Genomic DNA, 45,657 nt, shown 5'->3' on the forward strand with positions numbered 1-45,657 from the left:
AACGAAGTATTGTAGTGGAGACTCCTGAGGGAGCAGTGCTAGTCGAAGACTACAGGCTGAGACAGCACCCTAGGAACGCGAAACTACAATACGGAGTATTGAACATAAAGAAGCACAAAGACGATTTAACAATAAAATCATCTTTGTGCTATTATTTTTGGGATTTATGTCCCAGGCTCTTTTTTGCTTCTAAATTTATCGTTGAATCAATCCGGCTTTTCTTAATTGATCTAACATATCTAAGCGCGCCTTGTTCCCTAAGAATGTTTCTATTTGTTGTGACCAAGTTTCTTGACGCTGACCATTTGTTCGTTTGTCATAATAGCCACTTATCGTTTGATCATATTGTTTAATTTGTTCTCTTTGTTGTTCTTTATCATCATTATACTGATTATGATGAAAGACATGTTCGAAAGGTAAACGTGGTTTAGCAGAACCATTTTCGTCATCAGCCGGTTCTCCAACAGCCATACCAAACAGTGGGAAAACATAATCTGGTAAATTTAATATTTCACGCACACGTTCCACATCATTTCTTAATGAACCTAAAAAGACAATGCCATACCCCATATCTTCAGCAGTAACAGCAATATTTTCTGCTACTAAAGCAGCATCAATCGCACCTACCAATAAACCTTCAGTTGAACCATAAGCTGTTTCCATGTTTGTTTCAGCATTGTCATCTATAAGTCGATGTCTATAATAATCAATAACAAAGACAAATAAATAACCATTTTCTACTACATAGGGCTGTCCTGAAACTTCTTTCAAATTTTCTTTAATTTTGACATCATCTACACCTATAATTGAATACGCTTGTAAAAAACTGGATGTTGAAGCACTTTGCCCTGCTTCTACAAGCTTTCTCACTGTATCTTCGCTCAAAACTTTATCTTTAAATTTTCTTACAGAATGGTGTTTTTTTACTAAATTATAAACATAATCAGACACTAACGACACTCCTCTTCTCTCTATTCATATTTTTTATTTTACACCCCTTCACAATAACTATAAAAATAAAATGACTTACTCAGTATCTCTGTATATTTCAGTATTAGTTATCTTGCATAAACTACAACGTTTATTGTTACACCATATTATCAATAAGATGATATTAGTTGAGAATACAAAAAATTATTTTATTGTAACTTAACGTCATTACAATTTCCCATTACCGTTATACCAACAATATCGTTATAACTGCTTAATTTCGTCATTTTACTATCATAGAAAACAATACACCCAGAAGTATTACCTACTTTTTATCTCAATGTTATCCAGTTGACTATTCCTTATCAAAATGTAATAATGCTAAATAAGAGATTAGAATTATTATAAATAAGATGAGTCAAATAATTCTAATGACTATTTAAATTTTAGGAGGAATATATTTATGTCATTAATTAATAAAGAAATCTTACCATTCACAGCACAAGCGTATGATCCAAAAAACGATGAGTTTAAAGAAGTTTCTGATGCAGACTTAAAAGGTTCATGGAGCGTTGTATGCTTCTATCCAGCTGACTTCTCATTCGTTTGTCCAACTGAATTAGAAGATTTACAAAATCAATATGCACAATTACAAGAATTAGGTGTAAATGTATTCTCAGTTTCAACTGATACACATTTCGTACACAAAGCTTGGCATGATCATTCAGACGCTATTAGCAAAATTCAATACACAATGATTGGTGACCCATCACAAACAATCACTCGTAACTTTGATGTATTAGATGAAGCACTTGGATTAGCTCAACGTGGTACTTTCATCGTTGATCCAGATGGCGTAGTACAAGCTGCTGAAATCAATGCTGACGGAATTGGCCGTGACGCTAGTACATTAGTTCACAAAATTAAAGCGGCTCAATATGTACGTCAACATCCAGGTGAAGTTTGCCCAGCAAAATGGGAAGAAGGTTCTGAAACTTTACAACCAGGTTTAGATTTAGTAGGTAAAATTTAAGGAGGCATTATAACAACATGCTGAATGCTGATTTAAAACAACAACTTAAACAACTTTTAGAACTTATGGAAGGCGACGTAGAATTCGTTGCCAGCCTTGGTTCAGATGATAAATCAAAAGAGTTAAAAGAGTTACTCGAAGAAATTACTGATATGTCTCCACGACTATCACTTTCTGAAAAATCTTTAAAACGTACACCAAGTTTCCAAGTTAACAAACCTGGCGAAGACACTGGTGTAACATTTGCTGGTATTCCTTTAGGTCATGAATTTAATTCACTTGTTTTAGCAATTTTACAAGTAAGTGGACGCGCACCTAAAGAAAAACAATCAATTATTGATCAAATCAAAGGTTTAGAAGGTCCTTTCCATTTCGAAACTTTCATTAGTTTAACTTGTCAAAAATGTCCAGATGTTGTACAAGCACTAAACTTAATGAGTGTTATTAATCCTAATATCACTCATACAATGATTGATGGCGCTGTATTCCGTGAAGAATCTGAAAATATCATGGCTGTTCCTGCTGTCTTTTTAGATGGTCAAGAATTTGGAAATGGTCGTATGACAATTCAAGATATTTTATCTAAATTAGGTAGTACAGCAGACGCTTCTGAATTTGCTAACAAAGATCCTTACGATGTATTAATTATTGGTGGTGGACCAGCAAGTGGTAGTGCTGCAATTTACACTGCTCGTAAAGGTTTACGCACTGGTATTGTAGCTGATCGTATCGGTGGCCAAGTGAATGATACTGCAGGTATAGAAAACTTCATCACAGTTAAAGAAACAACTGGTTCTGAATTTTCTTCTAATTTAGCAGCTCATATTGATCAATATGACATCGATACAATGACTGGAATTCGTGCAACTAACATCGAAAAGACTGATAAAGCAATTCTTGTTACTTTAGAAAATGACGCTGTACTAGAAAGTAAAACTGTCATTATCTCAACAGGTGCAAGTTGGCGTAAACTTAATATTCCTGGTGAAGACAAATTAATGAACAAAGGTGTAGCATTCTGCCCTCACTGTGATGGTCCTTTATTTGAAAATAAAGATGTTGCCGTTGTAGGTGGTGGTAACTCAGGTGTAGAAGCAGCGATTGACCTTGCAGGTATTGTTAAACATGTTACTTTACTTGAGTACTCAGATGAATTAAAAGCTGATAATGTGTTACAAGATCGTTTACGTTCACTATCTAATGTAGATATCATTACTAATGCACGTTCTAAAGAAGTCATTGGTGAAGATCACGTTACTGCCTTAAGCTATGAAGATGTTAAGACTGGCGACACACAAGTGATTGAATTAGATGGTATCTTTGTACAAATTGGTTTAGTACCAAATACTGCTTGGCTTAATGATATTGTAGAATTAAGTCCTCGTGGCGAAGTCATTATAGATCGTGATAATGCTACAAATGTACCAGGTATTTTTGCAGCTGGTGATGTTACAGATCAGAAAAATAAACAAATTATTATTTCAATGGGTGCAGGTGCTAATGCTGGATTAAATGCATTCGACTACATCATTAGAAATTAATATATTTTTTAAACAGAGTCCGATAATTTGGGCTCTGTTTTTATATTTAATTGGTTTCATGTTATGCTTAAAATGTTACATATAATGTCGTAAATTAAGGAGCTTAAAAATGCTTGATATCAATTTAATACCTAACTACAAAATAAATAATATCCGTAAATTTTTAAACTTATCATCAAAAGCTCATGAAGTACAAATTATCCATGAAAGCCTAAAACCTGAAAATATCAAAAGATTAGCTAACAAAATCACTAATAAAGAACTACAATTATTAGAAGACATTATTGCTAAAGGTGACCCTGCTGTAATTATTGATAAAGATTTAGTGACAGAATTGAAAATAACTGACCATTTAGGTTTTATCTATCAGCTATCCGATGATGAATTTGGTATAAACTATTTATTTTTATACTTTTTAAATTCCGTTCTATTTGATGAACATAATTATGAACTTAGAGATTTGACTACTGAAGAAAGACATTACATCTTTTTCAATGTAGACCGCGTTCAACAACATCAAAATTTGAATGATGTAAGTTTACATGATGCACTAGAAAATAAGACAGTACCTGAATTAAAAGATATATGTAGAACATACGAAATTAAAGGATTTTCTAATAAAAACAAAGATTCACTTATCGATTTAATTTGTAAAGCCTTTTTTGAAGATTCATCAATATTAAATCAAATGTTCGTAGGTTCATCATTAGCAGAACTTGTTATGCTATTTAATATTTTAGACAATGATAAAAACTATTTCATAGATAATAGTCTACGACTTACTGAAGAAATGAACTTACTAGATATAGATGACTTCTTAATGGACTATTTCATATATTTTTATGATTATCGATTTGACGCATTGGTTTTACCACAAGATACAAGACAGCACGTGATTGATTTTATTGATAAACAAGGAGGCCCTAAAGAATTTCTTAATCAGTTTAATGATAAATTAACTGATGATGATATGCTTAAAGACCTTCAACATATCACTGAATATATTGAAGATAATTTTGATGGTGACTTAGAGGCGTTAGATGAGTTCGACGGGGAAGACTATCTATTCGGTCAAGGTGATCAAGCACGACGACAACTCATTAATGAGCTTATCATTGAAATAGAAAGTGGTCTAATTGATAAAGAAGATATCTTACCATTAAGAATTATATTAGGCGCCGTTAATTTGTATGGCCTAGTAACTAAAGCGCATTTACTTTCTCTCATGCGTCAATTTTATGATGCTTCATTTAGTGAACAAGATTTACAGTTCAACTTAGATATACTCGATCCTATAGGTCTATATGTTCAAATCCGTCAATTCGTATTACACCCTCTCATGTACGACCTATTTGATAATGATGAAGAAGTTGAAGAAATTGGTGGGCATTACTATATTCCTCAAACAGTTGATGAACTTATAAATTATGATAGATATCACTTTTATAAAGCTGATACAGCGATTAAAGAATTTATATTTTATTTACGTTCACAATTGGTCACTACAGATGATATTGAAAAAGGAAATTGGGTAGATCAAATTTTAATGCTTATACGCACACTACCCCATCCAGATCTTATTTTAGAATTTATGAATGAATTTGTGGAAAATGGTATAATGAAGCCAATCACTAATGAAAAATTATTCAATAAAAAAGCTAAACAAGCATGGAACCACTTACGAGTGTGGGCTCTACAAGGTCATAGTAAATATCAATTAAAATGACGCTTTTTATTGCAACTATAAAGGAGTTCCTATCAATAATGAAGACTAGATTACTATTTAGTACTTTCTTAGCATCTGCCCTCATTTTAACCGGTTGTGCTAATAAAGATTCAAATCAAGATGATAAGCAACATCATACAACGGCATCTCAAGTACCAAAACATGTTAAAAAAATAACAGAAAGTGATATTTTTACTTCGAATAAGAAGAATGCAGATATTAGCGAAAAGGAAATGAAAGAAGCATTAACTAAATATTTAGCTGTTAATAATGATATTTTGGATAATAAATATTATATGCAGCATGAGTTAGATAAACAAAGTGATAGTCAAACAAAAGTAACTGACAAACAAGCTGATAGACTTAGCGAATTATCTAATCTAACAGTCAAAAATGATTTACACTTTAAAAACTTTGTAGCAGATAATCATATTCCTAAAAGTTATGACAAAAATACACAACGCATCATCAATTATTTCAAAGCTTTAAATAGTGCTATCTCTAATGTAGATGAAACTATCGAAAAATTAAGTTATCAACCACAAAATTCTATTAATATTGTGGACGTGCCTACGAACTATGCAGGCGATGTTAATAAAAGTCAACAAGATAAAATTAAAGATTTCTTAAAATCTAAAAATATACCAACAGACGCTATTAATAAATAAAATATCAATTTACGTGTGGAGGTTATGATGTCATGAAACTAAGACTATCACTCGTCACTTTAGCTATTATCTCATCAGTCGTTTGTCTTTTATTTAGCGCTAAATATCCTACTGGGCCGAACACTGTAAGTTTTGATAAACCTGAAGAATTGTTATTATCCATTGGTTACATGATTATATTAGCATTGCCATGCTTAATTCTAGCTGCCTTCAACCATATAATTCCTAGAATTATATCAGCTATTATACAATTATTAGCTATGCTGTTATGGGGGGCTTTAAGTGTACTCATGCTATTCTTCCCAGTATTTCCATTAGCTATTGTTTGTTTTATTACAGCCTTAATATTACTTATAAGTGCTATTGTAACTTTATCTGTGAATGGGAGTAGGCAGACATAAATTTTCTATAAAATTCATGTCGTAATCCTACCACGATAAGACTGACTATGTATTTAAAATTGTTGATTGATCAACATTTTAAAAATCAGACAGTTACTAACAAATGTTTAATGTTAAACGTAAAATGTTTTTGTCCCAGGCTCATATAAACTATCAAAACAAGCGCTCGGTGCCTAGGTAGCGAGCGCTTGTTTTATGCTATAACATATGGTTTACAATTTTCAATGTTTAAATCAACAGCTTCGTCTTTAGATACTTGACCCAAATAATGCATGAAACAACGAATCACAACCTGATGTGCAATAATGACTATATCCCCTTGTTGCGCTTTATCATTGCCTTCATTTTCCATAAATACTTTAACTCGATTTAATACATCTTGATAACTTTCTCCACCTGGAGCTTTTTGAGTAAAACTATGTCTAAAATCCTTAAACATTGGATCATTGAAATATTTGTCATATTCTTGTTGCATACTAATGTCATCTTTATATTTCCCTTCAAACTGGCCAAGTGATCGTTCTCTTAATTGATCCGTTATTGTTGTGGCAATATCTGTATTAGGAAAAATATGTTCATACGTCTGTCTCGTACGGTGTAAATCAGACACATAAATATGTTTGATATTTAACTTTTTAAAATAATTTTCTAATGCAGCTGCACTTGCTTTACCTTTATCTGTCAAAGGTACATCGAGTTGTCCGCAATAATATGCACGGAAATGTTTATTGTCATAGTTAGATTGTGATTCTCCATGTCTTACTAAATATACTGTCATTTCAAATTACCTCGTTATATTGTTTATTATTTGTTAATTATATTAATAATTTTACTAGATTATCTTTTTATATCATATTTATAATTAAGTTTAATTTCAAAAATCAATTTGTATTTTGATAGTCTAATTTATAAAAAATGAATTGTTCTTGTGTTTGTATTAATTAAATGGTAAGATAAAGTTGTAGTTGAGAAACAGCTACACAGTCTTTTATATTCATGAACATAATACTCCTGGATGACGTTTCCCTGCGTCATCCTTTTTTATTGTTCTCTATTTTTTAAGACTGATAACTAAAAAGTAAATACTTTAAAATGAAAATTATTTTGGAGCCACGGCGCCTAAGGAATCGAGACCCAACATTGTTATAGCAATTCTATAATCATTAACTGTTAGTTATTTATAATTTGAGTATAAATCATAAATAGTATAGCTGACTTGGACAAATACACTGACACTTGATCAATAATTGAATTTTAATATTACAGGGAGAAATTTGATGGAATTAATAGATTATAACATGTTTGATGATGAAATAGTTGCTATCGTTCAATCTGATAAAGGCTAATTATTTAAACACGCTTTTGATACGACAACACCCGAATATAAAATTTTAGAAATACTTAATGAATTGAATAAAAACGCATTGATAAAGATCAACCACCATTAAGTTATACACTAATCAAACGTTATACCTTTGCTAATGTTACTCAAGCAATAATGGCATAAAAAAAGATGACAGTCACAATTAACTGCCATCTTTTTTTATATCAAATTATTTACGTAATAATCTTAAGAAGATTAATACGATTGCAATTAACACAATTGAACCAATTAATGCTGGGAAGATGTAAATACTACCTAATTCCGGACCCCATTGTCCAAAGAATTTTCCACCGATCCATGAACCAACAATACCTGCGATAATATTACCTAAGATACCACCTGGGATATCTTTACCCATAATACCGCCAGCTATCCAACCGATAATACCGCCGACAATTAACATTCCTATAAATCCGAACATAATTTATAATCTCCTTTTTTAAGTGTAAATTTTTGTTATGCTTAATAGTACCCGAACTTGATAACATTGAAACAAATTCAAATTATTTTTTTCTTTAATTTTGACAATTTCTTATGTGAAATAATTTTTTTATTTACTAGTTGAATATTAAATAGCTAGACATAATTTCTATTTTGTTGATTATTCTATTATTAATACATAATAGACTTGATTATTTCAGTATGTAGGACTAGAATGTATACATATTAATAGTACCCAAGCTACTAACAATTAGGAGTGAGGTAAAAATGAATTTACACATATTATATAATTTAAGAACAAAACACAATTTAGAAATCGAAGAATTAGCACAACAACTTAATGCTAAATATGGCACACATTACGAAGCACATCACATTTGGGAATGGGAAAATCATTATCACGAACCTAAATTCAAAGATGCAATGCACTTAGCAGAGTTTTTCGATGCACCATACGAAATGTTTTTAGAAAGTAAAGTTAAAGAATACCAACAACATTTAGAAGATGTTGATATTAGAATGTAACTTAACCCCCTCACATCAAGTGAAGGGGCCTTTCTTTGTCTTAATATATTAAAGTTTTGATATGCATTTTTATGGTCCGAACTATTTGTTCTTTATATATGAACTCTAGTTTGTTGCTGACTTGTTTTGATAATTCATCAAAGTATTCAACCATAGTTATTAACGCTTGCAGAATTTCTTGTTCCTTAAATTTAGGATAAAAGGTCCTTAATACCGCTTGTTCATTTATATCTAAGTAGTTATGTAAATATTTGAGATGCTTCCCCATGTTTACTTCAAAGTTATATTTATCACTTTTATCCCAAGACCACATGAGTAATACCATTTTACGGCAAATATCAAAGTAATCCATTGCATAGATTAAATGTTTACGCCAAAGCCCCTTTAGCACGTTTAATGCCATTAAATAAAATTCATCTAAACATTCGTCAAATAATTGTTGACTCGGTACTTTTACCCAACAATGTTGATCTGTTGGTTCATCTATCGTAGGTAAATGATACCCTTTATCGAATAGCAAAACAGCAAATTGGTTTTCTTCTAAATAACAATCTATTTTTGTTATATCAATCACTGTTAAATCAAGTCTCTTAAAATTAGATAATAATAAATTTACTGAGTATGGCATCTCCTTGTCAACAGGATAAAGTAGTTCTTCTTTAGGTATTTGTTTAATGAGTATCGTTCCAAATTCATTTATCCATTGCTTTTGGGTAATCATCTTTTCAACATTATCTACTACAAAGACGATATCAAAATCTTGATGTTCATCATCCCAAACAAAAGGATTAGCTCTTGAACCATTTAAATAAACACCTTTAATATGTATATTGTTTTTAGCTACAGTCAATATTAAATCATATATATCACTATCATTTGACATTATTGCCACCCCTACCCAAAATAATATCTTTCATCTTATACTAATGATGAAATCAACGCAACCTTTTTCATTATTCGTGTAAAATAAAACTTCCATACATCTTAAAAGGTAATGCTGTACAAACCATAATATATGAAATGAATTAACATTTTATGTCCCATATAAAAATGCGGACTTCATTGAATTGTAAGCATTCTATTGTAAATATTAAGCATGTATTTAACATTATATGAGTTATAATATTTTTCGCATTACATATATTGGTGTTTCCTTTAATATTATGCTTAATTAAAAATATCTATATTTATAGTATTTTGGCTCTCTAACAAATTAGACTGATATTTTATTAACTTTAATGTCCATTTAATTAATTAGTAAAAAATAGAAAACCAGTACTTTTAACACAGCATACAAAAAATCACCCCAATTTATTTAGGGTGATTTTGTATTTTAGTTATCTTCTTCATTTTTTAGAACTTTACCAGATTTAGCATCAATAGTAATCTCATGTTTAGTTTTACCTTTTTTCAAATCCATGTTGTAGACAAGTTTGCCATCATCTTTATCCAATGACCATTCTTTGATGTCACCATCAAATTCTTTTTGTCCTTTTTTAATTGCTTTTTTATAGTCAATAGCATCGCTATATTTGAAATTATCACTTTTATCTATAGAATCTTCTTTTTCAGTGCTTTTATTTACAATTTTTTTATCTTTATCTGCAATAATCACTTCAGATTCTTCACCAGTTTTTTGTTGTGCAATTTTATATGTCCAATCACCATTTGTTTTTTCAAAGGCAATTTCTTTCAATTCTTGACCTTTATATGTGTCTTGCGCTTTTTTTACAGCATCTTTAGGACTTGTTTGGATATCATTTAAAGCAATAACTTGTTTAGTAGTATTTGAATTACTATTACTAGAATCTGATGATTTAGTATCTTCTTTAGTAGCGTCATTGCCACATGCAGCTAAAACTAATGCTCCCATAGATAATACTGCTAATGATTTAAATTTCATAGTATCACTCTCTCTTCTATATTTTGAAACTCTTACTTTAAGCTTCTTGCTTATACATCATTAAATACCCGTTATAATTATTTTTATTCATATTTATAACAGTTAAAATTAATACACGGTAAACATTAAATACAAAAGCAAACATTGTTCTATAAAAATATAAAAACGAATTACATATTATGGTTTGTAAAATGATTCGGTTATTTAATATTACAGTTAATCTATATTCTCTATTATTCAATTTTTATTTCCTATTCTGTAATTACAAAGACTTCAAACTACTTAGACGAATAGTGAGTATTGACCAAAATCGTCATATATTTATTATTATGTGCTTGATACTAATTATCTGGACTATTTGACGCATATAAAACAACATTTTACAAACTTAGTCAGTCTTGTCGTGGTGGGATAAATACTGATATTTATAATTCACTTGAGATTCCAAAATACAAAAATAACCCCATAAGCCTTGAGCTTACGGGGTTTAAAGTTAAACAATATCTTATTGTTCTTCTTTTACATATGGTAATAAAGCCATATGACGAGCACGTTTAATAGCTATAGTCAACATACGTTGATATTTAGCTGAAGTGCCAGTTACACGACGTGGTAAAATTTTACCGCGTTCTGAGATAAAACGTTTCAATAATTCAGTGTCTTTATAGTCGATATGTGTAATACCATTTGCTGTGAAATAGCATACTTTTTTACGACGACGTCCGCCTCTTCTTGGTCCACCTGCCATAGTTAACTACCTCCTTTGAATATTATTTTATGTGTTTTCGATTATTTTAATTAGAATGGTAAGTCATCATCACTAATATCGATAGGTCCATTAGCATTCGCAAATGGATTATCTGATTGTTTAGTGTTAGATACACTATTGTTCGAATTGTTTTGTCCTGATTGTTGACCAACAAATCCTTGACCGTAGTCTTGGAATTCATTTTGTTGACGTTGGCCACTATTATGTTGAGCGTTCTTCGGTTCAAGGAATTGAACACTATCACACACAACTTCAGTAACAAACACACGACGACCTTCTTGATTTTCATAATTACGAGATTGTAAGCGACCATCTACACCAGCTAAGCTACCTTTTGATAGATAGTTATTAACATTTTCTGCTTGTCTTCTAAAAACAACACAGTTAATGAAATCAGCTTCACGTTCACCTTGTGCATTCGTAAAAGTACGATTGACTGCAAGAGTGAATGTCGCTACACTCACACCTGAGGGAGTGGTTCTGTATTCCGGATCTTTCGTTAAACGACCTACTAATACAACTCTATTTAACATTTAAACGCCCCCATCTAATTATTACTTATCTTGGTCTTCACGAATAACCATATAACGAATGATATCATCATTGATTTTAGCTAAACGTTGGAATTCGTCAGTAGCTTTGTTATTATCACTTTTAATACGTACGATATTGTAGAATCCATCACTGAAGTCATTGATTTCATAAGCTAGGCGACGTTTACCCCAGTCTTTTTCTTCTAAAACTTCTGATCCTTCTGAAGCTAAGATACCGTTAAAACGTTCAACTAACGCTTTTCTAGCATCTTCTTCAATGTTTGGGCGTACGATGTACATAATTTCATATGTTCTCATTTTATATTTGCACCTCCTTGTGGTCTATACGGCTTATCAGAAAATAGATAAGCAAGGAATAATTTTCATTACTCACAATTTAGAATTATATCATGAGCTATTACTTTTTACAATAAAAATTGAATTAACTATGTATTATTATTGCATCTATAATGACTTATATATTGCTAAGTTAAATTATATATTCACTTTACAAATGCGAACACATGTTCTATAATTGTGATGAGGTGTTTCTAATGAAATTAAATTTAGACTGGGATAAAGACTTTCAAGAATTTCAAGATATTTTAAATAGTGGTATCAATCCTGAATGGCTCTACTCTGCTAAAGCTAACTTAATTTTACAACCAGCCTATACCGGTGAAGGTAAACAATTCTTTAGTACTCAAGATATTATAAAAGCAAGTCATATCATACCTTTCTTTTAAGTTAAACCTATCCAAACATAACTAGTTATAACCAAATGTGATTGACAAGATTACAATGACATGAAAAAAGAGGCGAACTCTAAAGTTCACCCCTCAAAATGTTTCAATTATTATACATTAAATCTAAAGTGAACAATGTCACCATCTTGCATAATATAGTCCTTACCTTCTAAGCGTTGTCTACCCGCTTCTTTAGCACCATTTTCTCCACCATATTGTACATAGTCGTCATAACTTGTTACTTCTGCTCTAATAAATCCACGTTCAAAGTCAGTATGAATGATACCAGCGCATTGTGGTGCTGTCATACCTTGTTTAAACGTCCAAGCACGTACTTCTTGTACTCCAGCAGTGAAATACGTTGATAAGCCTAACAATTCATATGTTGTTCTTATCAATCTATCTAATCCTGGTTCTTCGATTCCTAAATCTTCTAAGAACATTTCTTTATCTTCATCATCTAACATAGCAATTTCTTCTTCAATTTTCGCACTAATAACAATCACTTCTGACTCTTCTTTAGCTGCGTATTCACGAATTGCTTTTACTTTATCATTATCTTCATCACCAATTTCATCTTCACCAACATTAGCGATGTATAACATTTTTTTAGATGTAAGTAATTGTGCTTGGTTAACCCATTTTTGGTCTTCATCATTAAACTCTAAACTTCTAACAGGTTTGCCGTTTTCTAGAGCCTCTTTAATTTTAGTTAAAATACGAACTTCCATTTCAGCTGTTTTGTCTTTTTGACGTGCCATTTTTTGAATACGTGGCAATCGTTTTTCAACTGATTCTAAATCTGCTAACACAAGCTCCATATTAATAACTTCTATATCATCAATTGGATCAACTCTTCCAGAAACATGTGTGACATTATCATCGTCAAATGCACGAACAACCTGACATATAGCATCTACTTCTCTTATATGAGATAGGAATTTATTTCCTAGTCCTTCACCTTTAGATGCACCTTTAACAATACCAGCAATATCTGTAAACTCGAATGTAGTAGGTATCGTTTTTTTAGGTTGTACCATTTCTTCTAATTTCAACAAACGTGTATCTGGTACCTCTACGATTCCAACGTTTGGATCAATTGTTGCGAATGGATAGTTTGCAGCTAAAGCACCCGCTTTAGTAATTGCATTAAATAATGTTGATTTACCAACGTTAGGCAAACCAACGATTCCTGCTGTTAAAGCCATGACTCATTCTCCTATCTATTTGTATCATTATGAGATACTACAATTTTTTTCAATTTTTTATCAAATGCCTGACGTGGAATCATTATACTTCTTTGACAATTTTCGCACTTAATTCGTATATCAGCACCCATTCGAATTATCTTAAAGCGATTTGTTCCACAAGCATGTTGCTTTTTCATTTCTACTATATCATTTATTCCATATTTTGACGTCATTAAATATGACCTCCATGTATTATAAACTAGTTATTATCATTTTCAATGTTATTATATGCTGCATATAGTGGCTGTGGTGTTTTTATACCTTCTTGTATAAACATTTTTTGCGCTTCTTTGCGAATAATTCTAGCTCCCGATGCACCTTCTCCAGGTATTGTTTCCGCTGAAACTCTTAATGTAATTCTAGTGTCTTCGAATGCATCAATACCTAACACGACTGGATCGGAAACAAATAAATAATACTTACTACGTAATGATAAAAATAATTTATTTAATTTTTTCTCTACTTTATCTATATTCTCATCCACTGATACTGGAATTTCTACAATTGATGTCCCATTAGTAATAGAGAAATTGGTTATCTCTCCCATACTGCTATTAGGTAATATGGTTAATTCCCCAGAGATTGTATTAATACGTGTAGATCTTAAGCCAATTGATTTAACAGTCCCTTCAGCAACTGTTGTACCGCCATTATTAATTTTAACATAATCACCCACATCAAATTGACTTTCAAAAATAATAAAAAATCCTGTAATAATATCTTTAACAATTGTTTGTGCACCGAAACCAACAGCTAAACCGACAACACCTGCACTGGCTATAACACCTTCAACACTTATACCAAATTTACTGAGAATAGTAGTAATTACAATAAACCATACTATATATTTCACTACATTTTGTACTAATGCAATTAATGTTTTAGAACGTTTTTTATTACCTTTCCTACTTTTGTTTTGTATTCTAAATCCTTGTTCAATCATTTTATCTAAAATTTTAATAACTATAATTGCAACTATGATATATATAAGAATCATAGTAATTTTAGTCGCTACATTTTCATAAGTTTCAATTTTTGTCAGCGGCTCAAATAATGATGAAAGAATATTCATAACTTGATTCATTTATATTAATCTCCTTTCGTTGTCTTTATATTACTAATATTTTATCTTGAATCACTTCACTATAAATCAGACTTCCGCTCAATAAAGTGCATTGTTTTCCCAGTTCTTATGTATACATAAAGAACTATTATAATAAAGGTATGATTTATTTACCATAGTTAACATTCAATTGTTTGATTAGTATTTCGAATTCTTCTTGAGATTTAAATTCAAACGTAATTTTTCCAACTTTATTTGTAGTAGATATATCTACTTTGGTTCCATATTGTTCCTTTAGTTGTCTTTCTTGTTGCGCAATGAATTTAGGCTTACGATATTGTGCTTTACTCTCATCTTTTGTTTCATTATTATTTTGTTTTATTTCATTAATATATTGCTCTAATTGGCGGACGCTCCAATGTTCTTTAGCAACTCTCCGAGCAATTTTGACCATATCGTTTTGATTTTTAATTGCTAATAAAGTTCGACCATGAGCACCTGACAAATCACCTTTTTTAACCATTACCATGATACTTTGTGGCAAATGTAATAATCGCAACATATTTGCTATATATGATCTAGATTTACTTAATCTTTTAGCTACTTCTCGTTGCGTGATATTCAACTCTCGCATTAGTCTTTGATAACTTTCCGCTTCTTCTATTGCATTTAAATCTTCCCGTTGCAAATTTTCAATGACTGCAAGTTCCATCATATCTTCGTCTGATAAATCTTTGATAATGGCTGGAATTGTTGTTAAACCAGCTAATTTAGATGCTCTAAATCTTCTTTCACCAACGACGATATAATATCCTTGTATCGTTTTTCTAACAACTATAGGCTGTAATATGCCATATTGTTTAATAGAGTCTGCTAAATTATTTAAATGTATATCATCAAACGTTTTACGTGGTTGATAAGGATTCGCTTTAATTTGTTCTAATTTAATTTGAATTACTTGTTCATCTTCCGACACTATTAATCGCTGATCATCATTCGTTACCAATCGATTCACTTCACTTTTCTAAATTTCTATATAACTATATTTTATGTATTCTACCTTTATGGGACAACCTTTAGACATAAATTATTTAATAAATCTTATACGTCTTTATTAACTACCAAACGTTTTTATTAATATGATAATTTAACTGTTAAATCAAAATTTTCTGAAAAGTTGTTGACAAATCATTTTAATCTATGTAATCTAATAAATAACTTATTACAACTTAACGATACTTAAACACAATAAAGAGGAAAGTAAAACTTACACTGCTTATACAGAGAGTCTTTAATAGCTGAGAGAAGATTTTGAAAGAAAGTTTGAAAATGGCCTTGGAGTGTTGATACCAATATGAGGTATCTACGGGTTCGCCCGTTATAGCGATACAGTATTAACATTTATGTTAAAATGGCGTACTGGAATTTTACGTCACAATAATATCGTTAATACTCATTTAAACGTAAATTAAATGAGTTTATTAATGTAATTGTGCCTACCTTTCAGTCACGATTAATGTATATGGCGTACTGAATGAGGTTATTTTAGTGATAAAGTAACAAATAAAGGTGGTACCACGAAACCTAAGCTTTCGTCCTTTGCATCCGATTAAATCTATCGGGTTCAAAGGACGGAAGCTTTTTTTATTATTTTTTTAGGAGGCATTAATTATGAAGGATACTGAATTAGCTCAAATTGCACTTACCCATGATCACACTGGTGCAATTGCAAATCCTATATATCTATCTACCGCCTATCAACATCCAAGTCTAGGTCAGTCAACTGGATATGATTATACAAGAACAAAAAATCCAACGCGAAGTGCATTTGAGGAAAGTTTCGCTAAATTAGAACGAGGAATTGCATCATTTGCAACATCAAGTGGTATGGCAGCAATTCAATTAATATGTAATTTATTTAAACCTAACGATGAAATTCTGGTTTCTTTCGATTTATATGGTGGTACGTTTCGCTTATTTGACTACTATGAACAACAATATGGCATTCAATTCAAATACGTTGATTTCTTAAACTATGAAGAAGTTACGAATCAAATTACAGCTAATACTAAAGCGTTGTTTATTGAACCCATATCTAACCCACAAATGATTGCTATAGATGTGGAACCTTATTACCAATTAGCGCAGAAACACCAGTTATTAACCATTATAGATAATACATTTTTAACACCTTATCTATCTACACCATTAGAAGAAGGCGCAGACATTGTATTACATTCTGCTACAAAATATATTGGTGGTCATAATGATGTACTCGCTGGTGTCGTCACAGTTAAAGATGACAAATTAGCACAACAACTATTTGATTTTCATAATATGATTGGTGCTACGTTATCGCCATTAGATAGCTACTTATTGCAACGCGGACTTAAAACGTTACATTTGCGTATAGAACGTAGTCAATCTAATGCACAGCAATTAGCTGCCAAATGTCAAGACTTGGAAGCTATTGATCAAGTTCTTTATAGCGGTCGTACTGGTATGCTGAGTTTACGACTAAACAAGAACTATAACGTTGCTAAATTTTTAGAAAGCTTAGACATTTGTATTTTTGCTGAAAGTCTTGGTGGTACTGAAACACTGATTACATTTCCATATACACAAACTCATGTTGATATGCCTGATAGCGAAAAAGATAAACGTGGTATTGATGAACAACTCATTCGCTTATCCATAGGCATAGAAGATTACACAGATATTGAAAGAGATATTATTCAAGCTTTAAAACATGCATATGTTGGAGGGATTCTATGACTTTATCTAGAGAAACTGAAGTGATATTTGATTGGCGTCGAGGAATTGATTACCATTCTGCTAATCCACCTTTATATGATTCATCAACATTCCATCAACAACAATTAGGTGGCCAAACTCATTACGATTATGCTCGCAGTGGCAATCCGAATCGTACATTAGTTGAAGAAAAATTAGCGCGTTTAGAGCATGGCGACTATGCTTTTGCATTTGCCTCAGGTATCGCAGCTGTGTCTGCCGTTCTTTTAACTTTCAAATCTGGTGATCATATTATTTTGCCAGATGATGTTTATGGTGGAACATTCCGTTTAACTGAACAAATTTTAAATCGTTTTAACATAGCATTCACAACCGTTGATACAACCAACCTTGAAGCAATCACACAAGCTATACAACCTAATACTAAATTAATTTATTTAGAAACACCTTCAAATCCCTGTTTTAAAATAACAGACATTGAAGCAGTATCAACTATAGCGAAAGCACACAACTTACTAGTAGCTGTTGATAATACCTTTATGACACCACTTGGTCAGTCTCCTCTAGCTCTTGGGGCAGACATCGTTATTCATAGCGCTACTAAATTTTTAAGCGGTCATAGCGACTTAATTGCCGGTGCTGTCATTACAAATAATAAAGTCATCAGTGACGCATTATATTTAATCCAAAATGGAACTGGTAATGCTTTATCAGCACAAGATAGTTGGATGTTAGCTAAACATTTAAAAACATTGCCTGTCAGATTTAGTCAATCTGTTGCCAATACTCGAAAAATCGTAGACTTCCTACTCAAGCAAGATGAGATAGCAGAAGTGTATTACCCAGGACATAATGTGACTCACTTGAAACAAGCTAACAATGGAGGTGCTGTCATAGGACTACGTTTAAAAGATGAAACAAAAGCTCAAGCATTTGTCGATGCTTTAACATTACCTCTTGTATCAGTAAGTTTAGGTGGTGTTGAAACAATACTATCTCACCCAGCAACAATGTCTCATGCAGCCCTACCAGAAGAAGTAAGGCAACAACGAGGTATTACGTTTGGTCTATTCCGTCTTAGTGTCGGTTTAGAAGATCCAGATGAGCTGATTGCAGATATAAAATATGCACTAAAGGAGGCATTTAATGAGTCAATTTCTCACACAATTGAAAGACAACATTTTAGTAGCTGACGGCGCAATGGGTACAATCCTTTATTCAGAAGGTATTGATACTTGTCCAGAAGCTTACAACTTATCTCACCCAGACAAAATTGAGCATATCCATCGTTCTTATATTGCTGCAGGTGCTGATGTTATTCAAACGAACACATATGGTGCTAATTTTGAAAAATTAAAGAACTTTGGACTCGAACATAAAGTGAAAGAAATTCATCAAGCTGCCGTGCGTATTGCCAAGAAAGCAGCAACTGATCACACATTTATCTTAGGTACAGTTGGTGGGTTTCGTGGTATTAAACAAGATGACTTAAGTTTACAAACTATTCTTTATCATAGTGAAATTCAAATTGATACGTTAGTTGAAGAAGGTGTCGATGCACTATTGTTCGAAACTTACTACGATTTAGAAGAATTGACGCATGTTATCAAACATACTAGACAGAAATATGAAATTCCCATCATTGCTCAATTAACTGCTTCTAATACTAATTATTTAGTTAATGGTACAGATATCAATAGTGCACTTAAATCAATCGTTGATTGTGGGGCAAATATTGTTGGACTTAATTGCCATCATGGTCCACATCATATGCAAGAGTCATTTACACATATTGAATTACCAGATCAAGCATTCTTATCTTGTTACCCAAATGCTAGTTTATTAGATATAGAAAATAGTGAAATTAAGTATAGCGATAACGCACAATACTTTGGAACTGTAGCGCAACAATTAGTTAACGAAGGAGTTCGCTTAATTGGTGGTTGTTGTGGTACAACGCCAGAACACATTAAATTTATTAAATCATCCGTTGCTAACCTTAAACCAATTAATAGTAAAAAAGTGGTGCCTATTACTACGTCTATACATTTTAACCAATCATCAACACATACTAAACAAAATTTGACATCAAAAGTACGGGAACGACCAACAGTTATTGTCGAATTAGATACACCTAAACATTTAGACACGACTAAATTTTTCGATAATATCGCTAAATTAGATAAAGCCAATATTGATGCTGTAACTTTAGCAGATAACTCACTCGCCACAGTAAGAGTAAGTAATATCGCTGCAGCAAGTTTAATTAAACAATATTACAACATTGAACCTTTAGTACATATTACATGCCGTGATCGCAATTTAATTGGCTTACAATCTCATTTATTAGGCTTATCGTTAATCGGCGTTAACGAAATTTTAGCCATAACTGGTGATCCTTCTAAAGTTGGTCACCTACCTGGTGCCACTAATGTCTATGATGTTAATTCTAAAGGATTAACTGAACTGGCATTACGTTTTAACCAAGGTATTAACACAGATGGTGATGCGCTGAAGAAATGTACACACTTCAACATCGCTGGCGCCTTTAACCCTAATGTACGTAAATTAGATGGCGCTGTAAAAAGATTAGAAAAGAAAGTAGACAGTGGAATGTCTTACTTCATTACACAACCAGTGTACAGTAAAGAAAAAATAATAGAAATTTATCATGCCACTAAGCACCTAGATACACCATTTTTCATAGGAATTATGCCGATTGCAAGTTATAAAAATGCGCTATTCCTACACAATGAAGTGCCTGGCATTAAAATGTCAGATGACATTTTAGCACAATTCGAAGCGGTGAAAGATGATAAAGCCAAGACACGACAACTGAGTTTAACTCTATCAAAAGCATTAATTGATACAGTTCATCAATATTTTAATGGTTTATATATCATTACACCGTTCCAAAATGTCGAAGATTCATTAGAACTTGCAGCATATTCAAAATCTATTACCACTCATAAGGAGGCAATATTATGACAACAATTACAACATCAAATTTAGGATTCCCACGTTTAGGTAGAAAAAGAGAATGGAAAAAAGCTATCGAAAGTTACTGGGCACAAACTATTACTAAATCAGAATTAGACCAAACATTAACAGATTTACATAAAGAAAATTTATTACTTCAAAAAAACTATAACTTAGATAGTATCCCAGTTGGTGATTTCTCTTTATACGATCATATCCTAGATACTTCTTTATTATTTAATATCATCCCTGAACGTTTTCAAGGAAGAGACAACAACGACGATTTGTTATTCGATATTGCCCGTGGTAATAAAGATCATGTAGCTAGTGCTTTAATTAAATGGTTTAACACAAACTATCATTATATTGTGCCAGAATGGGATAATGTTGAACCTAAAATTGTTCGCAATGTTCTATTAGAAAGATTTAAATTTGCACAGTCTTTAAATATCAATGCACATCCTGTCATCGTAGGACCTATTACTTTTGTAAAATTATCTAAAGGTGGTAATCAAACGTTTGAAGAAAAAGTACAAACATTATTGCCATTGTATAAAGAAGTGTTCCAATCGTTAATTGATGCAGGTGCTGAATATATTCAAGTAGATGAACCTATATTAGTTAACGATGATAGTGAAAGTTATGAAAATATCACTAAAGAAGCTTATGACTACTTCGCTGAAGCTGGTGTAGGTAATAAACTAGTGATTCAAACTTACTTTGAACGTGCACATGTTAAATTCTTAAGTTCTCTACCTGTGGGAGGTCTAGGTTTAGACTTCGTTCATGATAACGGCTATAACTTAAGACAAATTGAAGCTGGTGATTTTGACCGTTCTAAAACTTTATATGCTGGTATTATTGATGGTCGTAATGTGTGGGCATCAGATATTGCTGCTAAAAAATCACTCATCGAAACGTTATTAACTTATACAGACCATCTTGTGATTCAGCCTTCATCTTCATTATTGCACGTACCAGTTTCTTTAGATGATGAAACATTAGATACTAACATTGCCGAAGGATTAAGCTTTGCTACGGAAAAATTAGATGAATTAGATGCCTTACGTCGTTTATTTAATAATCAAGACAGCACTAAATATGATAAGCTAAAATCACGTTTTGAACGTTTCCAAAATCAATCATTTAAAAATCTTGATTATGATTTTGATAGTGTTCGTACTTCAAGACAATCAGCATTTGCAAAACGTATCGAGCAACAGCAACAACGTTTGAATCTACCTGATTTACCAACAACAACAATTGGATCATTCCCTCAAAGTCGTGAAGTTAGAAAATATCGTGCAGATTGGAAAAACAAACGCATCTCTGATGAAGCTTACGAAACATTTTTAAATAATGAAATTGCACGCTGGATTAAAATCCAAGAAGATATCGGGTTAGATGTACTCGTACATGGTGAATTTGAACGTAATGATATGGTTGAATTCTTCGGAGAAAAACTACAAGGCTTTTTAGTAACTAAATTTGGTTGGGTGCAATCATACGGTTCACGTGCTGTTAAACCACCAATCATTTATGGCGATGTCAAATGGACTGCCCCATTAACAGTTAAAGAAACAGTATATGCGCAAAGTTTAACTGATAAGCCTGTCAAAGGTATGTTAACTGGTCCGGTAACGATTCTTAACTGGTCATTCGAACGTGTGGATATACCACGTAAAGTTGTACAAGATCAAATTGCATTAGCTATTAACGAAGAAGTACTCGCACTTGAAAAAGCGGGTATTAAAGTTATTCAAGTTGATGAACCAGCATTACGAGAAGGCTTACCTTTACGTTCAGAGTATCACGAACAATATCTCAAAGATGCTGTTTTATCATTTAAACTTGCAACATCATCTGTGCGTGATGAAACTCAAATTCATACACATATGTGCTATTCTCAATTCGGTCAAATTATTCACGCGATTCACGATTTAGATGCTGATGTTATCTCTATTGAGACATCACGAAGTCACGGTGATTTAATTAAAGACTTTGAAGATATCAATTATGATTTAGGAATTGGACTAGGTGTTTATGATATCCATAGCCCTCGTATTCCTACTAAAGAAGAAATTACAACAGCAATTGATCGTTCACTACAACAAATTGACCGCTCTTTATTCTGGGTTAATCCAGACTGTGGTTTAAAAACAAGACAAGAAGATGAAGTAAAAGCAGCATTAACTGTATTAGTTGAGGCCGTTAAAGCTAAACGTCAAGATAAAGACGGTCAAGATATTGCATAATTAATTAGAAACGGGTGATGGCATGACACAATATCCTTTATGGCAACAATTACAAACTTTAAAACAGTCAACTTGGGTAGATTTAACACATACCTTTGATCCTGATATTCCACGCTTTAGTGATTTTGAAAAGGGCGAAGTTTCAACATTATTCACTGTTAAAGATCATGGCTTCTATGTTCAACGATGGAATATCGTAACACAATACGGTACACATATCGATGCACCTATTCATTTTGTAGAAAATAAGCGCTACTTAGAGGATTTAAATTTAAAAGAGTTAGTCTTACCTTTAATCGTTTTAGACTTTTCACAACAAGCAGCAATCAACAATGATTTTGTAGTAACCCGTGCAGATTTAGAAGCCTGGGAACAACAACACGGTACCATTGAGTCAGATACCTTTGTAGCCCTACGTACAGATTGGTCTAAACGCTGGCCTGATATTGCACAATTTGAAAATAAAGATGCTAAAGGTCAGCAACATGCACCTGGTTGGGGCTTAGACGCACTAAAATTCTTATTTGAAGAGCGTCATATTCAAGCAATCGGACATGAAACATTTGATACTGATGCCTCTATCGACGTTGTCAAAAATGGAGATTTAGTAGGCGAACGCTATGTTCTTGGACAAGATAAATATCAAGTTGAATTATTAACAAATTTAGATCTTTTACCTACACGTGGTGCTATTATTTATGCTATAAGCCCTAAACCTAAACATGCACCCGGATTTCCTGTGCGTGCATTTGCCATTAGACCTTCATAACTATAGCAAAAGGAGCAAAGTAACTTTTGAATCGTTACTTTGCTCCTTTTATTTATGCTTGTTTATTCAAATAGTTTAATATTTGGATACTACAGCTGCGACAGCTTGTCCTCCACCGATACATAATGATGTTAGACCTGTTTCAACATCATCATTTAATTGATGTAATAACGTTACTAATACTCTAGCACCAGATGCTCCAATTGGATGACCTAATGCAATCGCACCACCTTTAACGTTGACCTTTTCTTTAGGTAATTGTAATTCACGATCAACAGCAATTGATTGTGATGCAAAAGCTTCATTTAATTCAAAAACATCAATATCTGCTACAGCTTTATTATTACGTTGCAATACTTTTTCAATTGCGCCAACGGGTGCAATACCCATGATTGATGGGTCCACGCCATGACTACTAAATCCATCAATCACTGCTAATGGTTTAATATTCAATTCTTGAGCCTTTTCTTCAGTCATAACTAACATCATCGCTGCACCATCATTAATACCTGATGAATTACCAGCAGTAACAGAACCATCTTTCTTAAATGCTGGTCTTAAGCGGCTTAATTTTTCTAAAGAGGCATCCGCTCTTATTCCTTCATCTTGAGTGACAACAATAGGATCTCCTTTACGTTGCGGAATAGTTACAGGTACAATTTCACTATCAAAAGCCCCAGCTTGTTGCGCTGCTACAGCTTTTCGTTGTGATTCAACAGCAAATTGATCTTGCTCTTCTCTGCTAATATCATATTGCTCTACTAAATTTTCAGCAGTAATTCCCATATGATATTGATTAAAAACATCTGTTAAACCATCATAAACCATACTATCAATCATTGTTTGGTGACCCATTTTAAAACCAAAACGTCCTTGATTTACTAACATTGGTGCTTGTGACATATTTTCCATACCACCAGCTATGACAATCTCATTATCTCCAGCAAGAATAGACTGATATGCCAATTGAATTGACTTTAACCCTGAACCACATACTTTATTTATAGTGAATGATGGTACACTTTCTGGTAAACCACCTTTCATCGCTGCAATACGAGCTGGATTTTGTCCTTGTCCTGCTTGTAAGACATTCCCAATAATAACTTCATCCACATCTTGTGGGTTAATATTTGTTTGTTTTATTATATGTTTGATTAATGTAGCACCTAAATCATAAGCTGGCACATCTTTAAAGGCACCACCAAATACGCCTATAGGTGTACGATATGCAGCCGCTAATACAACTTTAGTCATGGCATATTCATCTCCTTATTTATATATCAGCGTGTAAAAGCATGATGTAATTAATAATCTGTAGATTCAGCACACAAAATTTTAATTACGCCTTAACTTTAACTAGCTTTAATAGTCACTCATTTATTTATGATATAACAAAACCTATTATACAATGTAGTAAATTGTTTGAGCAATTTTAAACGCAAACGGTTTCAAATTACTACTCCATTGACTATCATACTTCGTCATCAATGAGACACCTTCACCCTTTAACTAATGATTCCATTTGATAAAAACCACTTCCATCACAAAACATGCTTCATTGTTAAATTTATTTATGTTAATTAACACTTTAAATATTACTTATCCCTTTTTTCTTGATATAACGCTTGTCGGCATCTTGTTTTATCTATAATATCACCTTAAAATAGAGTAATAGTATTCTATTGAAAACATTTTGCAACACAACGATTTATCAAGCTCCTTTTACTCCTAACATCTCACATATTCAATTTTTAGTAATTTAAATTTTTAATCTTATACAACAAGGAAAGGTGATATTACTTTGAAGAAAATATTGGATCGTTTAGGTTTTGATAACAAACATAACTTTATTGGCTTTTTAACAGTTATAACAGCAGGTCAATTAATTTATTCTAGTTTCGAAGCATTTAAAGGAACATTTTACAATTTGTTATTAGAAGTATTAAATGTTTCTAATGCTGAACTTGGAACTTTATTTAGTTTAATTGGTATTGCCGTATTCTTTTATATTCCGGGTGGTTGGATTAACAATCGCTTTTCAATTAAGTCTATTTTAATATTTGGTTTAGTCGTTAGATTCATTACTATGTCAGTCATTATTTTCTTTACACCTAATTTCACGGTGTTAAAATGTATAGCAATCATTTGGGGGCTCATTGACGCTGTCTTTTGGCCAGCTGTCTTAAATGGTATTATATTCTTTACTCATCAACACAATCGAGGTATTGGTTTTGGTTTGTTAGAATCGATACGTCGAACGCAAGAAGTATTAATGAATTTACTTATCGTTGGTGTTATGGCAGTAATTAGTGGCCTAGCGGTCTTTAAAGGTGGCATGTTGTTCTATAATTTATTAATCATTCCACTCATATACTTAATCATTCGTTATATTCCAAAGAATGGTATTGCAGCAAACCACAAATTAAAACATCGTTATGAAATCAATCGCGATTTAGAAAGTGAAGATATTGTCCGTGATAATAAATCTTTAGAAGCTTTAAAAGGATTATTACATGTTCTATTTACACAACCTAGAATTTGGCTAGCTTCCATTGGAGGATTGGCAGCATATTGGAGTTATATTATATTAATTTATACTGTCCCTTATTTACAAAGTGTTTACCAGCTTACTCCAAATCAAACAGCCATTTTCGGTATTATTAATACTGGTGCCATGGGCATTGTTATGGGTCTCAGTGCTGGATTAATTTCCGATTACATTTTTAAATCTGCTACAAGAATGATGTTCACTGCTTTAACTCTATGCATTATTTCTTTATCGTTAGTAGCATTTTTCAAAACAGGCATCATCTTAAGCATTATATTATTATTAGCATTTTCAATCGCGACATTTTTAGCAAACAGTATTATTTTAGCACCAATATCTGAAATTAATTTACCAGAAAAATATACTGGTGCTGCGATGAGTTTAGGTTCATTTGCAACGTATGCACCTATCTTTTTCGTCTATCAAATGAACGGGACGTTACTTGATAAATATCACTATAATATTGAGTTAGCTTATCATTTAATATTTAGAATTGGTATTATCGTCGATATGATTGGTGCCATCGCTATATTGCTATTATTATTTATGAATCGTCATAAACCTAAAAATTCACAAGCATAACTATAGTTAACATATAATAAACTTTAAAATGATCTATTGTGTTAATTCCAATTGATACGAAAAAAACACTTCCGTTGCGTTCGTGTAATGAGCTGACCCCAATTAGTGGGAATAAAATAAAAACACTTCCGTTGAGTTCGTGTAAAACGAATCTAAACGGAAGTGTTTTTTATAACAAGCGTTTCTTATTTTCTAAAAGTCTTTAATAAAGCTGTCGAATTGTTTCTATAATCACACTAACCCACAATACAATATTTCATAAAATATATTATATTTTACCATTCTTTATTCAAGAATAAATTGCTGCTACTGCACAACTTTATATTTCTTAATTTTCACTTGTTATCATAATCATTTTCTATACATGCAAAAAGCTGTTTCATGACCTATGCCTGAACTTGCTCCTGTAATTAATGTATAACCTACTAGTTTGTTTACATCTTTCAACCATTTTTATTTACTATAATGAATCCAAATGATATCTCCATCTAATTGTTCTAAGTGTTTAATTTTAAAACCTTGTGGTTTAATATCACTGTCTTCATGGCTATTATTAAATAATTGTGGACGTCCGTAATGATCATCGACGGCTGGTACAATAACAACACTGACTTCATCAACTAAACCTTGCTCGAAGAATGACCAATTAATACTTCCGCCACCAGCTAATACTACTGTTTCTAAATTAAAGTAGCGATACAATTTTTCTAATACCAACTTAAGATCTAACTGGTGATTTTCACCACCGAAAATATATGATATGCCTAAATTCCTCAAATGCTCTAAATAAGCATCTGAAACTGTTTCAGATACCACTTCAACCACATGCATTTCAGGACGTTCACGAAATGTTGTATAGTTTGACGTCCAAGCTGCTTTTCCTGAAGGGTCAAGTGACACCATATAATGATTATAATCACTATCAGCAATATAATCTTCTTCTCTAGAATATATTTGTGGATGACTTGGTAATTCTGGCATTTCCGTTGCAGTAAATGCTTCTTCAATTGTTTTACGCCCTAAAATCATTGCTTTGCTATCGAAATATTCATGTTTACTTTCATAGGCTTGTTTTAAAGCTTCTCCTTCCACTACACTGCCGTATGGCCCTGTAATATTGCCATTAATTGACATTGACATATGCACGATGATTGTTGGTCTCGTCATTAGTCATTTCCCTCCATAACTTTAAAATTCAAAGAGGCACATCATGCATATATTCAATGAAGTTAGATATTGATTGTGCGTCCAGCTATCTGTGTCTTCTATTGTCACTGCATATGTGCCATATATTAAATCATAGTGTTTTGTTTAATGTTTATCAGCTTATAATTTTTCTTTATAGAATGGAATTAATCCTGATAATGCTTCGTTAACTGGTTGAGGTTGATCATATAAATCATAGTGAGATGCACCTTTAACGATGTGTAATTTTTTATCCTTAGTTAATGCATTGTCAAATAATTTATAAGCAAAGCGGTATGAACCAAATGCACCAGGGACATCTCCAGCAACAATATAAAGTGGTTGATCTAATAATTTGTCGACTAAATGATAGGCATCAAAGCCTGCCACTTGCATATTACTGATAAGTCGATAGCGATTAATTGAATTTTCATGTTGTCCGCGATCTGTTTTGTAGTAATCTACAGCTTGTTCGATATCGATATCTTCAATACCTGCATCTTGACGTTGTTGCTGTGAATCTGGAATATATTGTGTCAATTCATGTTGTGATCCCATTGCTTCCGCTTCACGTTGTTTAGCTAAACTGTGTAACATATCTAAGGCTGCGTTTGGTGACAAATCCCCTTCTCGAGTTAATGTACCGAAGTCTGCACCTACAACTGAACCTACTGCTTTAATACGTTTATCAGTCATACTTGCGTTAACAGCATAACCGCCACCACCACAAATACCTAAGATGCCTATACGATCATTATCTACAACATCTAACGTATTTAAGAAATCAATGGCAAAAGATGCATCTTCTACTCTATAATATGGATTTTCAATATATTCTGGTGCTTGATGTAATTCTCCTTGATGACCAGCATCAAAGGCAAATGTGACAAAACCTTCTTCTGTTAATCGTTTAGCATAAATACTTGCTGTTTGTTCTTTAACACTACTGATTGGATGCATGACTACAATCGTAGGTAATGTTTTATTTCCTTCATTATCAGGCACTCGTAAAATACCAGTTGTTTCAATATTTCTAGTTTTAAATTTCATTACTTGTTCATTCATCTTTAAAACTCCTTATCTTTAGTTAAATAATTTTGTTAACGTTAATAAAAAAACTTTTTCTCTGTAGAGTTTTATTACCCTTGTGTGTATAATTAAAACATATTGTCATACATAAACAATTCATACGTTGTGATATTTGAGCAATAATACACAGATACACTAAATTGGGTTATAAAAAGGTAGGATATAATATGGATTTACGTATACAAAAAACACAAAAAGCAATACGACAGCACTTTTTAGAATTATTCTACAATGAGAACTTTGATAAAATTACCATCAAAGATATTACTGAACGTGCTGAAATTGGACGCAAAACATTTTATTTACACTACATAGATAAATATGATTTATTAGATAAAATTGTAGATCAAAAGATGTCAGAGCTTCATGACATTTGTCTAGCCAAAAAAGAATTAGGTCTTAGAGAAGGAACAACGATTTGGTTTGATTACTTTAATCATCATCGACAATTTTTTACTACACTGTTTCAAACTTCCATCGCTCAAAAATATAAGCGTCAATTACAACAACTCATTGCTGATGAGCTTGCTGATAAACTTGACGAGCAGCACTATCGTCTAAATAATATCGAACCACAATTATTTTTAAAATTTGCATCTAGTGGCATTATTGAACTGATAGACCTTTATTTACAAAATGAGGAAAATGATAAACACGATATAGAAGAACAAACCTATCAATTATTAAAAGCATTTCTGAATGTGCCTCAATAATAAAAAGAGTGGGACAAAAAGCATTTTTCACTTAAAATTAAGCATTTGGCAGTAACTGTCTGGTTTGTAAAATGTTGATTTATCAACATTTTACAAACCTAGTCAGTCTTGCCGGGGTGGAAGGGACTCAACACAAAAAAACTGGTTAGTCAGTTTTTTCAGACAATGCAGGGACCCGTCATAGAAAAATTTTAAAAATAAAATTTTTTCTTTTATGTGCAAGACGGGCATAGTTGGGCAAGGGACCCGTCATAGAAAAATGTTAAAAGGATTACAGTTGACACTAATCGTGCAACTGCATAAAAGCTACTAAAGATTAAAATCTAAGTAGCTTTAAATGTGCAAGACGAGCATCTACGAAATAATTTGTTTTGAAATAATTATTTCTGTCCCACTCCCTTATTGTTTTATATGCAATTAGCATTTAATTCAATATTAACTATTCAAAGAAAACATTACATAGTATACTAAAAAAATTAATTCATCCCAAAGGAGCAATGATTTTATGGAACAAAGTTTTACCCCTAGACATTTAGAAGAAAAACGTGCAGCATTTCACGAACTTTTCTTTGATTTAATCTTTGTTTATGCTATCCAAAAAATAGCCCATGTTATTTTAACTACAAACAATGGTACGATTTCTGCTGAATTATTCTTTAAATATGTTGTTATGAGTCTATTTTTATGGCTCGTATGGTCACATCAGACATTCTTTACCAATAGATTTGGTCAAGTTACTTTCAAAGATGTCACCTTCATGATGCTTAATTTATTTATTATGGTATTTTTATCTAACAGCTTATATCCTAGTTTCGAGAAAACATTCTTCCCATTCTTTTTATGTGTAGGATTAATGTATGTCAGTATCGGCACGCAATACTTATTACATATACGCACAGGTCTTAATTACGCAGATAAGAGAACTTGCCAATCATTTGCCTTAGTCGCATTCGTCATTGCTTTTTTATCATTCTTATCACTGGTCTTACCACAAAGTATTCATTATATTCCTGGATTTTTAGGCGTCTTTGTTGCGGCAACAGGGTTAATTCCGTTCCGTAAATATTTAAAATTATCACCCGTAAATATGATGCATTTAGTTGAACGTTTCTCATTACTAACGATTATTATTTTTGGTGAGGTTCTAGTCGGACTAGCATCATCATCCTTTAGCATTACGCATTTTAGTGTAACGTATATATTCCAATTCATTATTTTAGTCAGCTTGTTTGGTGTTTATTGGATTGTTTCTGAAAATTATATTAATGATAAATTAGAGTCTATAGGATTCCGTTTAGCTTATACGCATTTAATCATTAATATCGCTTTAGGTATTATTAATAGTGCCATTATTTTTAGCAACAACGACAAATTGCATCCACTATTTGAACTTAACATGATGTATATCAGTATATTATTATTTTATATTGGTTTATGGTTAATTACGCCATACTTCCATGACGAGTTAATGCATATTAAATATATATCTTATGCACTTGCTATTGTTATTATTTCGTATCTTATTAGTTTGATATTTGTTGGTCATGATCATATTATGATTATTTCAGTTGCTATTGCGACATTTAGTATCATGCTCATTTATTATAAAAACCAAAACAGAGCATAATAACGACAACAAGCTCAAAACGATGCCAGGATCAAGTGGGAATGGAACCGAAATAATTGTTTCAAAACAAATTATTTCGTAGATGCCCGTCAGCGTTTTGAGCTTATTTTAATTTATTGTTATTTCACGTGAAACGAAAACCTATTATAAATCTTGTTGGTTAAATATTTTAACAGACAGGATGTATGATAATATCATAATAATGATACCTGATACAGAATAAATTAATGTTACTAAAATACCATTCATTCCAATATCATAACCATTATCAAAACTGCCACCTACCATCCCATAGACAAAAAAGAATCCTAAAAATGAAATCACAATTAAAATAGAAGATAATATCATAATAACGTTGGAATTTTCAGGACCAAATTTAAAAGTTAATGGAAAAACAATGGCATATAAGCCTAGGACACCAAATCCCATTAATCCTGACATCAATCCCATCATTATACTTTGAGTAACTATACTCGTTGAAATGATACCTATGATTGCCCCAATAATTAACAATATTAAGTAATAAACAAAATAGGCTTTAATATAATCACTACGTTTAATGGGTAATGTTGATACGTAATACATCCAACGAGAATCTTTTTCTTGTTTGATATTATCAGTAATAGGAGTAATCAAGAAAATAGCAGCCATAGTACTACTCATTAAAGGGTTAATAAAAGAGAAAAAAGCAGCTGCTAAAATAGCTATTAATAGATAAATATATGTCTTATTTTTAGTAGTATAAAAACTTGTTAATAACATGCCTTTCATTATACGTCACCTCTCATCATAATCTTAGTCGCATCATCAATATGAGTTAACGGCTGCGCATCAAATACTTGCAAAGTATCATTAACTAATATTTGTCTTTGACCCTTATATGATCTTGAAGCTATAATAGTATGTTCAGGAATAGATATTTCTTCACTATCTGTTGTCACAATACCATATTTTGCTAATAATTCATCCTTGCGTTCTGTTAAAATAATTTTGCCATCTTTCATAAATACTAATTTATCGGCTAATTGTTCTATGTCTTCAGATATATGAGAGGAAATCAAAATCCCTCCACCTTGTTCAACAAACATCTCTAGTAATTCTAAGACTTCTTCTCTACCAGATATGTCCATACCTGCCGTTGCTTCATCTAAAATTAATAATTTTGCATGGTGTGACATTGCTACAGATAGTGCTATTTTCATTCTCATTCCTCTAGAAAAGGTTGATAATTTTGTATCTTTTGGCAAGTCAAAATGTTGTATCAGATCAAAATAACGATTGCTATCCCATGATTGATAAATATGTTCAAAAATTTTATTAACTTCTGTCACAGTTAATTTATTAGGTACTCTTAAGTCATCAAATACGACTCCAATTTCCTCTTTATAAGACATATCTTTAGTTAATGGTTGTTCAAAAAATTCAATATTACCACTATCTTTATGGCGATTTCCTACTAAAATATTAATTAATGTTGATTTACCAGAACCATTTTTCCCAATGAGTCCTACTGTCTCACTCGAGTCAATGGATAATGAGATGTTTTCTAATTTAAAGGAAGATTCACTATAACGCTTCGTTAAATGTTCTATCTTTAGTAACTTTGTCATAATACTCTCTCCTGCCTTAATTTTTATAATATTGTTGAATTTTGAATAAGTAATTAAACAAACTATAAACAAAAATAGCAATAACAATTAATAAGCTAAAACTTTGATTAACACCTGTAGAAATAGAATAAAATCCTATCAAAACAATCGCTAAAAATAATAATGATACATTGACATTGAAAATTTTAAATAACGATAACAGGGTGATATGGCGTTCCCCTTCATCCATAATGGCAAAGCGTTTTTCGATGGAATTCTTTTCACCTATCTTTGGCATTCTTGGGTCAAATTTCCTACTGAAAAACATTGTTTGTGTTGCTAATACCGAACTCAAAAGGAATGGTATTAAGAAGTAAACAATTGATGAAAAGTTACCTCGTCCAAAAGTAAAAATTAATAACACTATTAAAGGAATAGAAGACTGTAAATTAGACAGCAAATTCGCTTTAAAAAAGTAACGATTTGCTAATAATTCGTATTCATCTACATTGTCTAGCTCCTCATTATTGTCTACTAACGTTTTATAATTTAACGCTTTTCGTTGGAATAGTAATACAATCCATTCTAATAACATAATAGTAATTGTTGCTATAATAGTAATGATAATGACATTATTTTGTGTAGCAAATTGCCATTTTTCAAAGCCAATACCTTCACCACTTATCAACAAGCCAAAAATTCCACCTACAATGCCTCCAATAATTAAAAGTACTATGTATCTTACTACTTTCATGTTTCATCCTCCTCTAAGATAAATACATTTTCCACCGTTTCATTAAAGATACGTGCAATACGTATAGCTGTTAAGACAGAGGGTGTAAAACTATTTCTTTCTATTAATGAAATCGTTTGTCTCGATACTTGTGCTAATTTAGCTAATTGTGTTTGGTTCAATCCATTTTTGGCCCTCAATTCTTTTAATCTGTTACGCACATACCATCAACTCCTTATGTAAATTGTAAAATATATTAGTCTTTTTGACAACTATATTTGTCAAAATGCCATAAAAAAACTATGAAACATCTTGTTGTTAAGTGTTTCATAGTCAATGTTACTACTGTTAATATTATTAAATTTCAGCTGTTAAGCGATTTAAAGCAATATCTGCTAATGCTTTAGCAGCAACTTGGAATCCATCTTCATTTAAGACCATTTTTGGATGGTGCGGTGGATACACGCCATAATCAACTGGTTTAGCACCAACAACAATAAATGCACCTGGTTTGTCAGTTAAGTAATACGCAAAGTCTTCTGATGCAGTAATAGGTCCAAGATCAACAACGTCTGTCACATAGCTACCTTGTGCTTGTTCTAAAATATGTTGAATGGCATCTGTTTGTTTATCACTGTTATACAATACAGGATAGTCATACTTATAATCTAAATTGACTTTGACGTTAAAAGTTGTTTCTAATCCACGTGCAATATTATTGATTTCGTTATAAAGTGTTTCTTTTAAATCTTCATTCATATAACGTACTGTTCCACGTAACGTGACATTATCTTGAATAACGTTGTAACCCCCTGGTGCTTCAAAAGCACTGATAGATACCACAGCTGACTCTAAAGGATCAATGCGACGTGATACGACTGTTTGTGCTTCCGTTACAAAATATGCACCTGCAACTAAGGCATCATTCGTATTTTGAGGCATTGCTGCATGGCCACCTTTACCTTGAATATGCATATCAAAGTTTGAACGACCAGCAAATGCTTCGCCTTTATGCACAAAAATTGTACCAACATCTATATTTGGGAAGAAGTGAATACCATACACTTCATCTACATCATCTAATACACCAGATGCTAGAATATCTTGAGCACCACCTGGAGGTACTTCTTCAGCATGTTGATGAATGATTTTAACAGTGCCAGGCAAGTCTTCTTTAACCTCTATTAATGCTTCAGCAACTCCCAACAAATAAGCTGTATGTGCATCATGGCCACATGCATGCATCACACCTTCATTTTGAGATGCAAATTCTAAGCCGGTATCTTCTTTAATAGGTAAAGCATCGAAATCAGCACGTAACGCGATAGTATTACCAGATTGTCCACCGTTAATTTCAACAACTAAGCCATGTTGACCATTTAAATCAGTATGCATCTTGACATCTTTATCTTTGTAAAAGTCTTTAATAAATTGACTTGTGTTCTCTTCTTCAAATGATAATTCTGGATGAGAATGTAAATGTCTGCGTAACTCAATAATACGCTGCTCTTTGTCTTCTATCTTTTTAAATACAGTTTCTCTTAAGTTTGTCATAGACAGTGCCTCCTATATATTAACTTCCAGTACATACTAAGTATAAATCTAAATAATATGAATTGTTAAACAATTACCCTTATAAAAAAATGGTAAACTATATACTTTTACAATCCTAACGCCATACGTCATAATCAATATTACAGTTATAGAGATATTCCAGTACCAAATATTCTATGTTATGACTTATAAACATTATATTATGGCCTTCTATTTATAAAATAAAACACAACAATAAAGGAGTTATTCATTATGGAATTCTCATTATCAGCAATAGAACAAGCACACCAACAATATACTGGTGTCGACTTTCCAAAGTTATTTACAGCATTTAAAGATATGGGTATGACGTACAATACTGTCAATATTCAAAAAGGTATTGCGACATATATTCATCCAATGGAAGAAGATATTATTGCTGAATCAGTTAAAGCCAATGCTAAGATAGCAGATAACGCTGATGTCAAAGTTGTACAAGATGTATTAATTAGGCACCAACAAGGGCAAACTGATTTTGCAATATTTTGTAATGAAATGGCACAAGCAGGTATCTACAAATGGTTAATTGATATTAATCAAGGTACGTGTACGTATCTAGATTTACAAGACAACGCTATCGTTTCTGAACAAATACCACAATAACTCGGCTAATAAGATAATATTTTTAATATTTGCGTAAATTTTCATTGATAATCATTATCGTTAGGTATACAGTAATACTATACATTACGTAAGAAGTGAGGTGGATGAACATGTTAGCAAATACTTTTGTCTTAGGTATTACAGGTCCTACAAGTTTAGTTGTGATTAGTATTATCGCATTAATTATTTTTGGCCCTAAAAAATTACCACAATTTGGACGTGCCATAGGTTCTACTTTAAAAGAGTTTAAATCAGCAGCTGATGATTTAGATAAAGATTCTCATGACACACCCAGTAAGGAATCCAAACAACAGCGAGAACACTAGTGACTATCATTCTTTACTTGAGCATTTTAGTGAATTACGTCAACGCATTGTTACGATATTAGTGTTCTTTGTAATCTCAGTAGTGATTGTCTATATTTCATCATTTTGGTGGATGACTTCATTCATTTCATACATTACGCGTGCACATGTCGTACTTCATGCCTTTTCTTTTACTGAGATGATTCAAATATATGTCATGGTTATATTCTTTATTGCGCTTTGTTTGGTATCACCTGTCATTTTTTATCAATTGTGGTCTTTTGTGTCACCAGGACTACATCGTCACGAACGTCGTTTTATCTATAAATACAGTATTTTTAGTGCACTGTTATTTATTGTTGGAGTGGTGTTTGCCTTTTATATCGGCTTCCCACTTATTATTAACTTTTCTTTAAAATTATCAGCCACATTACATATTGATCCAGTTATTGGCTTTAAAGCTTATCTTGTTGAATTGATACGTTGGCTGCTCGTCTTTGGTGTGTTGTTCCAATTACCTATTCTTTTTATGGGCTTAGCCAAATTTGGACTTATTGATGCACATGCGCTAAAACATTATCGTAAGTATATTTACTTTGCTTGTTTTGTGACTGCTAGCATTATTGCACCACCAGACTTAACATTAAATATTTTATTAACCTTACCACTTATCTTATTATTTGAGTTTAGTATGTTAATCGTCAAAATAACTTATAGACAATAACAATAGGACTAACACATTAGAGAGTGCATTAACCTTCTCTACTAATGTGTTAGTCCTTAAAAATTGTCATTATCAACATAAAAAAACAGGCCATCACGGCCTGTTTTTATTTTTTACGTTTAAGTAAGACGAAGCATGCGATGCATACAACGTAAATCACTTGTGCTAATACTGTTTCATAACTTGGATAGAATCCTAACCAATTAATCGTTGGTAAACCTTCTATACCATGTCTTGGCATAACACCTAGTAATTGTAATTTTTGAATACTAACACCTAACATTTTGAATGCCATCACAAAGATTAATATAGATAGCACTCTGAAAATGTAGAAAATAGGGATTAATTTAATAATAAATCTAAATAGTAAAGCGAAAATAATGAGTATAACGATAGCTAAGGCAATACCAATAACAAAATCTTTAGTTGCCAATTCGCCTACCATACCCATGTAGAAAATAATCACTTCTACACCTTCACGTAAGACAGAAATCAGCCCAATCGTAGCTAATAGTATTAAGTTTCCATTACTTATAGCATTTTGATACATTTGTTTAATCATATCGTTCCAACGTTTTGCATTAGAGCGATTATGCATCCAAATACCAACAACAAACATTAATACTACGGCAACAATGCCTAAGCCTGCTTCCATACCTTCACGTAAAATACCACTATTGCCTAATGTTTGAACAAACACTACGGCTAACGCAATACTTAAAATTAAACCTACAAGCGCACCACTAATGACGCTTGCTGTACCTTTAGTATCTTTAACATTACGTGTCATGGTAGTTAGTGTCATGACAATAAGTAACACTTCTAACCCTTCACGTAAGAAGATAATCATCACATCAACGAATGAATAACTATGTCCAACCGTATCTTTAATTTGGCTATTTATTTCTTCCAAGCCACCTTTAATACGGTCTTTATTGGAATTATCTAAGACACTTTGATAGTAAGGAATTTTATCCTCAATTTTAGTATACAGTGCACCATCTTTAGTTTGAATTTTACCTTCTACATAAGGCCAAATTTGTATGAAATGACTAAGTGCTGTATCTGCTTGAGATAAATTATTATCATCGATGGCCTTAATCGCTTTGTCTAATTCATCATTAAGTTGTGTCACTTTATATTTACTATCATTTTTACTGTTTTGCTTTTTATCTACGTTATCAATACTTGACTTGAATGTTGTCCAAGCATTTTTCACCTTATTCGTATCTAATGGTTCTTTTTGAACTGCTACTCTCAATTGCATAAGCGCAACTTCAATTTGACCATATTGATTAGCATCATAATTACGAATAACTGTTTCATTACTCGTCCAAATTTGATTCAAACTCGTATTTAAACTTTCTAATTCATTCTTATCTTTATCTTTAATTGCTTTTTTCATAGCTTTATCTTTAGCATCAACTTGTTGTTGTAATTCTTTAATTTTAGAAGATGCATCTTTACTATCTAGCTTTTCTTCATAAGCAATTAATGATTTAGTTAAATCTGACAACTTATCTTGTTGTTGTGATGTACTTTTAGCTTTCTCTAATGCCTTTACATCTTTTTTAACAGCTTTGCCTTGTTTATTGTCTTTAACTTTTAAATTATTAATATCTGTTGATACTTGTTTAATCGCTTTTTCTTTGTCAGCTGTTGATGCTTTGTCGTCACTAATTGTAGACTTAGCATCTGTAATTGTACTGTAGACATCACTAATGGATTGTGCCTTAACAACATGACCATCTGTTGGAATCATACTATATGACACAAGGATGATCATTAATGTCATGACTATTTTAGTCAAATAATGTTTCACCTAGGTAGCCTCCCTTTTTCACTCCAGGTAATACTAAGAAAGATGCCGAAGCTCTATGTGTGATGTATTCATTTAACTTATCATTTCTACCTAAGTTGTTTTGGATATCTATAAATTGTTGTGGCGATTGTTGAAATGCAATAAATATTAATCCAGTTTCAAAATTACCTGTTCTTTCATCTGTACCATCAATATAATTATAAGCGCGACGTAAAATAGATGTGTTCGCTTCTTTAGCTAATCTAGCATGCGCATCTTTATCAATGACAAGCTCTCCATTGCTATCTTTTGCTTTTAAATCTATCTCATCAAATTCTTTACCACCAGTTAAAGGTGCCCCTGATTGACGCTTACGCCCGAAAGTAGCTTCTTGCTCTTCTAATGACGTACGGTCCCAAGTTTCAATATGAATTTGAATACGACGTACGATACAATAGGTACCTTGTTTAGCCCAACCATCTTTAATAAAGACATAATCTTTAAGTTCATTATTCTTTCTTGGATTAATTGTACCATCTTTAAAAGCCATTAAATTCCTTGGTGTTTCTTTACCTTTGGCTGAGATGAAACCTGATTGAGACCATCGAACTTTGACTATATCTCTAAAAGGACGCACTAAATTGTGTACGGCATGAAATGATACTTGTGAATCATTAGAACATGCTTGAATCATAATATCCCCATCACTATAATCTTCTTCTAATTGATCATTAGGGAAATGAGGTAAATCTTTAAAATCTTTAGGAATCTTACTTGAAAGTCCAATTTTCTTCATCATCGATTTACTAACACCAAACGTGATGGTTAACTTATTGGCACTAAGACTCATTGCTTCACCAGTATCTACAGGTGGCATCAAAGGATTTTTGCCACCTTTTTCTACTGCGTCACCGTCCATCATTCTATCTGCCATCTTCGTCCATTCTTTAAACATCTCTTTGACTGCGCTTAAATTTTTATCTTTTAAGTCTAAAGCTACAAAGTTACATGTTTTTTGTGTTGGTGTTGTAATTCCAGATTGTACCTTGCCATAGAATTCATAGGCATCTTTATCAGTATCTTCTGGTGTATCAAACATCGATTTAAAAGACCAAACACTACCTACACCACTGGCACCTATAGCAACACCAGCACCACCGACACCTAGCATCTTCAAAAAAGAACGTCTTGAATAACCAGTTTCTTCTTTGTGGTCATCTTCTTTCATCATTCTGTAATCACAGCCATTTTACTTAAAGGTTCACCAAGTGAGTTGACAGCATCTGCAAATTCTTTACGATCTTTTTTAGACACTTTTTCGAATGATTCATAACCACCATTACCATCTTTGTACTTATCTAATAAAGCATTGACTTTATCAAAGTTCTTTTGAATGTCGTTACTTAATTTTTTATCTTTTTTCTCTAAAGCTGGTTTAAATAATTCGTAAATCTTTTGTGCACCTTCAATATTCGCTTTGAAGTCATATAAATCCGTATGTGAATAAATTTCTTCTTCACCTGTTATTTTAGAAGTTGATACTTCATTTAATAAGTCTACTGAACCTTGTAGCATTAATTTTGGCGTGATGTCTAAAGTATCTGCTTTCGCATGTAATTCTTTAGTATCTTTTAATAATTGATCTGCATCTTTTTTAGTTGTATCATCGATTTTATTATCTTCATATAAAGATTTTTCGATTTTATGATACCCTGTCCATTCATCTTCTTTCTTTTCTTCTTTCATATCAGCTAAACGTGCATCGATTTTAGGGTCTAAATCACCAAATGCTTCAGCAACAGGTTCTGAGCGTTCGTAATACATACGTACTTTAGGATATAGTTCTTTCGCTTTATCCATGTCATCATCTTTGATAGCTTTAACAAATTTTTCAGTTCCTTTTAAGAATTCATTTAACTGTTCATCAGTATATTTATCATAAGCTTTCGTTGCTTGTTTTAATTCTGCTTTAGTACTGTCATCTTTTTTAGATGAGTCTGAAGATTCTTTTTTACTGTCGTCATTACCACATGCTGCAATTAATAATGTTGATGCTAATAATACCGTTGTTAATTTTTTCATCTGGACACCTCATCAATTTTTAAAAATTTAATTATCAATCATATATGTATTATTACAATGTTCATTGAGAAAGTTATATACTCTCTCAATACCGCTATAACCTTTGAATAAAGTAGTCAAAGTTATTATGCTAGTTAAATTGTGCGACTGATAATCATTATCAAAGTAATTATATGGTTAACATAGAATAGTGTCAACAACAGTTTTGATTTTTTAAAATTTAGTAAAAAAATTAAAAAACAGCGCTCTATTAGAACACTGCTTGTCATGTCATTATTAATATTTATAGTTGATATTCCGATTTCAACAAACTAAAGACATAGCTTGATGAAAATTGTCCATTAAGTAATTCGTCTTGTCGTAATACGCCTTCTTCAGTGAAACCCAGTCGCCTCGGAATCGCTTGGCTTTTAAAATTATTTACTGCAGCTCTAATTTCAACACGATTCAAACGAAGTTCTGTAAAGCAATAGTTAATCAGCGCTTGTGTTGAGACAGTCATAATACCCTGTCCTTCAAATTGTTGCGCTAAATAATAACCAATAGATGTTCGTTTATTCGTACGATCGATATAGTGTAGTCCTATGACACCAGCTAGTTGACCATCGTACCATATACCATAATGCACACCATTATCTTGATTATATTGTTGGATCGCACCCCTGATAAATACTTCACTGTCTGATGGTTCTTTAGTTAACGGCACCCAAGGCAACCATTGTCCAAGTGTTTCACGCGAATTATCTACCAATTCAAATAATGCATTCGCATCTGCTAATTCTAATCCTTTTAGACTGATATGGTCATTCACTTCTAATTCAAACATGCTACCATCCCCTTCATGATTTTGAAAGTCATGTAAATTGTTATTATTTTAACATGTTTATTTACTGTTAACGACATTTCTTGTTAATTCGCTGCAGTCATTTATTATTTAAAAACTGAAGTATAAATTTTATCCATAATTCCAGCAACTTCTTCAACAGTTTCTGGTCTACCACGGTTAACCCAATCTTGCAAAACACCAAATATCGCATTGCTTAAAAAAATAACTAAGAAATATTTCTCTTTAGTAGATAAATGTTGTGTACGAACAATAGGAATGATGCTTACTTCAATATTAGCTTGTAACGTTTTCTTCACTTGTTGTCTTATTAATTCTGAACCTCTATCCGAAATTAATAACAGTATGATTTCTCCTTCTTGTTGCCAAAAATTTAATAGGGTCATAAAAAATGCTTTTCTCGATGAATTTAGTTGATTTAGTATCACACGTTTCCCTTTAGCCATCACTTCATGTTGCAATTTAATAATCAAATCATTTTTATCTTTATAATGTAGATAAAACGTTGCACGACTCACACCGGATTGCTGACAAATATCTTTAATCGCAATGTCATCAAACGACTTATCTAGCAATAATTCTAATAAGCCTTGGCGTATTTTGTGCTTAGTTTTAACGATTCTTGTATCCGTAAATTGCTGTTCATCCATAGTATCCCCACTTTTGTTGTACATTTTATATGTAAATGTCTAGTTATATTAATTTTATACTAGCAAGCAAATAATTTTGTCTTATACTCATAGTGACATTTATTTTACACAGTGTCTATTATCAAGGAGGTTTAAATATGGTAAACGTAACTGCACGATTAACACATGCCAATAAATCGTATAATAAACAACCCATTTTAAAAGATATTTCTATCGAAGTTGAACAAGGACAAATTTTAGGTCTAATTGGGCCAAGTGGTTCTGGTAAAACAACGACAATTAAATGCTTATTAGGTATGGAAAAATTAGATAGTGGACAGGCTGACATTTTTGACCAGCGTATTCCTAATCGACAAATCTTATCTCGTATTGGTTATATGGGGCAAACAGATGCCTTATATAGTGGATTAACAGCTAAAGAGAATCTAACATTTTTTGGTAAACTATCAGGTTTACATGGTCAAAGCCTTACTACTGCTATAAACAGCAATTTAGAATTTGTTCAACTTACAAATGCCTTAAACAAAACAGTTTCAACATTTTCAGGTGGTATGAAACGTCGTTTATCATTAGCTATCGCGCTATTACAAGATCCTGAGTTGATTATTTTAGACGAACCTACTGTTGGAATTGATCCAAGTTTACGAAAGTCCATTTGGCAACAATTAAAATCCTTTGCCCAACAAGGCAAGAGTATCATCGTTACAACACATGTGATGGATGAAGCTGAACGTTGTGATCAAGTGGGCTTAATTATCGATGGTACACTCTTCGCACTAGGATCACCAGATGACTTAAAGCAACAATTTAACGCTGACACAATTGAAGAAGTATTTTTAAAAGCAGAAGAAGGTGACCAATCATGAGATTAAACGCCATTATCATAAGAGTATTAACTGAATTATTAAGAGACAAACGTACACTCGCTTTAATGTTCTTAGCACCTCTTTTCATCTTGACACTGATGTATTTTATTTTTAATAGTAATGAAGATACATCTCTAAGATTAGGTGTCACTGACAATATTCCACACAATATCACGGAACAAATGAAACATAAAGATTTAGACATCATCGATATCAATCATATTGATAGTGACAAAGCAACGATTGAAGATCACGACCTTGATGCATTGATAACTAAAAATGATCATAAACTTGAGGTCACATATACCAATGAAGACCCTAGTAAGACACAGACGCTTAAACAATTAACGGCTCAAGCACTTCAAAAAGATAAAATGCACGATATCAAGTCAATCATCAATCAATTACCTAAGCAAATGACATCCAAGGCACAAAGTAACAATAATCAATTAACAATGGCTAATCATTATTTATATGGTGACGCAGATAGTACTTATTTCGATAAAATGTTTCCTATATTAATGGGATTCTTCGTTTTCTTTTTCGTCTTTTTAATTTCTGGTATTGCCTTATTAAGAGAACGGACAACTGGTACTTTAGAACGTTTATTAGCAACATCTGTAAAACGTAGCGAGCTAGTATTTGGATATTTAGCAGGTTATGGTTTATTCGCTATTATTCAAACTTTAATCATTGTACTATTTTCCATATATTTATTGAAAATTGACTTAGCCGGTCCACTATATTTGGTATTAATCGTTAATATTTTATTAGCATTTACAGCATTAACAATGGGTATCTTTGTTTCTACTTTTGCTAATTCTGAATTCCAAATGATACAGTTCATTCCATTAATCGCTGTACCGCAAGTATTCTTTTCAGGTATTTTCCCACTTGAGAATATGACGCCATGGCTAGCAAACTTAGGCTATCTATTTCCACTAAGATATGCTGGAGATGCATTAACTAACATTATGATCAAAGGGCAAAGCTGGCAAAATATATGGATTGATTTATTAGTATTGTTTGTATTTATTACCATTTTTACAGTACTAAACATCATTGGCTTGAAACGCTATCGTAAAGTTTAAATATCAAAACAGCTACTGCCAAAAGCTTAACTATAAGTGTGAAATTTTTTATATCAGACTTTTCTATTTAAATTAAATTCAATATCAAGCTTCTTCAATATGTCTGATTTTTCAAAATTGTATTTAATGAACGCATTAACAGTGCTAAAATGCTGTTAAAGGGGGCTAAGACAATGACATCTTCAAAGAATAAGAATTTCATCATTGGTTTACTATTAACTTTTGTTGTGGCACTATTTAGCTTTTTAGTCGCTAAACTACCTGTCTTGGATAAAGTTGGTGCCTTAACTATCGCCATTTTAATCGCTATCTTCTACAGACATTTTAAAGGATATCCAGAAGCTTATCGTTCTGGTATTACATTTTCATCTAAATACTTATTACGATTTGCTATTATCTTATATGGTCTAAAACTAAATATATTCGATATTATTGGCCAAGGTAGTAAATTGCTCGCTATTGACGTAGGTGTCGTCATCTTTAGCATTGGCATGATGTTATTCGTAAATAAATTACTAAATGGTGATAAAAATATCGCGCTATTATTAGGTGTAGGCACCGGTATCTGTGGTGCTGCAGCCATTGCTGCTGTTGCCCCTATTTTCAAATCTAAAGAAAATGATACAGCAATAAGTATCGGTATCATCGCTCTAATTGGTACCATCTTTTCACTCATCTATACTGCTATCTTTGCTGTCTTTTCAATGACGACAAACGTTTATGGTGCATGGTCTGGCGTCAGTCTACATGAAATTGCACATGTAGTATTAGCTGGTGGATTTGGTGGTAGTGATGCCTTGAAAATTGCCTTATTAGGAAAACTTGGTAGAGTGTTCTTACTCATTCCATTAACGATTGTCCTCGTGTTAGTGATGCGTTTTAAATCTAATGAAACTACAGAAAAAAGTCGTATCAGTATTCCGTACTTCTTAATCGGTTTTGTTATTATGGCCCTAGTTAACACGTATATTACGATACCACCAATGATTCTTAATATTTTAAACACGATATCAACTATTTGTTTATTAATGGCGATGGTTGCTTTAGGGTTAAATGTTGCCTTTAAAGATCTGAAAAATCGTGCTTTAAAACCATTAGTTACTATTGTCATAACGTCTATATGTTTATCCACATTAGCCTTTATCGTCGTACATTGGCTTTATAGTTAAACTTTGGACTATATATTATATTACTTAAAATAAGGTTCTCTATTTTTCAGGACTGATAAATAAAAAGTGAATAATTTAAAATATAAATTATTTTCAAGCCGAGACTCCTGAGGGACCGGGCCCCAACATAGAAAAATTCTATAAATAGAATTTTTACTGTAACGTGCAAGTTGGGGAAGCAGTGCTAGTCGAA

Annotated in this window: 46 protein-coding genes and 1 other annotated feature; of the genes, 21 read left to right on the plus strand and 25 right to left on the minus strand. The window is 32.2% G+C overall.

Annotation, left to right across the window (positions count from 1 at the left end; all coding sequences use genetic code 11):
- Positions 1 to 195: 195 nt before the first annotated feature.
- Positions 196 to 951, minus strand: a complete 756-nt coding sequence (gene nfsA / locus CD113_RS11760) for an oxygen-insensitive NADPH nitroreductase (protein ID WP_095092560.1) — start codon at positions 949 to 951, stop codon at positions 196 to 198.
- Positions 952 to 1,393: 442 nt separating this feature from the next.
- Between nfsA and ahpC the strand changes: the two genes are divergently transcribed.
- The 5 genes from ahpC to CD113_RS12690 all read left to right on the plus strand — a co-directional run bounded on the left by ahpC (position 1,394) and on the right by CD113_RS12690 (position 6,299).
- Complete coding sequence (gene ahpC, locus CD113_RS11765; RefSeq protein ID WP_002464887.1) at positions 1,394 to 1,963, plus strand: alkyl hydroperoxide reductase subunit C; 570 nt, start codon at positions 1,394 to 1,396, stop codon at positions 1,961 to 1,963.
- 17 nt (positions 1,964 to 1,980) lie between these two features.
- A complete protein-coding gene (ahpF, locus tag CD113_RS11770; protein ID WP_002464886.1) occupies positions 1,981 to 3,504 on the plus strand; it encodes an alkyl hydroperoxide reductase subunit F in 1,524 nt (507 codons plus the stop codon).
- 109 nt (positions 3,505 to 3,613) lie between these two features.
- Entirely contained in the window at positions 3,614 to 5,230 is a 1,617-nt protein-coding gene (locus CD113_RS11775) for a hypothetical protein (RefSeq protein ID WP_002464885.1), read from the plus strand.
- 38 nt (positions 5,231 to 5,268) lie between these two features.
- Positions 5,269 to 5,898, plus strand: coding sequence for an NDxxF motif lipoprotein (locus tag CD113_RS11780; RefSeq protein ID WP_002464884.1), 630 nt, complete (start codon positions 5,269 to 5,271; stop codon positions 5,896 to 5,898).
- 32 nt (positions 5,899 to 5,930) lie between these two features.
- Entirely contained in the window at positions 5,931 to 6,299 is a 369-nt protein-coding gene (locus CD113_RS12690) for a hypothetical protein (RefSeq protein ID WP_002464883.1), read from the plus strand.
- 193 nt (positions 6,300 to 6,492) lie between these two features.
- On the opposite strand, the gene CD113_RS11785 is transcribed toward CD113_RS12690, so the two are convergent.
- Positions 6,493 to 7,077 carry a histidine phosphatase family protein gene (locus CD113_RS11785; protein WP_002464882.1) on the minus strand — a complete coding sequence of 195 codons (585 nt, stop codon included), beginning with the start codon at positions 7,075 to 7,077 and terminating at the stop codon, positions 6,493 to 6,495.
- A 775-nt stretch (positions 7,078 to 7,852) separates the two neighbouring features.
- Positions 7,853 to 8,104: a GlsB/YeaQ/YmgE family stress response membrane protein gene (locus CD113_RS11790; RefSeq protein ID WP_002464881.1), complete on the minus strand. Its 252-nt coding sequence runs from the start codon at positions 8,102 to 8,104 to the stop codon at positions 7,853 to 7,855.
- 287 nt (positions 8,105 to 8,391) lie between these two features.
- Between CD113_RS11790 and CD113_RS11795 the strand changes: the two genes are divergently transcribed.
- Positions 8,392 to 8,649 carry a helix-turn-helix domain-containing protein gene (locus CD113_RS11795; RefSeq protein ID WP_002464880.1) on the plus strand — a complete coding sequence of 86 codons (258 nt, stop codon included), beginning with the start codon at positions 8,392 to 8,394 and terminating at the stop codon, positions 8,647 to 8,649.
- Positions 8,650 to 8,689: 40 nt separating this feature from the next.
- Here CD113_RS11795 and CD113_RS11800 read toward each other — a convergent pair whose 3' ends face one another.
- From CD113_RS11800 to rpsF, 5 genes are all read right to left on the minus strand, one after another.
- A complete protein-coding gene (locus tag CD113_RS11800; protein ID WP_002464879.1) occupies positions 8,690 to 9,532 on the minus strand; it encodes an aminoglycoside 6-adenylyltransferase in 843 nt (280 codons plus the stop codon).
- 450 nt (positions 9,533 to 9,982) lie between these two features.
- Positions 9,983 to 10,552: a PepSY domain-containing protein gene (locus CD113_RS11805; RefSeq protein ID WP_002464878.1), complete on the minus strand. Its 570-nt coding sequence runs from the start codon at positions 10,550 to 10,552 to the stop codon at positions 9,983 to 9,985.
- 505 nt (positions 10,553 to 11,057) lie between these two features.
- Positions 11,058 to 11,300, minus strand: a complete 243-nt coding sequence (gene rpsR, locus CD113_RS11810; RefSeq protein ID WP_002464877.1) for a 30S ribosomal protein S18 — start codon at positions 11,298 to 11,300, stop codon at positions 11,058 to 11,060.
- A 50-nt stretch (positions 11,301 to 11,350) separates the two neighbouring features.
- Positions 11,351 to 11,854: a single-stranded DNA-binding protein gene (gene ssb, locus CD113_RS11815; RefSeq protein ID WP_002464876.1), complete on the minus strand. Its 504-nt coding sequence runs from the start codon at positions 11,852 to 11,854 to the stop codon at positions 11,351 to 11,353.
- Positions 11,855 to 11,875: 21 nt separating this feature from the next.
- Positions 11,876 to 12,172, minus strand: a complete 297-nt coding sequence (rpsF, locus tag CD113_RS11820; RefSeq protein WP_002464875.1) for a 30S ribosomal protein S6 — start codon at positions 12,170 to 12,172, stop codon at positions 11,876 to 11,878.
- Positions 12,173 to 12,408: 236 nt separating this feature from the next.
- Here rpsF and CD113_RS11825 point away from each other — a divergent pair, with 236 nt between their 5' ends.
- Positions 12,409 to 12,600: a hypothetical protein gene (locus CD113_RS11825; protein ID WP_002464874.1), complete on the plus strand. Its 192-nt coding sequence runs from the start codon at positions 12,409 to 12,411 to the stop codon at positions 12,598 to 12,600.
- 110 nt (positions 12,601 to 12,710) lie between these two features.
- Here the strand turns inward: CD113_RS11825 and ychF are convergent, their stop codons facing one another.
- The 4 genes from ychF to CD113_RS11845 form a co-directional block, all read right to left on the minus strand.
- Entirely contained in the window at positions 12,711 to 13,808 is a 1,098-nt protein-coding gene (gene ychF, locus CD113_RS11830) for a redox-regulated ATPase YchF (RefSeq protein ID WP_002464873.1), read from the minus strand.
- Between the two features lie 11 nt (positions 13,809 to 13,819).
- On the minus strand, positions 13,820 to 14,023 hold the full coding sequence (locus CD113_RS11835; protein ID WP_002464872.1) for a DUF951 domain-containing protein: 204 nt from the start codon (positions 14,021 to 14,023) through the stop codon (positions 13,820 to 13,822).
- 26 nt (positions 14,024 to 14,049) lie between these two features.
- Complete coding sequence (locus CD113_RS11840) at positions 14,050 to 14,934, minus strand: mechanosensitive ion channel family protein (RefSeq protein ID WP_002464871.1); 885 nt, start codon at positions 14,932 to 14,934, stop codon at positions 14,050 to 14,052.
- 145 nt (positions 14,935 to 15,079) lie between these two features.
- A complete protein-coding gene (locus tag CD113_RS11845; protein WP_002464870.1) occupies positions 15,080 to 15,928 on the minus strand; it encodes a ParB/RepB/Spo0J family partition protein in 849 nt (282 codons plus the stop codon).
- A 224-nt stretch (positions 15,929 to 16,152) separates the two neighbouring features.
- Positions 16,153 to 16,516: a binding site (T-box leader), on the plus strand.
- A gap of 68 nt (positions 16,517 to 16,584) precedes the next feature.
- Between CD113_RS11845 and CD113_RS11855 the strand changes: the two genes are divergently transcribed.
- Genes CD113_RS11855 through CD113_RS11875 form a run of 5 tightly spaced genes read left to right on the plus strand, consistent with a single transcriptional unit; the run spans position 16,585 to position 23,670 of the window.
- The gene (locus CD113_RS11855) at positions 16,585 to 17,688 is read left to right on the plus strand and encodes a PLP-dependent transferase (protein WP_002464869.1); all 1,104 of its coding nucleotides are present in this window, start codon (positions 16,585 to 16,587) and stop codon (positions 17,686 to 17,688) included.
- A complete protein-coding gene (metC, locus tag CD113_RS11860; protein WP_002464868.1) occupies positions 17,685 to 18,860 on the plus strand; it encodes a cystathionine beta-lyase MetC in 1,176 nt (391 codons plus the stop codon). The genes CD113_RS11855 and metC overlap by 4 nt, the downstream gene beginning before the upstream one ends.
- Positions 18,814 to 20,655: a bifunctional homocysteine S-methyltransferase/methylenetetrahydrofolate reductase gene (locus CD113_RS11865; protein ID WP_002464867.1), complete on the plus strand. Its 1,842-nt coding sequence runs from the start codon at positions 18,814 to 18,816 to the stop codon at positions 20,653 to 20,655. Before metC ends, CD113_RS11865 begins: the two co-directional genes overlap by 47 nt.
- Complete coding sequence (gene metE / locus CD113_RS11870; RefSeq protein WP_095092558.1) at positions 20,652 to 22,901, plus strand: 5-methyltetrahydropteroyltriglutamate--homocysteine S-methyltransferase; 2,250 nt, start codon at positions 20,652 to 20,654, stop codon at positions 22,899 to 22,901. The genes CD113_RS11865 and metE overlap by 4 nt, the downstream gene beginning before the upstream one ends.
- A 22-nt stretch (positions 22,902 to 22,923) precedes the next feature.
- Entirely contained in the window at positions 22,924 to 23,670 is a 747-nt protein-coding gene (locus CD113_RS11875) for a cyclase family protein (protein WP_002464866.1), read from the plus strand.
- A gap of 75 nt (positions 23,671 to 23,745) precedes the next feature.
- Here CD113_RS11875 and CD113_RS11880 read toward each other — a convergent pair whose 3' ends face one another.
- Positions 23,746 to 24,924, minus strand: a complete 1,179-nt coding sequence (locus tag CD113_RS11880) for an acetyl-CoA C-acetyltransferase (protein ID WP_002464865.1) — start codon at positions 24,922 to 24,924, stop codon at positions 23,746 to 23,748.
- Positions 24,925 to 25,471: 547 nt separating this feature from the next.
- Between CD113_RS11880 and CD113_RS11885 the strand changes: the two genes are divergently transcribed.
- Positions 25,472 to 26,800 (plus strand): MFS transporter, encoded by a 1,329-nt coding sequence (locus tag CD113_RS11885; protein ID WP_002464864.1) that lies wholly within the window; start codon positions 25,472 to 25,474, stop codon positions 26,798 to 26,800.
- Positions 26,801 to 27,253: 453 nt separating this feature from the next.
- Here CD113_RS11885 and CD113_RS11890 read toward each other — a convergent pair whose 3' ends face one another.
- Both CD113_RS11890 and CD113_RS11895 read right to left on the minus strand, forming a co-directional pair.
- On the minus strand, positions 27,254 to 27,967 hold the full coding sequence (locus CD113_RS11890) for a dihydrofolate reductase family protein (RefSeq protein ID WP_002464863.1): 714 nt from the start codon (positions 27,965 to 27,967) through the stop codon (positions 27,254 to 27,256).
- Between the two features lie 159 nt (positions 27,968 to 28,126).
- Complete coding sequence (locus CD113_RS11895; RefSeq protein WP_002464862.1) at positions 28,127 to 29,050, minus strand: alpha/beta hydrolase; 924 nt, start codon at positions 29,048 to 29,050, stop codon at positions 28,127 to 28,129.
- 191 nt (positions 29,051 to 29,241) lie between these two features.
- On the opposite strand from CD113_RS11895, the gene CD113_RS11900 reads away from it, so the two are divergent.
- Both CD113_RS11900 and CD113_RS11905 read left to right on the plus strand, forming a co-directional pair.
- A complete protein-coding gene (locus tag CD113_RS11900) occupies positions 29,242 to 29,787 on the plus strand; it encodes a TetR/AcrR family transcriptional regulator (protein ID WP_002464861.1) in 546 nt (181 codons plus the stop codon).
- A 505-nt stretch (positions 29,788 to 30,292) separates the two neighbouring features.
- On the plus strand, positions 30,293 to 31,414 hold the full coding sequence (locus CD113_RS11905) for a low temperature requirement protein A (RefSeq protein WP_002462900.1): 1,122 nt from the start codon (positions 30,293 to 30,295) through the stop codon (positions 31,412 to 31,414).
- 144 nt (positions 31,415 to 31,558) lie between these two features.
- Here the strand turns inward: CD113_RS11905 and CD113_RS11910 are convergent, their stop codons facing one another.
- The 5 genes from CD113_RS11910 to CD113_RS11930 all read right to left on the minus strand — a co-directional run bounded on the left by CD113_RS11910 (position 31,559) and on the right by CD113_RS11930 (position 35,290).
- Entirely contained in the window at positions 31,559 to 32,185 is a 627-nt protein-coding gene (locus CD113_RS11910; RefSeq protein WP_002462897.1) for an ABC-2 transporter permease, read from the minus strand.
- Positions 32,185 to 33,024, minus strand: coding sequence for an ABC transporter ATP-binding protein (locus tag CD113_RS11915; RefSeq protein WP_002462896.1), 840 nt, complete (start codon positions 33,022 to 33,024; stop codon positions 32,185 to 32,187). Before CD113_RS11915 ends, CD113_RS11910 begins: the two co-directional genes overlap by 1 nt.
- Positions 33,025 to 33,040: 16 nt before the next feature.
- A complete protein-coding gene (locus CD113_RS11920; RefSeq protein ID WP_002462894.1) occupies positions 33,041 to 33,757 on the minus strand; it encodes a DUF3169 family protein in 717 nt (238 codons plus the stop codon).
- Positions 33,754 to 33,957, minus strand: a complete 204-nt coding sequence (locus CD113_RS11925; RefSeq protein WP_002462893.1) for a helix-turn-helix transcriptional regulator — start codon at positions 33,955 to 33,957, stop codon at positions 33,754 to 33,756. Before CD113_RS11925 ends, CD113_RS11920 begins: the two co-directional genes overlap by 4 nt.
- 136 nt (positions 33,958 to 34,093) lie before the next feature.
- Positions 34,094 to 35,290: a M20 metallopeptidase family protein gene (locus tag CD113_RS11930; RefSeq protein ID WP_002462891.1), complete on the minus strand. Its 1,197-nt coding sequence runs from the start codon at positions 35,288 to 35,290 to the stop codon at positions 34,094 to 34,096.
- 252 nt (positions 35,291 to 35,542) lie between these two features.
- Between CD113_RS11930 and CD113_RS11935 the strand changes: the two genes are divergently transcribed.
- From CD113_RS11935 to tatC, 3 genes are all read left to right on the plus strand, one after another.
- The gene (locus tag CD113_RS11935) at positions 35,543 to 35,932 is read left to right on the plus strand and encodes a DUF1398 family protein (RefSeq protein WP_002462889.1); all 390 of its coding nucleotides are present in this window, start codon (positions 35,543 to 35,545) and stop codon (positions 35,930 to 35,932) included.
- A gap of 110 nt (positions 35,933 to 36,042) precedes the next feature.
- Positions 36,043 to 36,258, plus strand: a complete 216-nt coding sequence (locus CD113_RS11940; protein ID WP_002462886.1) for a twin-arginine translocase TatA/TatE family subunit — start codon at positions 36,043 to 36,045, stop codon at positions 36,256 to 36,258.
- Positions 36,215 to 36,961, plus strand: coding sequence for a twin-arginine translocase subunit TatC (gene tatC / locus CD113_RS11945; RefSeq protein WP_088177463.1), 747 nt, complete (start codon positions 36,215 to 36,217; stop codon positions 36,959 to 36,961). Before CD113_RS11940 ends, tatC begins: the two co-directional genes overlap by 44 nt.
- 106 nt (positions 36,962 to 37,067) lie before the next feature.
- On the opposite strand, the gene CD113_RS11950 is transcribed toward tatC, so the two are convergent.
- From CD113_RS11950 to CD113_RS11970, 5 genes are all read right to left on the minus strand, one after another.
- The gene (locus tag CD113_RS11950; RefSeq protein ID WP_002462882.1) at positions 37,068 to 38,783 is read right to left on the minus strand and encodes an FTR1 family protein; all 1,716 of its coding nucleotides are present in this window, start codon (positions 38,781 to 38,783) and stop codon (positions 37,068 to 37,070) included.
- On the minus strand, positions 38,764 to 39,993 hold the full coding sequence (efeB, locus tag CD113_RS11955) for an iron uptake transporter deferrochelatase/peroxidase subunit (protein ID WP_002462880.1): 1,230 nt from the start codon (positions 39,991 to 39,993) through the stop codon (positions 38,764 to 38,766). The genes CD113_RS11950 and efeB overlap by 20 nt, the downstream gene beginning before the upstream one ends.
- Positions 39,990 to 40,844 carry an iron uptake system protein EfeO gene (gene efeO, locus CD113_RS11960; protein ID WP_002462878.1) on the minus strand — a complete coding sequence of 285 codons (855 nt, stop codon included), beginning with the start codon at positions 40,842 to 40,844 and terminating at the stop codon, positions 39,990 to 39,992. The genes efeB and efeO overlap by 4 nt, the downstream gene beginning before the upstream one ends.
- Positions 40,845 to 41,127: 283 nt before the next feature.
- Complete coding sequence (locus CD113_RS11965; RefSeq protein ID WP_002462876.1) at positions 41,128 to 41,670, minus strand: GNAT family N-acetyltransferase; 543 nt, start codon at positions 41,668 to 41,670, stop codon at positions 41,128 to 41,130.
- A gap of 104 nt (positions 41,671 to 41,774) precedes the next feature.
- The gene (locus CD113_RS11970) at positions 41,775 to 42,338 is read right to left on the minus strand and encodes a TetR/AcrR family transcriptional regulator (protein WP_002462874.1); all 564 of its coding nucleotides are present in this window, start codon (positions 42,336 to 42,338) and stop codon (positions 41,775 to 41,777) included.
- Positions 42,339 to 42,475: 137 nt separating this feature from the next.
- Between CD113_RS11970 and CD113_RS11975 the strand changes: the two genes are divergently transcribed.
- The 3 genes from CD113_RS11975 (at position 42,476) to CD113_RS11985 (ending at position 45,464) form a co-directional block, all read left to right on the plus strand.
- Complete coding sequence (locus CD113_RS11975) at positions 42,476 to 43,204, plus strand: ABC transporter ATP-binding protein (RefSeq protein ID WP_002462872.1); 729 nt, start codon at positions 42,476 to 42,478, stop codon at positions 43,202 to 43,204.
- A complete protein-coding gene (locus tag CD113_RS11980) occupies positions 43,201 to 44,295 on the plus strand; it encodes an ABC transporter permease (RefSeq protein WP_002462870.1) in 1,095 nt (364 codons plus the stop codon). Before CD113_RS11975 ends, CD113_RS11980 begins: the two co-directional genes overlap by 4 nt.
- Positions 44,296 to 44,468: 173 nt before the next feature.
- Positions 44,469 to 45,464, plus strand: coding sequence for a YeiH family protein (locus CD113_RS11985; protein ID WP_002462868.1), 996 nt, complete (start codon positions 44,469 to 44,471; stop codon positions 45,462 to 45,464).
- Positions 45,465 to 45,657 lie beyond the last annotated feature (193 nt).

This window comes from Staphylococcus simiae (assembly GCF_002902085.1).
Taxonomy (GTDB): domain Bacteria; phylum Bacillota; class Bacilli; order Staphylococcales; family Staphylococcaceae; genus Staphylococcus; species Staphylococcus simiae.

Excerpts from the sequence above, each read along its gene's own strand:
- CD113_RS11880 (WP_002464865.1), bottom strand. The coding sequence starts at position 24,924 with ATGACTAAAGTTGTATTAGCGGCTGCATATCGTACACCTATAGGCGTA.
- CD113_RS11910 (WP_002462897.1), bottom strand. The coding sequence starts at position 32,185 with ATGAAAGGCATGTTATTAACAAGTTTTTATACTACTAAAAATAAGACA.
- CD113_RS11775 (WP_002464885.1), top strand. The coding sequence starts at position 3,614 with ATGCTTGATATCAATTTAATACCTAACTACAAAATAAATAATATCCGT.
- CD113_RS11825 (WP_002464874.1), top strand. The coding sequence starts at position 12,409 with ATGAAATTAAATTTAGACTGGGATAAAGACTTTCAAGAATTTCAAGAT.
- CD113_RS11905 (WP_002462900.1), top strand. The coding sequence starts at position 30,293 with ATGGAACAAAGTTTTACCCCTAGACATTTAGAAGAAAAACGTGCAGCA.
- CD113_RS11800 (WP_002464879.1), bottom strand. The coding sequence starts at position 9,532 with ATGTCAAATGATAGTGATATATATGATTTAATATTGACTGTAGCTAAA.
- CD113_RS11795 (WP_002464880.1), top strand. The coding sequence starts at position 8,392 with ATGAATTTACACATATTATATAATTTAAGAACAAAACACAATTTAGAA.
- CD113_RS11940 (WP_002462886.1), top strand. The coding sequence starts at position 36,043 with ATGTTAGCAAATACTTTTGTCTTAGGTATTACAGGTCCTACAAGTTTA.
- CD113_RS11985 (WP_002462868.1), top strand. The coding sequence starts at position 44,469 with ATGACATCTTCAAAGAATAAGAATTTCATCATTGGTTTACTATTAACT.
- metC (WP_002464868.1), top strand. The coding sequence starts at position 17,685 with ATGACTTTATCTAGAGAAACTGAAGTGATATTTGATTGGCGTCGAGGA.
- CD113_RS12690 (WP_002464883.1), top strand. The coding sequence starts at position 5,931 with ATGAAACTAAGACTATCACTCGTCACTTTAGCTATTATCTCATCAGTC.
- rpsR (WP_002464877.1), bottom strand. The coding sequence starts at position 11,300 with ATGGCAGGTGGACCAAGAAGAGGCGGACGTCGTCGTAAAAAAGTATGC.
- CD113_RS11865 (WP_002464867.1), top strand. The coding sequence starts at position 18,814 with ATGAGTCAATTTCTCACACAATTGAAAGACAACATTTTAGTAGCTGAC.
- CD113_RS11835 (WP_002464872.1), bottom strand. The coding sequence starts at position 14,023 with ATGACGTCAAAATATGGAATAAATGATATAGTAGAAATGAAAAAGCAA.
- CD113_RS11975 (WP_002462872.1), top strand. The coding sequence starts at position 42,476 with ATGGTAAACGTAACTGCACGATTAACACATGCCAATAAATCGTATAAT.
- CD113_RS11875 (WP_002464866.1), top strand. The coding sequence starts at position 22,924 with ATGACACAATATCCTTTATGGCAACAATTACAAACTTTAAAACAGTCA.
- CD113_RS11855 (WP_002464869.1), top strand. The coding sequence starts at position 16,585 with ATGAAGGATACTGAATTAGCTCAAATTGCACTTACCCATGATCACACT.
- CD113_RS11895 (WP_002464862.1), bottom strand. The coding sequence starts at position 29,050 with ATGAATGAACAAGTAATGAAATTTAAAACTAGAAATATTGAAACAACT.
- CD113_RS11785 (WP_002464882.1), bottom strand. The coding sequence starts at position 7,077 with ATGACAGTATATTTAGTAAGACATGGAGAATCACAATCTAACTATGAC.
- CD113_RS11980 (WP_002462870.1), top strand. The coding sequence starts at position 43,201 with ATGAGATTAAACGCCATTATCATAAGAGTATTAACTGAATTATTAAGA.
- CD113_RS11780 (WP_002464884.1), top strand. The coding sequence starts at position 5,269 with ATGAAGACTAGATTACTATTTAGTACTTTCTTAGCATCTGCCCTCATT.
- ychF (WP_002464873.1), bottom strand. The coding sequence starts at position 13,808 with ATGGCTTTAACAGCAGGAATCGTTGGTTTGCCTAACGTTGGTAAATCA.
- CD113_RS11970 (WP_002462874.1), bottom strand. The coding sequence starts at position 42,338 with ATGGATGAACAGCAATTTACGGATACAAGAATCGTTAAAACTAAGCAC.
- ahpF (WP_002464886.1), top strand. The coding sequence starts at position 1,981 with ATGCTGAATGCTGATTTAAAACAACAACTTAAACAACTTTTAGAACTT.
- CD113_RS11935 (WP_002462889.1), top strand. The coding sequence starts at position 35,543 with ATGGAATTCTCATTATCAGCAATAGAACAAGCACACCAACAATATACT.
- efeB (WP_002462880.1), bottom strand. The coding sequence starts at position 39,993 with ATGATGAAAGAAGATGACCACAAAGAAGAAACTGGTTATTCAAGACGT.
- CD113_RS11930 (WP_002462891.1), bottom strand. The coding sequence starts at position 35,290 with ATGACAAACTTAAGAGAAACTGTATTTAAAAAGATAGAAGACAAAGAG.
- CD113_RS11900 (WP_002464861.1), top strand. The coding sequence starts at position 29,242 with ATGGATTTACGTATACAAAAAACACAAAAAGCAATACGACAGCACTTT.
- CD113_RS11790 (WP_002464881.1), bottom strand. The coding sequence starts at position 8,104 with ATGTTCGGATTTATAGGAATGTTAATTGTCGGCGGTATTATCGGTTGG.
- CD113_RS11915 (WP_002462896.1), bottom strand. The coding sequence starts at position 33,024 with ATGACAAAGTTACTAAAGATAGAACATTTAACGAAGCGTTATAGTGAA.
- CD113_RS11965 (WP_002462876.1), bottom strand. The coding sequence starts at position 41,670 with ATGTTTGAATTAGAAGTGAATGACCATATCAGTCTAAAAGGATTAGAA.
- CD113_RS11920 (WP_002462894.1), bottom strand. The coding sequence starts at position 33,757 with ATGAAAGTAGTAAGATACATAGTACTTTTAATTATTGGAGGCATTGTA.
- efeO (WP_002462878.1), bottom strand. The coding sequence starts at position 40,844 with ATGAAAAAATTAACAACGGTATTATTAGCATCAACATTATTAATTGCA.
- ssb (WP_002464876.1), bottom strand. The coding sequence starts at position 11,854 with ATGTTAAATAGAGTTGTATTAGTAGGTCGTTTAACGAAAGATCCGGAA.
- CD113_RS11890 (WP_002464863.1), bottom strand. The coding sequence starts at position 27,967 with ATGACGAGACCAACAATCATCGTGCATATGTCAATGTCAATTAATGGC.
- metE (WP_095092558.1), top strand. The coding sequence starts at position 20,652 with ATGACAACAATTACAACATCAAATTTAGGATTCCCACGTTTAGGTAGA.
- rpsF (WP_002464875.1), bottom strand. The coding sequence starts at position 12,172 with ATGAGAACATATGAAATTATGTACATCGTACGCCCAAACATTGAAGAA.
- CD113_RS11805 (WP_002464878.1), bottom strand. The coding sequence starts at position 10,552 with ATGAAATTTAAATCATTAGCAGTATTATCTATGGGAGCATTAGTTTTA.
- ahpC (WP_002464887.1), top strand. The coding sequence starts at position 1,394 with ATGTCATTAATTAATAAAGAAATCTTACCATTCACAGCACAAGCGTAT.
- tatC (WP_088177463.1), top strand. The coding sequence starts at position 36,215 with ATGACACACCCAGTAAGGAATCCAAACAACAGCGAGAACACTAGTGAC.
- CD113_RS11840 (WP_002464871.1), bottom strand. The coding sequence starts at position 14,934 with ATGAATCAAGTTATGAATATTCTTTCATCATTATTTGAGCCGCTGACA.